Origin of the sequence: Arthrobacter sp. NPDC057388, assembly GCF_042668165.1 — a bacterium.
Lineage (GTDB): Bacteria > Actinomycetota > Actinomycetes > Actinomycetales > Micrococcaceae > Arthrobacter.
Map to the genome: position 1 here is coordinate 55,806 of NZ_JBHVBL010000002.1, position 57,671 is coordinate 113,476.

The following is a 57,671-nucleotide window of genomic DNA, read 5'->3' on the forward strand; positions in this document are numbered from 1 at the left end:
TTCCGTGGAACTCTCGCGAGCAGCCGGGCGGCCGGGATCACCGTGACCACGATGACGGCGGCGTAGGCGGCGGCGAGGTACCCGGCCACGGGCTCGGACACAGTCAGGCCGTCGCTGATCTGGGGCAGCAGGCCGGACGGCAGGAGCTCGGTGGTGATCGCCGTGAACGCGATGGTGGCGAGGACCAGCATCGCGGCGAGCGGAAAGCGTTTGGGCGCAGGCAAAGGCAGGGCGGAAGACATGGGGGAGTGGATCCATTCAAAGGGGGTGGCGCGGAAAGGGACGTCGCTGGCCCGGAAGTTCCAACCACAAAGTTACCGGATTTATTCTCGCTGAGGCAGGGTCTGTCAGACCCTGTCTCGTCATGGTGACCATGCCGGGGCGCGTCACACGTTAGGGGCCGCCCGTCGATGCGACTATATTCTAAGCATGCTTACCAATGGCATCCGGTCAGTCCGCTGACAGCACGGCCAGGCCTGAACCGGGGTGAACGTCCGGGTTTTGCGGTACTTCCCAACAGGATCGCGCGCTTATGGGTAAAGTCACCGGAATGATGTAGGACGGAAACGAACAGGGGCTTTCATTGGCAGGGAATGCAACCTTCCGGCACAGCAACACCGCGCTGCTCTCGGTCAGCAGCGTCGAGGCGCCCAAGATCGTGAGTTCTACGGATTTCGACCGCAGGCTGGCGCCGACCTTGCAGCGGCTGAACTTCCCGCCGGGGCTGCTTGAGCGTGTTGCCGGCGTCACGCACCGCCGCTGGTGGGCGGCCGGGACTTCTTTTGACGATGCGGCCACCGAGGTGGGCGCCAAGGCCCTGGCCGAGGCTGGCGTCGAAGCGTCCGACGTCGGCCTGCTGATCAACACCTCGGTGACCCGGCGGAACCTTGAACCGTCCGTCGCGGTCAAGATCCATCATGGACTTGGGTTGCCGTCGTCGGCCATGAATTTCGACCTGGCCAACGCCTGCCTGGGGTTTGTGAACGGCCTGACCCTGGCGGCCAGCATGATCGACTCGGGGCAGATCAGGTACGCGGTGATCGTCAACGCCGAGGATGCCGAGGCCACCCAGGAGGCCACGCTGGCCCGCCTCCAGCGGCCCGAGACCACGCGGGAGGACTTCAACCGCGAGTTCGCCACACTCACCCTGGGCTCTGGAGCTGCTGCCGCCGTCCTGGGTCCCGCGGACAAGCATCACGGTGCCCACCGGATCATCGGCGGGGTGATGCGCGCCGGCACCGAACACCACGGGTTGTGCGTGGGCGGCCTTGACGGCATGACCACCGACACGAGAGGACTGCTCGACGGCGGCCTCCAGCTCGTCGTCGACGCCTGGCATGAAGCCCGGCCGGAGTGGGACTGGGCCGCCATGGACCGTTATGTCACGCACCAGGTGAGCAATGCCTACACGCAGGCGATTATCGACGCCATCAACCTGGACCCCTCGAGGGTGCCCATCACTTTCACGCACTGGGGCAATGTGGGCCCGGCCTCACTCCCCATGACCCTCGCCGCTGAGGCCCAGTCCCTGGTAGCGGGGGACCGGGTCCTGTGCATGGGCGTCGGGTCCGGGCTGAACACCGCCATGCTGGAGATTCTTTGGTAACCCCCAACTGGCCTGGTGTGGACCAGGAATGGTCGCGCACCATTGACGTCGCCTCCACCTCCGACGCCGATGCCCCGGGCACGGTCCGCCGCTGGCACCTGCTGGACAACGGCGCCCAGCTCTCCCGCCTCGGCCTGGTCCCTGCCGGTACCCTGCTGTGCGTGCACGGCAACCCCACCTGGTCGTACCTGTGGCGGACGCTGCTGGCAGCCGGATCGGATCCCGCCCACCCGTGGCGGGTTGTGGCGGTGGACCAATTGGACATGGGCTACTCGGAACGCACCGGCACCTTCCGGCGCCTGGCCGACCGCATCAGCGATCTCGGCGACCTGACCGACGCACTCGGCCTGGCCGGACCGGTGGTGACGGCGGGCCACGACTGGGGCGGCGTCATCAGCCTGGGCTGGGCCCTGGCGCACCCGCAGCACCTCGCCGGGGTGGTGCTGACCAACACGGCCGTCCACCAACCCTCCGGCTCGGCAATCCCGCCGGCCCTGCGGCTTGCCCTGCACCCCGCCGTCCACGATTGGGGAACGACGACGACGGACGCGTTCCTTCGGGTAACGCACTCGCTCGCCCACCCGCCGCTGCCCGCCGACGTCCGCAAGGCCTACATGGCGCCCTACCGCGGAGCCCACCGCCGCACTGGGGTAGGGAACTTTGTCGCGGACATCCCCGTGGACACATCCCACCCCAGTTTTTCCGCGCTCACCGCGGTGGCGGAAGGGCTGCCCGGGTTGAAGGTCCCGGCGCTGATGCTCTGGGGCCCCCGCGATCCAGTTTTTTCGGACCGGTACCTCAAGGACCTCCTTACCCGGCTTCCGCATGCGGATGTGCACCGCTTCGAGGGCGCCGGCCATCTCGTGGCGGAAGACCGGAACATAGCCGCCCCGATTTTCCAATGGCTCGCCGCGAACGTTGCCGCCGACGCCGGGTCCCCGGAAGCCGGAGCCCCCACTCCCGGCGGACATGGGCCGGACCGAGCCGAGCCGGAGCAGACGGAGGAATTCCTGCCCCTGTGGGACCTGCTGGGCAGGCAGGCGTCAGGGCCCGCGGGCGCGGACACCGCCGTCGCGGAAATGGCGCCGGACGGCACGGTGGCCCGCTCGCTCAGCTGGCAGCAGCTGGACCGGAACATCCTGGACCTGGCCGCGGGGCTCCGGGAAGCCGGCGTGGACAGCGGCAGCCGGGTGAGCCTGATGGTTCCGCCGGGGGTGGACCTGACCGTCGCCCTTTACGCCTGCCTCCGGCTGGGCGCCGTGGTGGTGGTGGCCGACGCCGGACTCGGAACCAGGGGCCTCAGCCGCGCTGTGAAAGGCGCCACCCCGGATTTCCTGATCGGAATCGACAGGGCGCTCGCGGCCGCCTCAGTGCTCGGCTGGCCTGGACGCCGGATCAGTGTGCGGGAGCTGCCGGCCGCCCGCGGTCGGATGCTGGGCGTCGAGGCCTCCCTCGACGCGCTGGCGCGTACCGGTGCCGGCCGCGGTTCACCTCAGCCGGGGGACAAGGTGGATCCGGATGCCCCGGCCGCCGTGCTCTTCACCTCGGGTTCGACTGGCCCCGCCAAAGGCGTGCTCTATGCCCACCGGCAGCTTGCCGCGATGCGGGACACGGTGGCCGCAACCTTTGACATCCGTCCGGGAGCACGGCTTGTGGCCGGTTTTGCGCCGTTCGCCCTACTGGGGCCGGCACTTGGAGCGGTGTCGGTGACGCCGGCCATGGACGTCACCGCGCCCCGCACCCTGACCGCGGGCGCGCTCGCCGCAGCCGCCGCGGCGATCGACGCCACGGTGGTCTTCGCCTCGCCGGCCGCGTTGCGCAACGTCCTTGCCACCCGGGATGACCTGGACGCAGCAGGGCGGAAAGCTTTGGGCGGCATCGGATTGCTGCTCTCTGCCGGCGCGCCCGTCCCTGAACCGCTGCTGGCAGAAGTTCAGCGGCTGCTGCCCCGGGCCTCGCTGCATACCCCGTACGGGATGACTGAGGCGCTGCCGGTGACCGACATCAGCCTGGAACAGATCCAGGCCGCCGACGCCGATGCTGCCGCCGGCACTGTAGTGGGAGCAGGCAATGGCGTGTGCGTGGGGTGGCCGGTGCATGGTGCCCGGCTGGCCGTCGTGCCGCTTGCGGCGGATGGCGCCGCGCCAGGATCCCAGCCCGTGACCGGGCCCGGCGTGACCGGCGAGATCCTGGTCAGCGCGCCGCACGTCAAGGAAGCGTATGACCGGCTCTGGCTGACCCAGCAGGAGAGCGCCAGCCTGCCCGGCTGGCACCGCACCGGCGATGTGGGGCATTTCGACGGCGCCGGCCGGCTGTGGGTGGAGGGACGACTCGCCCATGTGGTGACGGCGCCAGGTGCTGTGGTGACGCCTGTGGGCGCGGAGCAGGCCATCGAACGCCTGGAGGGCGTCCGGCTGGCGGCGGTCACCGGTGTCGGACCGGCGGGCGCCCAGGCCGTCGTCGCCGTCGTCGAGACTGTCCCGGCCGCGCGGAAAGCGGGCCCCGCCGCCCCGCAGCTCGCCGGGAGAGTCCGCAGGGCAGCGCGGGAGGCCGGCGTCCAGGTGTCGGCTGTGCTTGAGGCCCCCGCACAGCCCACCGACATCCGGCACAATGCCAAGATCGACAGGAGCCGGCTGTCCCGCTGGGCTACGCGGGTACTGGCCGGCGGCCGGCCAGGAAAGCCATGAGGGTCCTGGTCACCGGGGCAAGCGGACTGCTCGGGGGAGAAGCTGCGCGGCTGCTGGTGTGCCAGGGCCATGACGTCAGCACCTTTCAGCGCCGTCCCTCAGGGGTCGACGGCGCCACGGACTTCTGCGGGTCTGTCACGGACGCTGAAGCGCTCCGGAGAGCAGTCGAAGGCGCGGAAGGAATCATCCACCTGGCGGCGAAGGTTTCCTTCACGGGCCGCGCCGCGGAGTTCGATGAGGTGAATGTCGAAGGAACCCGCCGCCTGCTCCATTGCGCCCGTGCGGCGGGAGTGCGGGACGTGGTCTACGTGTCCTCCCCGTCTGTGGCCAACTCCGGTGCCGCCATTGCCGGGCTTGGCGCAGAGCCGGCTGACCCGGAGCGCGCCCACGGCGACTACTCACGCACCAAGGCCCGGGCTGAGCTGCTGGCGCTGGCAGCCGACGCCCCGGACTTCCGGGTGGCAGCCGTACGCCCGCACATCGTCTGGGGCCCCGGTGACACCCAGCTGGTGGAGCGCGTCCTGGCACGGGCCAGCCGCGGCCGCCTGCCGCTGCTCGACGCCGGTGCGGCCCTGATCGACACCACCTACGTGGACAACGCCGCCGCGGCCATCGTCGCCGCACTGCACCGGATGGAACACGTGCACGGCAGGGCTGTCGTTGTGAGCAACGGCGAGCCGCGGCCGGTGGGGGAGCTGCTGGCAGGCATCTGCACCGCGGGAGGGGTCCCCGCGCCGTCGTGGTCGGTGCCGGGTGCGGTGGCACGGGCGGCAGGAGCGGTCGTGGAGAAGCTGTGGACCTGGACCGGAAGGAAAGAGGAACCGCCGATGACCCGGTTCCTCGCCGAGCAGCTCTCCACCGCCCACTGGTTCGACCAGCGTGAGACCCGGGAACTCCTCGACTGGACTCCCGCTGTGTCGATCGATGAGGGCCTGGCGAGGCTGGCGGAGCACTACGGTTCCCAGCCGATCGGCGACGTCCAACCATTAACTAGGGCCAACGGCAAGGCAGTGGCTACAGACAGACCCGCGACGCCGACGTGATACTCGCCCAGTCTCCGTAAAGCCAGTGCCACTACCGCCCACGTGCATTCCGGTCTCTCCGCAATGCACCTCACTGCTGCGCCTGCCTGGAGCCCCCGACTGCGGGCTCGACGATGCGCCCATCCCATGGCGCCCGCCGGCCGTGTTCTGGTCCGGCGGCTTCCTGATCGGCTCGCTCGGCATCTTCACGCACCAGCTGTGGCTGGTCTACCTGGGCTACGGCGTGGTGGGCGGCATCGGCCTGGGCATCGGCTACATCTCGCCGGTGTCCACCCTGATCAAGTGGTTCCCGGACCGGCCCGGCCTCGCCACCGGCATGGCCATCATGGGCTTCGGCGGCGGCGCGCTGATCGCCAGCCCCGTCTCCACCGCGCTGCTCAAACTGTACGATCCCAACTCCGGCGCGAAGGACTGGGTCGCCAGCGGCGACGCCGTGGGCAGGCTCTTCCTGACCCTCGCCGTCGTCTATCTGGCCTACATGCTCTTTGGCGCCTTCACCATCAAGGTCCCGGCCGACGGCTGGCGGCCTGCCGGGTTCGACCCCGCCAAGGTGAAGGCCGCCAAGCTCGTCACCACGGAGAACGTCTCCGCCCGGAACGCCGTCAAGACCCGGCAGTTCTGGCTGGTCTGGATTGCGCTGTTCTGCAACGTCACCGCGGGCATCGGCATCCTGGAACAGGCCGCGCCGATGATCCAGGACTTCTTCCGGACGTCCGACGGCGGCTCCCTGGTGAGTGCCGCCGTCGCCGCAGGCTTCGTGGGGCTGCTGTCCATTGGCAACATGGCCGGGCGGTTCGCCTGGTCCGCCACCTCCGACATCACCGGCCGGAAGCGCATCTACATGGTGTACCTCGGCGTCGGGGCCGTGCTCTACACGGTGCTGGCGCTGGCCGGTTCAGCCACCACAGTCCTCTATGTGGCGCTGGCGTTTGTCATCATCTCCTTCTACGGGGGCGGATTCGCGACGGTGCCGGCCTACCTGCGGGACCTTTTCGGGACGTTCCAGGTTGGCGCCATCCACGGCCGGCTGCTGACCGCCTGGTCCGCTGCCGGGGTGGCCGGTCCGCTGATCGTCAACGCGTTCCTGGACGCCCAGGGCAAGCCCGGCCAGCTGAACGCGGCCTCCTACCAGCCGGCGCTGCTGACCATGGTGGCGCTGCTGGTGGTCGGGTTCCTGGCCAACCTGCTGGTGAAGCCGGTGGACGCACGATTCCACGAACCCCGCCCGGACCGCGGACGGGAACACGAAGCTGCGATGGAGGCCTGAAATGGAGAACACTTCCCGCGGGCTGGCGCCCGTCAAGGTATCCGCCGGCAAACTTGCAGTGGCCTGGGCGCTCGTCGGGCTGCCGCTGGCGTACGGCGTCTTCCAGACCCTGACCCGCGTGGCGGCGCTGTTCGGCTGATCCGGCCCCGGAAAAGGTTCGACGGCGGGCCGGCACCATCGCGGGCCCGCCGCCGGGCCCTTTTGGTCACCTTTTTGCTGCAGGTCCGCTTCTCTGTTCCGCCAGGCGCAGGATCAGCGCAGGTGTCCGGCAGGATTTCCCCAGCCTGGCCAGAACGGCCATTTCGAGAGGCCGGGGGACCCTAAACTCGTTCCCGGCGTAAAGCGGCTCTGCTGTCTATGCGCCGGGAATTTTCGAGCGCACAACGGGGGAACCGCATGCTGAACGACACGTCCTTGTCCCGCTTCCCGGCCTGGCTGTCTGCGAAAAGGAGGGCGGCCGCCGTCGTCCTTGCTGCTTTCCTTGCGCTCACTTCCGGTGTGCCGGCGGGTGCTGCCGCCGCGCTGGACGGCAGTAACACGACGGCCGCCGAGCCCGCCGTCGATTCTGCCACCGCCGTCGAGGCGGCCGACCTGCTGGCCACCCTCCCGGTCAAGGGCCGGGCGCCCAAGACGGGCTATGAGCGGGCTCTGTTCGGGCCCACGTGGGCGGACGTGGACCAGAACGGCTGCGACACCCGCAACGACATCCTCGGCCGGGACCTGACCGAGGTGACGTACACCAACAGCGTCCCCTGCACGGTGAAGACCGGGATCCTCGCCGATCCCTACACGGGCACCACCATCAGCTTCGTCCGCGGCACCACCACCAGCAGCGCTGTGCAGATCGACCACGTTGTGGCGCTCAGCGATGCATGGCAGAAGGGCGGCCAGCTGCTGAGCACGGAGGTCCGGACGGCGTTCGCCAACGATCCGCAGAACCTGCAGGCGACAGACGGCCCCACCAACCAGCAAAAGGGCGACGGTGACGCCGCCACCTGGCTGCCCCCGAACAAGGGCTTCCGCTGTGAGTACGTCGCCCGGCAGGTTTCCGTGAAGGCGCGGTACGGGCTGTGGGTGACGCAGGCCGAACACGACGCGATGGCGGGCATCCTCGCCGGCTGCCCGGGCCAGCTGGCACCGACTTCCGTTGAGCCCGCCGCCCCGGCTGTCGTCTACTACGCCAACTGCGCGGAGGCGGTGGCCGCCGGAGCCGCGCCGCTGTACGCCGATTCGGCCGGCTACCGGTCGGGCCTGGACGGGGACGGCGACGGGGTGGCCTGCGAGGGGTAGGTGGCGACGATGGTTGGGCGTGGTGCCGCTCCTCCCGTGCTTACTCGGTAGCAGCCGCCGCAACCGACTTACCTTTGTTGTTCCGGCGGCGCCAGTACGGTGCCCTGTATGGGGTGCCCGTTCGCCGGGAGCGTCTCACGTGAACTCCACTCCCGACCTGCTCCCTTCTCACCGGAGTACTTACAAAAATAGTTTAGTGCGAAGAGTTTTTTGTAACCGCCCCTGTTGTCGCTGCCCGGGGCTACATTGCAGCCATGACCAAAGAACTGAAGCCGGCAAAGAAGCGGGCAACTGTGCGGAAATGCCCGATCTGCGGGCACGAGTCCTGGCGGATCGCATACGGCATGATGATGCCTGACGCCATGGCTGAATACTCGAAGACGGAGTTCGCCGGGTGCTGTCTGACGACGGAGGAGCGGATCTATCCGGCGACCGGAAAGGTTGAGTTCGGCATTCCGGAGTGGGCTTGCCAGAACCCGGAGTGCCGGCATCGCTGGTGGTGACGGCACGTGCTGTCAGTGCGCCAGGAGCTCCAGCGCCTTGGCATACTTCCGCGCAAGCCGCTCCTTAACGTCGGGCTCCAAGCGCCCGGTCCGCGCGGGATCGGTGTAGTCCGCGATGTCCGCCAGCTTCACAGCCAAGGCGATGGAACTGCTTCGGATGGCCTCGTAATAGCGGCTGCCGTTGTTGTCCTGGGAACGAGTAAGCAGGACGACGGCGTCAATCACCTCGCTGCTGATGCCTGCGGCTGCCAGGTCGTCCGCGGTGATGCCGCAGTCTTCGACGACGTCGTGAAGCCATGCGGCCGCGGTCTGCTTCCCGTCGTCCAGTCTGGCCGCCACTCGGCAGGGATGTCCGAGGTAGGGATCGCCGAGCTTGTCACCTGGAACCTGTGAGCGATGGTCGCGATCGCCTTCGCCGCGGCTACTTCTGGGTTGGCTTCCCGGTTATCCATACGGTACCCCTTTAGCCGAGCGGTCGGCCTCCCTTCAGGGACACAGGCCGAGTAGCAATGCCCCGACTGCATGGTCAGCTTGGGCAGGGGTCGCTTCGGCCGAACAAATGTCAGTGGGGGCTCTGACAATGAGGGTATCGGTTAGAGATGAAAGGCACCGACATGCTAGATACGACCGCACTTCCCGAATCCTCACTGGAACTAAGACTCGAACTTGAATACCACGAACTGTTGGAATGGAAAGCCCAGGTGGGGACGTGGGACACGGGCTGGCACGACGTGGAGTCATCCTCCCATCTGGTTGGCCTTATTCAAGCGGTCCGCCACGACGGCGACTGGCTGGTTGTGCAGAGCAGGCATATCGATGTGACGCACTACGGGAGGTACGCCCAGGCCATGAGCACGGGAAACGGCTACCACGTAGAGGTTGCAATGGTCAGCGGAGGGACCACCAATAACTGGCGCATCGGGCTGGGGCCTTTGGCGGATGAGGCGGGGAACGAGCCACACACAGGAGTCGCTCCGTCTCAGAACCTGAGCCTCGCAGCGGCCTGTGAGGTGATGGCGTCCTGGCTCAATGGCCATGGGCTGCCCCTGGGCTACGGTGCAGCACTCCACGTTTACGGATGAAGTTTCGAAGAGTCCTGAATGCCTCGAACCTGGCGGCCGAATGTGGAGCCATGATGCGACCGTAGGTGACCTCCGGAAGCTCCACGAGGAGATGAAGGATAAGCCCTACGTCTCAAGCCTCGACTGGATCGCCACGGGTGCATTTGTGGACCGGGGTCAGCCTGACGACACGCCGCTGTTCCCCCGGTCCGTGCCCATCAAACCGACTGACGGCGACGACCCTGCCTGACCGCATCCTGTCCCGGACCAATTTTAACTAAAGCCAGTTGCCTTAGTCGGGCTTCGCCTTGCTAACTAAACGAGGTCGTCTCGGGGTGAGAGCGGGTTCGAACGCAGTAGATCGCAATGAACTGTCCTATGGACGGTTGATAGCCGGGGCTCACTCAGATTTCCTCGTCACCCTTTTCGTTATCCCTGCGCTGGCAGAGCCTCGCTCGCCGATCATGCTGGAAAGTTTGCCTTTCACCGATCTGGCGCGATCGAGGGTCTCGTTGCCGAGGCGACCCGCGGCATCGATTCCCTCGGCTCCTGTCTCGAGCGCCTTGTCCCTTACTTCCGTCATCGCGTCCAACCATCGGCGCGCTTCCAATGACTGCCGGCCGTCCTCGATCCCGAGCCGCCCGTGAAAGTCCATGACGCCGGTCGCGACATAGTTGCTCGAATACACCACTGCCCGCGACGCGGCCGGGTGCAGTAGCACTTTCGCGTTGGCTGTGGCAGCAGCCGCATCCATGCGGGCCATCAGTCGTTTGGTGCTCCGTGCGATGAGTTCCAACCGGTTTTGCCGGGCAGCCCCCAGAGCAAGGCGATGCTGGTCCAGCTCATCCGGAGATGCGTCCAGTACGCGATCAAGTTCGAGCACGGCGATCGCGTCTTGCAGCTGGAAGCAACGAGCCAGAACGGCGAGCCACTCCTGAACCTTGGACTCGGCCTCCTTGGCAGTCGTGGCCAGGTCACCCACTTTCGATTTTTCTTCCATCTTCTCCGCTAGCGCGTCGAGTTGACGCAGAGTGTACGCTTGGGTCCGCGCGATCGTCATCGATGTCCCCTGGACCTTCGACCACGTGACCTCGGAGACCCTGCCAACTCGCTCTCGAATGGTCATAGCCTCCTCGATAACGAAATCCACTCCGATCATGTCCGCTAACACAGCGTCCTTCTGGGCGCGGAGCACATCGTCGACTTTCTCATCTATCGTGGCAAGATAATCGGTGATCTCGTCCATGGTTTGTTGCATCGCAACCTGTGCCATGATCCCCGCGGCACCAGCCAGAATGGCCGGGTTTGCCAGAAGCGATCCTGGTCCTTGGGCGAACTGGACGATTGCTTTGATCCCTTGGGCTTGGCCCTTTGCTTGGACAACACCTAGACTGAGCCCCGTCGTCGAACTCTGCATCAGGCCGTACTTTTTGATGGCCTGCGCGGACTCCTCAGTCAGCTTCACCCACCGACCTGAATTGGCAGCAATTTCAGAACTTAGCTGCAAGACTCCGGCCGCGCTACCGAGGGCAGGCTGAAGCCGTTGCAGCCCCAGATCCTTCGACGGCAGTCCTTCAGACACCAAGAAGCGCTCCACTGCCGCCGGATCACCGATGACCGCTAGGCCGTCACCGTCACTGATTAGCTGAATCTCATTTTCCATTGTTGGTTCCTAAAGTATTGGCAGTGAAAGCGGTAATTCCGAACTGAGACTGAATTCGAACTGGGCACGGCGGCCGCAGGTTCGGTGCTGTGTGAGTACCGGCACCGGACACCCAGCGAGGTTGCGCAAGTATGTGTCGGAGCACACCGTATTGGCGTGCGCGGCGGGCCTTCGCCTTTATGTGAGAGCCGAAGTGGCGCGCCGCCATTACTACTGTTCCTCGATGCGTTGCCGAAAGACCTCGGATTGTCCGGGCCGGCAGAAGATCAGGATGAGCTCGCTCACTGTCTGCCCGGTGATACGCCCCATCATCTGCGCGTACGTCGACAACTGGCGCCAGTATGCTGCCATTGTTTCCTGCTTGACACTGATGTCTGTCTTGAAGTCGGCGATAACCAGCGTCCCATTGTCTTCGCGGTACATCAGGTCGATGATGCCCTCCAATGTCACGCCATCAATGGACGTGACGACGGGAAGCTCTATCCAGTGATCCCGGTCGGCAGCCCTCTGAACAGGTGCACTCCTCAGGGCAGAGCGGGCACGCTCGGCGAGGCCGGCAGGATCATTAAGACCGGCTGCGCTGGCGACCCTTTCGGTCAGCGCCTCAAAGTTCTCGGCCTCACGCAGGTCGGTCAGTTCGAGCAGCCGGTGCAGTGCGGTACCAAAGTCCGTGCCGTGGTCCGCTCCTGGCTCCGAGAATTCCGGTAGCTGTGCGTCGTCTTCCACACCCACAAACTGCGGTGCCCCAGCGGTTTCCAGGCCCCTTTGTCCGTTCGGCGCGCCCTTTGCAATGGCCGTGACCGAAGTGGTGGACACTACAGCCGAGGACATCTGCCATGTTTCGCGGCGCCGCTCCCAGGCTTCGTACGGTTCGACTGGCAAGACCTCGTGAGGCGTTCTGCCTACTAACGGCATGTCCTCCGGGATGTGGAGGTCCGGCGCTGAAGCGGCGTCTGCTGCGTCCTTGAGGAACTGGCCAAGACTATTCTTGGCGTTCACGTAGTGCGAGACGACCAGATGGCTTTCCGCACGGGTGCAGGCGACGTAGAGCAGACGGCGTCGCTCGGCGTCATCGAATAGCTTTTCCACGCCTTCCGCGCTCCCGTATCCAGCTGACCGGATATCGCCGATGAAGTGCACTTGCAGTTGCGACTTCTGATCCCAGAGGGCAGCGGACTTCTGATTGTTGGGACCGGATCCGGTCCCGGCCAGAATCACCATGGGGAATTCCAGACCCTTGGACGCGTGGATGGTCATGATTCGTACGGCCTGGACGTCGGTCTCCGGCACTACGGCTTCCTTGACCCGCGAATTTTCCTCCTGCTGTACCGCCGCCCACACGAGGTAGTCGCGCAGCCCGCCGTGCGTTGCCTCCGTCCAAGCCCTGGCCTGATCAATGACGAACCGGAGCCGACGCCACACATCGCGGTAACGGGGGGCGTCAATCGCTGCTTCCAGCATGCGCCGGTCAGTTACTAGCCGCTCCATGATTTCAGCTGGCGTCAAAACTTCGATGTCACGGCACAGTGCGGCAAGGTACTGAAGGGAGTGCGCGACGGTGGAGTCTTTGACCGCGTCCGGCGGGGTGGAGAAGAGGTTCCAATGTCCTCCGGCTTTTTTCCACTCGAACAGCTCATCATCGCCGCATCCGAACATCGCCGATCGAAGGGTCAATACCAGCGCAGCTTCGTCCGCCGTGTTTGAAATTGCCCGCAAGGCGAGTAGCAGGTCGGTGACCTCCTGGGTGGAGTAGACCAACGATGACGCTTCCGCCCGGTACTCGATGCCGGCGTCATCAAGCGCATCCTCGAGGGCGGCAAGGGACGTGCGGGTGGGGATCAGGACGCAAATGTCCTTCAGCTGGACCGGTGAACATGTGAAATCGCCGGAGCGCTTGCTTTGCTTCTGCCACGCCGGCAGCCCTGCGGTGCCGGTCGCGATTCTGATCGCAGCAGCAACGTCGGCTGCTTCCTGCCGGCGCATGTCGTCAGCGGAGACCTTCCCGGATTCTCCGGGCTGGGCGCCTGCACGGCCGATAACGGAGACAGCCGGACCGTTTTCTTCGCTCCATTCGGGGCGTTGCGGATCGGGCGTCAGCGCGTGGTACTCAGGCTGAATGGTCCCACTCGGCCTAATGAGCTGCCCGAACGTGGCGTTGATCCAATCGAGGAGGCGTCCGGTTGACCGGAAGTTGGTCTGGAGCGAAGCGATTGCCGACCTTTGGTCGTTGGAGAAGCGCTCCTGGGCCGCCAAGTAAGTGGCAATGTCCGCCCTGCGGAAACGGTAAATGGATTGCTTGGGGTCGCCCACTGTGAACAGCCGGCCTGCGGGGATGGCTAGCTGCTCCCACCCGTCGGGTCCACACACGTCGTCGGCTGAGATCCGGGTGGCCAATTCCGCCTGAATGGGGTCCGTGTCTTGGAACTCGTCCAGCATGATGCAGCGGTAGCGATTGTGGAGCGTCGTATGTACAGCCTGCTTGTCTTCGCCGACCAGCAGGTCCCGGGCGTGAATTAGGAGATCGTGATACTCCAGCTCGCCGCTGTGCTGGCGTTCGCGTGCAGCCTGCACGAGTACCGCAGCCATGGCGGCCGTGACCGTTTCGACGGCGGGTTCGACGAAGCTGTTGCGCAGGGCGATAGCCTGGTCGGCCAGGTCCTTGCAGGAGGTTCGCACGTCGGCCACGTTAATGGACCAGTTGCCTTTTTGCCCGCCGCCGAAGCCCTTCTGTGGAACAGAGTGCAGGAGTTCGAGCACCAGGCCGAGTTCCCCGGTCTCGGCCTCGGCCAGCCGGCCGTGCCAGCTCCTGATGTGTTCGAAAGCGATGAACAACTTGTCGGCCGAATCCGTGCAGTGATCAGCGTGTGCGAGGACCTCGGCAGTCTGGCGCAGGATCGGGCCAAGATCCACAGCCGGGATGTGCCGCTTCCGGGGAGGGTGGCTTTCCAGCCGGTCCCAGTTCGCGTCCAAGTCAGCGGCCACATTCTGCAGGTGGTCCAAGGAAACGCCGACGGCGAGGATTATGCGGAGTGCGTCGTCGAGGGACGCATCACTGAAGAGTTTTTGCCGGGCCGCTTCCCACCGGCGCGTAAAGGCGATCTGGGACCGCAGCTCGTCCACCACGGTTATTAGGGGCGGCACCCCGGCTTCGATGGGATGTTCGCTGATGATCCGCGCTGCGAAGGAGTGGATGGTACCGATGGGAGCAGTGTCCAACTGATTCAGCGCCCTAAGGCGCAGTTCCGTGGGGCTTGCATCGGACAGCCGCCGGCGGACTCGCTCCCGGAGCTCACCCGCCGCTTTTTCCGTAAAGGTGATGGCGGCGACACTCTTGAGTTCGACGCCGGCGTCCACCATCGCGCAGATGCGCTCGACAAGTTCATGCGTCTTGCCACTGCCTGCGCCTGCTTCGACGAAGATGTTGGCTTCGAGCTCCTGCTCGATCAGCGTGCGGTCTGTCTGGTCGGTGAGTTCCAGGACTTGGGATTTCATTTCTCCGCCTTCAGGAGCTGGGCATACGGCTGGAGTTCGTGGGCGTTTTGAAGCTTTAGCCACTGCTGGCCAAGCTCCTGTGCCCCCATCATTGTGGTGAAGTTGACGTAGCGGTCAGACTCGGGCCGAGGGGGGAATACGCCGTTCCGCAGCGCCGACATGATGAGACCGGTGTCTTCGCGGAGCTGCTCCACGACGCCGTCAGTCACGGTGTAGCCGATCTTCGCGAAGTTGCCGGCCTTGGAGATGAACCAGTATTCGGCCGCGACAGGTGACTGCGGGTCTGCGAGCGTCCGCGCGAACAGGCCGTAAACCGGAAGCTGGTACCGGGTACCGTCCGCGGTGGGATGGTTTTTGAGTGGTGCGTACTTGTCGGCCTTGCCGGTTTTGTAATCGATGACTTTGACGGTGCCGTCGGCATTCCGATCGATCCGGTCCACCTTTCCCCGGAACCGGATCACGGTGCCGTCGTTGAGGGCCAGCTCGACCGGCGGGTGGCTATCGGTGTCCTCTGGCCCGAAGCTTGCCTCCTCGGCGAGGTAGCTCCAGCCCTCGGTGCGGCTGCCGTGGTCCTCAGCTGCTACCCGCTGCAGGTCTTGGCGGATCATGGCCTGATTCCGCTCCCAGACGTGGCTGAGCCACGCAGGGTTTGCGAATTCCTCAAAGGCGGCATCTGCCAGCTCCATGAGGCGGTCCGACGACGGGGGAAGGCCGTCTTTGGTGATGCCGCGGACGTAGTCTTCCAGCACTTGGTGAACGAGAATGCCCCGCTGCTGAGGCGAAATCTGAACCTCCAAGGTGACGTCTTCGAGGATGGTCACCTTCAGGACGTGCTTGATGAAGTAGCTGAGCGGACTGGTCACCCAGTCCTCGAGGCGAGTCGGCGACAACGCCTTTTCCGCTTCAACGATGGTCCCCGCATGGGTTCCGAGATTGCCGTTGAATCTGGAGAAAATGCCGTCGCGCCGGTCCCGGGTCGCAGCGAGTGCCTGCTGCAGCGCTGCATCATCCCGAAGCGTCACCGTACGCTCCTCGGCCGTGAGGATGCGTCGTAGCCGCCACTCCTGGGCCGTTGGGGGAAGGGCGGCCTTCGCTGGGGAACCGTTCTCTATGCCGTGGGCGAAGGACTGCAGTTCCTTGTCGGGACGTGCGATTAGCCATCGGGAAATCTGGTAGCTTCCGGATCCACGCAGGTCCCCGCGGGGGCTCATGACGATACGCTCTGATCCCGCGGCTAGGGCGGCGAAGAACTGCTCCTTGCTGGCTTCTGCCCGCTGCTCCACAGTGGGGAGACCACAGGCCATCATTGCCCTGACGGTGTCCGGAAGGAGCGGGTTCTCCCGGATTCTAGCCGGCGCCAGTCCTTCGGCCGCTCCGACGAGGAACAGCACGTCCAAATCCCTGGCAACGGCGTCGGCGTAGCTGCCGATGACGACTCCGGTTCCGCTCTTCCCGGTCCAGCCACCCTTCGAAGCTACCGCCTCCTCCATTGCACTTTGCACAAGCGATGGGCGAGGCTGCGGGCCGACCAGGTCCAAGTGCCGGAGGTCAAAAGCGGCCTGGCTCAAGGCGTCACGGGCAGCCGCCTTCTCCGGCCGTTCTGTCGATGTACGCGGCCCCATGAAATCTTCAAGAAGCGAGATCATTCCGGCTGACGCGTGGCCCCAGGTCCCGCTGGTGTGGATCTGCTCAAGCCGGGCTGCGAGTGCCGTGACAAAGGATTGAAATATTTCGAACTGCTCAAGTTGACGGGCTCGGCTATCCGAGCTCTTTTCTCCGGTCTCGTCCTCCGCCGGTGGACTGGCGTGCAGCTTTTCACAGACGGCGCTGCTGGGCAGCTTCTGTTCCTGCCAAGCGAACGTTCCTTCGGCGTGCATGTTCAGGATGGCGCGCGCGTCAGGTTGCTGAGGATCGAGTTTCAGTAATTGAAGAAGGCCGCGGGCGAGCGGCGAGTCGCTGAGCCGATGGGCTGCCGGACCGACGAAGGTTATTCCCGAGTCAGTAAGCCGCTGGGATAGCAAAGCGGCGTAGGGCCGGGAGGCTGAGTGGAATATTCCGATGCGGTGGCCAGGAGTGCCCGCTGCCAGCTTTTCGACGACAAGCCGGACGACAGCGCGGACTTCGTCATCGGCATCCGACGCTGTCGTCAGGGTTGTGATGTCACCCTCGGCACCGGACGCAGTGATGCTCTGCATGCCGGTCTCCTCGAGGCTTCGTCGGAAGGAAGATTCGGAGGGGCGGGGCTCCGTTCCGAGCATGAAGCCAATGACGGTACCAAGCCGTCGTTGTACTGAGTTGGTTCCAAGTTTCTGGCCCGCGAGGGCAAAGGCGTCATGGTCGGTGTACCACTTGGAGGCCAGCGCCTCCTTGGCAGTCCCATGGATCCGGAGCACTTCATGCGTGAGCCCTGGAAGCGCGGGATCGGTGGGATCCGGTGCGGCATCCAGCAGTTCGGCTGTCTTAGCGATGGCGCTGGCCGTGGCGGGCCGGTCGGCAACCTCCTTGAAGAGACCCGGAGCATCATTTAAGACTTTGCTGACAGCGCCCAGCCTGAGGACCGGCAGGAGCGGACTCCTTCCATTTAGCGCTGGGTCGTCGGCGATGAGCTCAGCTGCCAGGTCCTTCAAGGTGAAGGCTCTGATGCCTGCACTTCCCGCACCTGAGTTCAGCGTCCGGCCGAGGTACCTGGTTACGTCTAAGCCGGAAGCGTGGGACGGGACCAACACGGTGACAGGCGCCAGAGGGTCCGTGGCCTGTGCATGGCCGATGATTGCGGCGAGTTCAGCCAAGGCGTCGCGTACCGAAGAGAAGTTACTGCAGGTCATTTCGTTCCCTCATCCTGACGTTTCGAACAACATAGCAACCTGCACTGACAGGATTGTCATTGCGTCCCTGCCCCGTCATTCAGACTGATGTCCTCGCTGGGCTGTACCGAGCTGGCAGGATCTGATGAAACTGCCTGCCGGGCGGCGGGCACTGGCGTGTCTGAGTCAAAATGGAATTCGCGCAGCGGGGCCGAGACGGCTGGGTCCTTGAGCAGGTCCATGGTCTTCTTTTCGATCTGACGAATACGTTCTCGGGTGACTCCGTAAACCTTCCCGATTTCGTCCAGCGTTTTGTGCTCGCCGTCAGTGAGCCCGAAGCGCATGGCGATCACGCCAGCCTCCCGCTCGGTGAACGTGTCGAGGATCGTGTGGATCTGCGCAGTGAGCTCAGCCGCCGCGATGCGCTCGATTACGTCCACATCGGAAGGATCGACTATTTGCTCTCCCAGCGGTTCGAGCCCACCCTTGCCATCTGAGACGGGTACGTCCAATGAATGCACAAGCTTCTCCAAGTTCAGGAGATACTCCACCTTGGCAGCCGTGTTGCCCGTGCGTTCGCCGAGTTCTTGGTTGGTGCAGCTGCTGCCTTCCATGGCAGCACTATGTCGCGCGGACAGGACCTTGTGGATCTGCTCCACCATGTGAACGGGAAGCCGGATTAGGCGCCCCTGATCAGCCAAAGCGCGAGTGACTGCCTGACGGATCCACCACGTCGCATACGTCGAGAACTTGTTACCAAGCGTGTAGTCGAACTTACAGACTGCACGATGCAGGCCGAGGTTCCCTTCCTGAATAAGGTCCAGGAAGTCCAAGCCGTGATTCATGTACCGCTTGGCGATAGACACCACGAGCCGCAGGTTTGCTTCGAGCAGGGCGTCGGCAGCGCGTTGACCGAGCAGCGCAATTGCGCGCAGTTCGCGTGATTCCCTGCGTCCGCGAGGAGTGCCGTCTTCCAAGAGGTGCGTGGCGAAGAGCCCTGCTTCGATCTCCTGCGCCAGCTCCACTTCCTGCTCGGCTGTCAGAAGGGCTGCCCGTCCGGCACGCCTGAGGTAATCGGACACGGCGTCATCACTGAAGCCTTCTATGCCGGCGAGTTCCTCCGGCCACTCCGGATCTTCAAGATCGAACGAAGTCGGCGCGGTTTCATCCTCATCGTCGTAGCCGGGCGGCGGCAGGAGATCGTCCAGCCCGACGTCATCCAAGGCATCCTCGCCGGGCTCGATCTCCTGCTCATCCGAGGTATCTTCCCTGGCCGGGACCTGGTGGTCATCTGTACGCCCGGGTGGTGCCGGCTTGGGTCCAGGGACAGGCGGGACCGCCGGCTCCGGCATGCGGAGGAACTCCTGTAGCCCGCTGAGATCCGACTTCATGTCGAAGAAATCGACCTCGCGGGCAAATGGCAACACTTTGCCGAGGAACTCCTCGCCCTGCACGTCCGGATCCTCCACGGTCCCCTTGGAGTAGAGAACAACAAGCCGGCCCACCCGCCCGCCCGTCTTCTTGCGGATGACGCGTCCCAGGCGCTGCACCATCTGCCGCTGGCTGCGGTTGGCCGCCACGATGATGCCGAGGTCCGCTTCCGGCACGTCGATGCCTTCGTCCAGCAGCCGGGGAGCGGCGAGGATCTGGGAGGCGCCGCTGCGGAAGTCCTCCATGCCCTGTTTCCGGTCGTCCTTGGCCATGCCGCTGTACAGTGCGGAGGCCTTGGAGCCCAGCGCGGTGTAGACCTGCTCGGCACGGCGCGCGGACTCCTGGGTCTGGGTGAAGACCAGCGTGCCGTGGGACTGGTCCACGGTCGCCTTCAGCGCGGCCAGGGCGAGGTACTTCGTCCGGGCCTCGGCCAGCAGCGTGAGGCGCGAGGACATAGCCTTCATATACTTCCGGGCGAGGGTCGCTTCCCGGTTCGGGGACTCGGAGGCTGCCAGCGCAGCGACGGCGGCGATGAACTGGTGGAAAGGCCGTCGCGGGATTCCGGCATAGGACTCCAAGTGGCGGGCCGTCTCAGCCATCGTGTCGGAGAACTCGTCGTAGCTGACCTGCTCTGAAGCCGTCAGGTCAACGCCGACGAGCGCAATGTCGAAGGGCGCAATGACTTCGTCCTGCAATGCTCGGTCATACCAGAGCTTGTAGACCACCCCGCCGAAGTACGGAGTCAGGAGGTTCTCGTGCTCGCCGTCGGACCGCTCGTAGGTGGCCGTGAGCCCAAGGCGCCAGGCATACCCTTCCTGGAGAGCGCCCGTGAACATCGGCGCTGCATAACGGTGGCACTCGTCGGCGATGATGAGGCCGGCCTTGTGGCTGCGCAGCGTCGCGCGGTTGGAGGCCGAGTGAACGATCGCCACGAGGATGTCGACATTGTCCAGGGAGTCTGAGCGGCCGTTGCCGAGCGCCCCGCGCCTGGCATTAGGAAGGTCTCGTTGCAGGGAAGCCAGCCACTGGCTTTGGAGTTCGGCTGTCGGCACCAGGATGAGGACCTTGATGCCCTGCCGGACTGCCTCGAGTGCCGCAGCGATGCCGACGCGCGTCTTGCCGGCACCGGTGACAGCTTCCACCACGCCGCGCCGTGCGTTGGAGTGCCACGCCTTGAGCGCCTCCTGCTGCCAGGCGTAGAGGAAAGCGTAGTCGTACTCGGCGGGAACAGAGGCGGAAGGGACCGCTTCGGGCACCCGGGTGAGCATGGCACTCAGGTGCGACGCGTCGTCGGCAAGTTCTGGCATTTCATCCCCCATTGGACGGTTTGGAACTCAGTGAATGAAGACTATTGGGCGGGTCTGACAAAAACTGAACTGCCCGCCGTCGTGCGAGCCCGAACGGGGCAGACAGCGACGTCACGCCTGAGGAGGCCACCACGCCTGCGCCCTCGAGAGCGCCATCTTCAGCTCCCTGCCGCCGGCTTCCTCCAGCAGGGCGCTGTCGCCAACCACCACCAGCAGGCTCCTCGCGCGGGACAGGCCGACGTACAGCTGCTCCGCTGCGCGTTCCATGTCCTTGAATCCGTTGACGCACAGCACAACGACAGAGCGCTCCAGGCCCTTGAAGCCCAGTACGTGGCCGTAGAATTCAGCTTCGCCTGCGTGGAACTCGCGCCAGTAGTCATCGGTGGCGCCGCGTTCGAAGAAGTCCAGATGAATTGGATGCCGCTCCTTTGTGGTGAGGAGCGCAATCTGGTTGTTGGCCCACCCCTCGGTGATGAGCGCATCCACGCAGTCTCCGCCGATATCGAGCGCCTCGTCCGAAGCGCAATCGACGAAGCGAACGGGCAGGCCCGTGCTGCCGCGCGGAGTGAAATGCTCTCCGGCCAGAGGCTTGAAGGTTTCCGCGATCTTGCGAGTGTTGCGTAGGTTCTCATCAATGTGGATGGGCACAAAGCTTGCCGTGGGCCCAAAGGTGAAGTCCGCCGTCGCCCCGCACCACCTGCGGTAGACATCCTGACGGTCATCCATGAAGGCATACACCTCGCCGTCGTCGGGGTTCTTGGTGCAGGCGAGCAGCGCATCCCACCACAGCGGGGCGAAGTCCTGTGCCTCATCGACGACGACGGCATCCAGCCGCTCATGCTGCTCCATCTTGGTTGCCAGTTCCTTTAGCAGGCGGGGCATCTCCACGTCGAAATACTCCTGCCCCGAACCGTCGGGAACGCCCAGCCCCCGTACGTATTCGTGGAACTCACCGGTGAAGACGGGCTTTGCCTGGCGCCAGCCGGAAACCCGGTCCTGCAGATACTGCCCGAGGCCCTTGTTGTAACAGAAGAGACCGACGCGTTTGCCCTGCTTGCTGAGCAGACGGGCCTTCTCCACGGCGAGCCAGGTCTTCCCGCTGCCGGCACCCCCGGTGAACCTCACCCGGTTGAGTGACCTCGTGGCCTGCAGCAGCACTGCCTGCCGCTCAGTTAGGTGATCCTGTGCGTCCTCGGCTTCCTGTGGATCCAGGGAATCAACGGACTGCGTATTCAAATCCGCGCTCAGGTGCTTGACGATGCGATCCATGAAGGACGAAGCCAGCACGTTGGCTCCGCCGCCTTCGCGCTCTATCGCTTCACGTACCAGTTCCGCCGGCGACGCGACGTCTGCCTGGTCAAGGACAAGGGTCCGCGGGCAGCCAGCCATATCCCAGTCCTGCCGCACGGGGGTGTACGGCAGCGCAACCATGTAGGCGAACCGGCTGGTCACGGGCGTCCCAAGCTGCCCGCCAATCCAGCCCTTGAACGCGTGGAGCGACCCCTGGGACTGGGCAATGGGGCTAAGGATGCGGTGCTTCCCACTTCGGTCGGACTGGTACCACTGCCCGTTGTGGATGGAGACAAGCCCGCCCTTCACTTCGATGGCGGCCATGCCGACGCCGGGCCACAGCACGAGCAGATCGATCTCATGCTCGGCCCGGCCGTCCCGTACCTGGACCGAATGGGCCAGGACGCAGTCATCCGGCAGGCTGTTCCGCAGTGCTTCCCACACGGCCTTCTCGGCCACCTGTCCGTCGCCAAACTCCGGTTTTTCCGGAATGCACCTCACTGTGCCCCCATTCTTATGCATTGTCCTTTAGGGTTCGCGGATGCAACGGCAATCGAGCGCTCATCGAGCGCCGCCCAGTCGCGAACATTTTCAGCTAGGCCTTCACCCGGCCACAGCTATCGTCCTGATTCCGCGGTTTGCTCAGCTGGCATTTCGCACGGTTTGAACCACTCCTCTAAGGGCAGCGTCCAGCGTTACGCCGCCCGCGGGGGCGGAACCATCCGGTACATGCCCGACGCTCCACATCAGCTCGCTTGCCTCCACAGGTACGCGGCCGAACCGGATTCCATTGAGGATTTGGGCGGCGGCCTCAGCGCGAGGCACGCCTGCCTTATGCCAGTTCGCGTTGTTTTCGTTTGGAGCCGACCAGCCGTCCTCGGATAGACGATGCTTGCTAAGGCGCCATTCGTGCGGGGTTAGGCCAGCATCCGAGACAATTTCGCAGTAGACCCCTTCGGGCCCGGTCATCGCACGTGCGTACGGAGCGGGCTGTCGACCTGCGGGGGCAGCGTACCGGACATGCAGAAAAGAACCGGCGGGCAGAGCTTCAATGAGCTGGCCTACGAGTTTCCCGGCGGCCAGCCAGTCATTGTCCAGGTTCTGCTCCCATTCCTCCAGCTCCTCCAGCGTTCCCCAGCCGGAATCGTAGTCAACGTACCCAGACTCCCCGTCGTCTGGTTTCGTTTCCTCTGTGCACTGCAGCGGAAGGACGGATTCCAGCGCTGCAGCCCAGCTCCCATAGCGGCGGATCAATTCCACCGCTGAGGGGCATTCGTGGCGTATCGCCGTTTCGGCAATGACCCAACGATCGTAGATGTCGATGTCCATCGGATACTCGAATTCGAGGCATTCCTCGGTATAGCGGTCGAGCGCCTCAAAATAATCGAGCTCGCTGAAACGGTCCTCGCCGGAGGCAAGGTGCAGACCCACTGTTCTCAGCGCTTCCTCCCAGAATCCATGACCGTACCGTCGTCGCAGGGTGGATGCCGGAACAGGCCACGGGTCAGCGGGGTCCTTGGTGGGTGTGACCCGGCGCCGGGAGTGCGTTTCGACTGTTGCCTCGTAATCGGCGTAGGTGAGTGTCGTGATCCTTCGGGCCCGGATCGCGAGTGCCGTTGTTTCTATGACTGCCAGGATCTCAGCGAGGCGCCGGTAAGGGAGGGACGGGTGCAAAAGCTCCCGGAGTTTTGTTACAGCGGTCAGTGAAATCTTGCCCAGCGCAAGCTCGTAGTCAGGGTCGATTCCGTGGTACTTACCTGTGATGTAGAGCAGGCTGAGTTTGTCGCCCAGCCGTCGCGGGGGGAGGGGTTCTTCAAGCTGGCCTCCGGGGACACCCGGAATGTGCAGCAGTTCGACGGCGATGTCATTATCCACTTCGATGCCCAGGGCTGACAGAACTTTCGGAATGTCTTCCCTGGAAATGTCAGCTGCAAACAGCCGTTCGACCATGTCTTCGTTGGCAGCGAGCGCCCCGGTGGTGGCAAGGCTTCGCCGTTGAATAGATCTCGCCCGCTCAAGGTCATCTCCAGCATCTGACTGGTCCGTAATCGTGTAGGAGATGTCATTGATGCTGCCGCCAAAAGCTGCCGCGACTGTCCGGATCGGGTCTCCGTTCCGATAAGCCTTCCTCAACGGGTCGGGATCAACGAACCAGCCAGGTGGAGGAATGATGCCGCTCATGACAGGGCCTGAATTAGTTGCCTCCATGACATCCCATCTACTTCTGAACTGAACGGATAGCGTCTAGCCATGTCCCGCCGGTGATCTGGCGGGCGCGCTCGCGGGTGACGACGAAGCTCTGCCCGATGGCGTCGAGGGTCTCACCGTTTGAGTAGCGGTCCACCATCGCGGCGTCTCGCTGCTCCCGACTGAGTTCAGGAGTTGTTGTCATGGTCACATTCTTACCAGTAGGTTCGGACAATTTCGCAACCGTGATGCAGGATTAGCCGCCGCGCCGCCTGCTGGGGTTTACGGACGGCCCAGCAGCTCCATAAACAACGGGTTCGGCCGAGCTCCAGGCAGGACCCGCCGCACGTCTTCCAGCGCTCGCAGGGGAGTCACGCCAGCCGCCTGCGCGCCGTACAGTGCGGCTACCGTCGGAGTCCGTGACTCCGCCCGCACGCAGTGCAGCAGGACGGTCTTGCCCTCCGCCCGGTAGCGTTCGACGGCGGCCGCCGCCTCCCGGAGCACAAAGTCGGGATCTGCGTTGTTCACCGAGTCAGCGAGCCAGAAGGTGGCGTGGTCATGAACGGGAATAGATGTGACTTCATCCGTGCCCAGCCGGCACAGTGACACGACCGCCTCAATCCCCAGCTCAGCCACACGGGCGACGGAACCAACGCCGCCCAGCCAGACGCCGTCGTCGTGCGGGTGCTGGACCAGCGCATCGGTGCGACCCCACATGCTGTAGTCGTGGGTCGCCGCGCGCGGCCAAGAATCCATGCGGCGGCCTTGGCCGCGGCCCAGCTCCATGCCGAGCGCCATCAGGTCACGGGCGCGCAGCCCCGGCCAGCCGTGCAGGTGCTGCCGCCACTCGAACGGAACGGCCGAGTAGCCATAGGCGGCGCCGAGCAGCCCGCCGGCGATCGCGGCGACGGTGTCCGTGTCGCGGCCGCCGCGGACGGCCTCCTCAAGAGCCGCCCGGAGGTGCGCCGGGCCGGACGCGGAGGCCGATGTCAAGCGGATGGCACTCCAGGCCCCCTGGAACGCCTCCACCACCCAGCCGTTGCGGGCGAAGTCCCGTGGCCGGGACCGCTCCGTCGTCTCGATCCGTTCCAGCCAGACAGCAGCCCGCGCTGCCGGCAGAAGATCAAGACCGGCCCGGACATCCAGCTCGCCGGTGAGCACCGCCTTCCGAATGGCGACGCACCACAGGCCGCACGCTTCCAGTGCGTCTGCATCGGCGTGGGTCAGGGCACTGACCACTCCGGCCTGGGCAAAGAGTTCGCTCGGGCTCCGGTCCAAGTAGGCCAGCGCCAGGGGAGCTGTTCGCATCAGCGAGCCGTTGCCGGCACTGCGGCCGGTGCTGGCGTGGAACTCGGCGGCAGCCGTAGCAAAGTCGCTCGCATGGGCCTCGCTCCGGCCACCGGCTGCGGCCAGCCGCCGGGCGGCGGCGATCACGGAACTGGTCTGGGCCCCGACATCCTTCGCCTCGGCGGCCCATCGCGCCCAGGCGCGGACGGTCGCGATCAGTGCGGCGGCGGAGCCGGGCGCCGAGGGGGAGTCCACGAGCGCCTCAGCGAGGGCGACGGCCATGGACGTGTCGTCGGTCCACTCGGCGGGGGCAAAGCCGAACGGGCCGCCGCCCTTCATGCTCACGGGAGTGCCCTCGGGCAGCGGTGCGCCGAATTCGTAGCCGGCGCCGAGGGCGTCGCCTGCGGCCAGGGTGACCAGGACGCCGGCGGCGCGGTCCTTCTGCAGTGAGTTGAGTTTCATGCGAGCTCCATCAGAGGGTGGTTGGTGTTCCAGCTGGTCAGGTGGGCCAGTTCGGGTTCGCGCTGGGGGAGGGCGACGGCGATTCCCGCCGCTGCGAGGTGTCCAGCGGTGTGTGCGATGTTGCGGCTGCGCAGGGAACCGTGGTTCCGGACCTCCAGAGCCGGCAGACCGTCGTCGAACGGGCCGAACTCCAGAGCCTGGACGGCGGCGGCGAAGTCGCGGGCCCGCTGCCCGGGCAACGAGCCTGACGCCATCACGTGCGGCGGCAGGACCTCCAGGTCCAACAGCACGGATTCGACCAGCTGGCGGTAGTGGCGGCGGAACAGCGTGTGGGTGCCGAAGACCTCCACCAGGAGCGGCCGCGTGCCGAGCCCGATCACCACGCCGCGCTGGCCCTCCAGCGGAACCGGGGCGGCGCCGGGATCGATCCGGCTATCCCGCCGTGGCTCGGCGGCGAGCCGGTCCATGTGCTCCAGCAGCGAGCTGGTTGCGGAGCGTCCCCCGGCGGCGTCGAAGCGGCTGACGCGGTTCCAGATGCGGTCCTGGCGGCATGCGCCACCCGGATCTGCAACCGTGGCAACGAGCTCGGACCGGACGTTGAGTGGCGCCCGGCGGGCCTGGCGGCGGTGGCTGTGGGTGCCTTCCCAGCGGCCGGCCTCCACGCAGTAGGTGTCGATGTCGCGGGTCTCGCCCGGGCCGAGGACGACGTCCCGGGCGCAGGTCCGGTGCTGCTGGCCGCCCTCGAGCAGCTCGCCTTCGAGCAGGAGGGCGGCGCGGGCGCCATTGTTGGTGACGGTGAGCTTGGCGACCTGCGGACCGCTGGCCAGTTCAGTCACGGCGACATCGGCGTGGGTGCCGGTGCTGATGCCAAGGTCGCCGGTGGCAGCCGTCCAGACGGGAAAGATGCTCAGCGGGCCCAGCCTGGTGGCGGCCCCGACGTGTAGCTGTGGAACGTTCATGATGACCTCCTTCAGATCTTTAGCTCAGATCTGAGCTAATTGCCTCAAGTATGCACGGCTTGAATCTTTTGCGCAATACTGAAATAAATGATGTGTGAAGGCCTCGAAGAACACTCCCGCCCCGTCCCTGCTCGACTATCCGCGGCCGTCGGTGGCTGTGGACACTGCGGTACTGACCGTTGCGGACGGCGCGCTCCAGGTTCTCTTGGTGCGGCGGGGCGAAGAACATCATCACGGCGAGTGGGCGCTTCCCGGCACCTTCCTGCGGGAGCGGGAGCGCCTGGCGGACGCCGTGCTGCGGTCCCTGCGGGAGAAGGCGGGGATCTCGGGTCGGGTGCCCCGGCAGCTGCACGTCTTCGACGATCCGGAGCGGGACGACCGGGGCTGGGTGCTGTCCGTCGCGCACGTGGACGTGGTGCCGCTGGCGGAGTTGGAAGAAGCGTTGAAGTCCGACGGCGTCCGGCTGGCTTCTGTTGCCGGAGAACCGGAGTTAATCGCCGGGTTGCCGTACGGGCATGCGGAGATCGCGGCGAAGGCGGTGGAATGGATACGGGCAACCTATGCTGAGGCGCCCGATCCTGGGGCGCTGCTCGATGAGCCGTTCACGCTCAAGGAACTGCGGGACCTGCATGAGGTGGTGGCCGGGCGCTCGCTGATGCGGGACACTTTCCGCCGGTTCATGGAGCCGCAGCTGGCGGGGACGGGGCGGATGTCGGACGGGACGCGGGGGAGGCCGTCCAGGTTGTGGCGGCGGGTAGTTCGATGAAGTGGCTGACCTCCGGAGCAGCAACAGCCAATTCCGTTGACTGCACGTTTCCATGACGGCTGATGAGTGCTTCTTGTATATAGGTTTTCCTCAACGCTGTGATCGTTTTTTGACGGGGTTGTGCCAGGCCGGTACGTTCCAGCCACTGTTCAAATGGCGGCGGGCCTGGGGTTGGAGTACCGATGGGGTTTCGGACCGCCATACTCGACCGGGCTGTACGGCTAGGCAATTCATGCCACAGGGTGCTTATTGCCGGTTTACAGAAGGAATATGCTCTAGCCATGTCTCATTGTGTTTGGACTCCGCTCGCCTCAGTCGATGACGATGCCTTGGCGTTGGAATCAGCCGCGCTTCTGTCACTTCTGGTTCAGCATAGGATGGACAGGCTTTCGATGGCACAAAAAAATTGGTCGCAGATGCAGCACTGCCTAACAAAAGGAAAGGAGCATCCAGAGCTAGCCATAAAAGCTTTTGATTTTCTTCGAAAGCTACTCAAGCTGACAGGTCTGAAGCTTCCGTCAGGAGTTCGGATCGCAGCCGGCTATTCGTCTGAGGATGTATTACGAGAAGTGACGGCCATTGTTGGCGAACCAACCGGCAACAAGAACAATCCGCAAGCCGCCCTTGCCTTGCTGAATTTGACGTGCGACGAGTCCGCAACGCAGCTGCGAGAAAGAACGGACCTTCTCTATAACGGATTGCTCTTGAAAGCTTGGAAAGAGATCAATGATTTCGCCCGCGCACTGAATTCCATCCAAAAGTCCTCGGCGGGACGGGCATGCTCGAGCCAAGTAGAGGAAAACCACAGTCCTCACGACCCGAACTTGCTCGGGGATTACCCACCGTGGTCCGTTGGCATCGGCCCGATGGTGCAGACACTTCAGGGGTGGGACTTGACCTGCCTCATGTCTGAAGGGATGCTGCGGGACAGGCATGATGCGGCAATTGCATACTGGACGCCGCTTCCGCATCTAGCACTCGGTTACCTGGGCTGGTCTGATCCCGCTCTTGGAATAGCTAGATGGATACTCCTGTGCATGCCCGACGGTACCCCCGAGCTGCGCATGCTGAGGCGTGTGTGGGGAACCGATGCGCTGATGTACTTCAGTCACGCGCAAGGGGACTGGATTCCACATTCGACTGGAAATTGCGGACTCCATTACGCGAAATCTGGCCTGAGGATAAGTGCCCTATTTGAGAAATCAGAGAACGCTGAGAAGTACGATCGCTGCGGGGAGCTGCACATTCAGGAGCACCTAAAGTGGCAGATGTTTTGTCCCGAGTTGGTTGCTTTAAGAGATATGCGTCTCTATTCCACAGTCGGCCAGGGACCGACAACGAAAGTCGTGTTGGAGTTAGACGCAATGGCTGGTTGGAGATCCCAGCTTGAGACCGCAAAAGGCAAATTTTCGAGCGAGTTCCAGAATCCGCATCTGGAGGTAACCATCATGGCGCCGCCAGTGGGAACGCTGGGGACGTTTCGCCGGTCTCCTGTTACGAGGTTGTGGTTTTCAGGCTCTCACGAGGCTCACCTTCTGGGGCAGAAAGGACCAACTGAGATTCAGGCGAGAAAGTCAAGCAGCACAGCCGAGGTCCCAAACGCGCCCTCGGTGAAGGGCCACAAGAACGCATCAGTCTTCTGGCTCGCGAGTGAACTGTGTCGCCGTCAGCCTGGTTACGTGTTGCACAACTACTGGGAGCCCGACTTCGGAGACGGGCTGCGTCTCTTGAACACGGCCGGCCCTTCCATCCTCATCTCACGAGACGGTGGTATCTGGACAGAAGGCGTCAAGGCGGCGGATGCAGTAGAGATCTACATGTCCGACAACAAGCGGGCGCTACTTGCTGATCTCGAAAGGAAGCTAGCCATCCCGGTTAGGGACAAGAGCGCCCCGACTACGGTCCGGACAGTTGTTTATCGAGTGATGGCGCATATCCTAGGGCTTGCCGTGGGAGAAAAAGCCCAGTGGGATTTTGTAGCAGTCGATGAATTGGCAGATGGGTCTATCTGGCAGTTGGTTCGTGATGGTAAGACGGCGGCGACGTTGATGCCGAATGGAGATGTTCTGCAGGCCAGTGGAACCACAAACATGATGCATCGTTACAAGGCGCATTCCCGCCAGCTGACGGCAATGGTGGGAGAAGTATTTGGCTCAGTCCTTCCGTAGGAAAGAGGCGTAACGCTCGGAAAGAGCAGGGTTGAGTTTCTGGCACCTGGAAGACTGCCGCGCAGCCGAAGCCAGAACGGGACACGCGTTTGGTTATCGATTAGGCTTCTGCGGCTATTCGGCCCCCGACTCGATTAGTTCGGCTTCATCAAAAAGCTCGAAATCATCACGCCCGTAAAGGTCCGAAGTCAGTACGGGCTTACCCATGGCTGACGCAATCAGATTAAGCAGTCGATGCCTTCTGTCTTCGAAGAACGCGTGAAAGTCATCGGTGAGAAGATGCGGAACTTCGATTTGATGGGCCGCGATGGACGCGTGAATTTCTTCTGCCGTGATCTGGGCGCGAGCAGCCAGTTCGGCGACGTACCGACTGGGAGCTTTTGCTGAAATGAATCTATTGGTGGAGCTTGATATTGGCGTCTTGTTTACAATGCTCTGCACTAATGCATTGTCAATGCCAGCCGTAGCACACCATTTTTGCGGGAATATGTGATGGATGTCTATGGCGAAATCTTGATAGGAGCCTTGATTGATGGTTCGGTTGTAAATCCAGTCCTTGACGTCCCCCCGCATGGTCAAAGCATAGATGCCCTTGTATGCGGCGGAGTTGCGCGTTCGGAGAGTGAGGAGCCGGTCCGGGTTGAAGGAGGCGCCAGCCACTGTACCTGGCTCATTGCCACCCCGAACCCATGCCTCTACTTCTTCGAGGTCTCGTGCGAATCGTGTTTCGACGGCTCCGCCGTAAAGCTCACCCAGGACTCCACTCCAGTACCAGCGTGTGATGAGGCGCGCGACGCCTTGCAGGTCTGCGTCGGTCCCCAGCGCAACCCGTATAGCCGCCAGCGGGACCAGCTGCGTTCGGTAGGGGAGATCCTGGTGCCGGAAGATGAACTGGTTGTTGATAAACTGGCCTGCCCAAATGAATGCATCCGTAAGTCTGTCGGCCCACTCCAAGTAGTCATCAAGCGACAGCTTGAGAATATCCTTGCGTTTGCAAGTGATTCCGGGAACCTTCTCTGATTCGCCCGAGTAATTGAGGCGTCGTTTTCTGCTGGCCAGCAGGCTAATTGCCTGGAGGAAGTCCGTGTTCTCTAGGCCAGATAGTACTGGCCGAAGCGACACAATCTTTTTCTTACGCGCCGTCCAGTCGTCATTGAGGCGGAAGTCCGCGCTTCCGGCAGCGAAAGTAGCAGTCAGAAGTTCGAATACGTTAAGAGCGACGCCACCTGTGTTGACCTTTTCGAAGACCGTGCAGACCGCTTCACGCTTGGTCGTGTTCGATAGTTCGATGACAGGAACCTTGTATTCGGAAAGTTGCTTGAGGGGGCCGTCAAAAAAATCATCAAGCATGTTGTCGGAGTCCGGATGGCTATTGTGGAACTGCCGACTGTATTTCCGCGTGTAGCTCGTGTCGAATATTTTATTAAGAGGAAATACCCCTGCTGCTATCTCCTTCTCCATGTCGGAAAAGTCTGCAACTACGTCGCGGTCGAAGTTGGCTCTGACAACGCGGTCCTCTTTCACAAAGAATATGGCATCGTCTTCCATGTCTAAATCAGGATCGAGAGATGCGTCGATTCGAATGTAAAAGTACCCCCTCATGACCTTGCCGCGAGGATCACAGGAATCAACAGGCTCCTGGCCCAAAAGTGACTGGTAGAGGGAAGTGAGCCGCTGCTGGCCATCCAGGAGGAGGAAATGCGGAGTGGCGTTCGAAGTCCTGGCGCCGGACAGTGGCCGCACGGCGAAATTAACCTCATCTGACCCTGTCTCAAGCGTCATGACTACGCCAACAGGAAACCCCTTGGCGATGCTTGCCAGCAGGCTCCTGATGCGGTCGACGTCCCACTTCCAAGGGCGCTGAAAGTCCGGAAGCTGGATCTTTCCGGCGTCGATGTCCTTCAAGAGCGTTTCAAGATCGCGGATGGGGCTGTCGAACGACATTGGTTGCCTTCCTGGCGGAGATCGAGTGGAAACGTCAAAACTGGTAATGGCCATGCTATCCGTACTGTTGGCGCTGATGCACCGCGACCTTGGGTGTCGTGCCTTGCCGAATGAGCTCGTGCCTGACTGTACGTGTGACGCCACATAAAGTGAGCACTTCGCCGTATACAACAGCCGACTATGCGCAAAATGGATATCCTACCGGCCGGGAGTAGAGTCACGTGCTATATCCTGGCTCCATGATTATGGGTGAGACGGGAAAACCGTGGACTGACGCCGAAGTTAGTGCGACTGTCGAGAAATACTTTGACATGTGGTTCATGGATCTCCAGGGGCGACACCTTGTCAAAGCCGCAATTTATCGAGAGCTGTCAGCGCGTCTGACGTCAAGGAACGTAAAATCAATAGAGCAAAAAATGAGCAACATTAGTGCGGTGCTTGTTGGGCTTGGATACCCACACCTCCGAGGTCTATCTCCGCGCGCTAACTATCAGCGAAGCTTGGTGGAGTCCGTACTTGGAGAGTTGACTCGCCGCAAATCGATCGATGAAATTCTCGAAACCGTCCTTACGGAGAGTGCTCCTATCGGACCCGTTGATATTCTGCGGGAGACGGTGGCTCCGCCCGAAGTAATCACTGATCTTTTGCATTGTCGGGCAATGGCACGGACTTTCAAACGAGACTATCTTGCCTTAGAAGCCGCCAACCGAGCACTTGGTCTGGCGGGTGAACTGGCTGTCGTAAAGCGCGAGCAGTCCTTTCTCCACAGTATTGGTCGAAGGAAGTTGGCGGACCGCGTTGAGCATGTTGCGCAAACGAAAGGGGATGGCCTCGGATATGATGTGCTTTCCTTTGACCGGACCGGCCGAGAAAAATGGATCGAGGTCAAGACCACCAAGTATGCGATAGACGTTCCTTTCTTCGTCACCCGGGGCGAAGTCCGTGCCTCAAGCGCCTCTCCAGAGCTTTACCACCTTTACCGACTCTACGGATTTGGATCGCCCAAAGGGACGGGCCTCTACCGACTGGAGGGAGACCTGGAAAAATCCTGCAACTTAGATGCGCTTTCGTTTGCAGCGGCACCCAAAACTCGCTCAGCGTCACAATTACCGGCCGAGGAAGCCGTTCTACCGAATGTATGAGTAGGTGAGGAGGCAGCAGCGATCTTCAGCCAAAAGACTGCCGCCGACCGCGTCTGAGTTGCCCCTTGCCGAGATCGTCCTGGTCTTCGGGCGTGCCGAAGAGCTTCACAAGCTCGCGCATCTTCGAGTTCTCCCAGTGGACGCGTCCAACCGGGAGATGAGGGAGGTCAAGGCGCTGGTGGGCTCGGTCAAACCTTTGTTGGATTCGACGAAAGATGATCCAGCGACCCAGACTTGTGCAGCGAGGTGAAGCGCTGTCTGAGTTTGGATGCAAAAAGGGGATCACGGATTAGAACACCTGCTTCGAGGTTTCGGTGAGCGGCTGCATCGCTGAAGTTAGCGCTCGTCACGATCGCCAGAGAAGAATCCACTATGACGACCTTTGAATGTTGAACTCCGTACTGCCCCGCTGGTGGAACATATTTGAGGAAGCGGGCGCCTTCGAGCTTGGCTTGGAGCATTGCGGCGGTTTCTTCCATCTTTGACCCTTCAAGCACGAGGGTGACGGACACGCCTCTGGCAATTGCCCGCCAAAGGGCCTCGATGAATGGTGAGGTAGTCGACGCGGAGTAAGTTGAGGCGAGAACGTCTTCCTTTGCTTCGTCGACCAAATGGGAGACAGCCGCCGTAGTGTGATCGCCGTCGCCGGGGAAGCTCGGACCGCTCCAGATTGCCCTTGGGGGGGCAGGCGCCCGATCCGCTGCGGACGCGTATCCGCGTAGCACTGATGCCAACAGTGTTGGTTCACCGAGCAATGAGAGTGCTTTCGGGAGCAGTTCGACCCCGGCATGCGACGAGTTCGGCAAGTACGACACTGCTCGATCCAGCCGCCCGTCTATTTCCAATGAAGCGGCGATGCTGGTGGCTTGCGCGGAGGTCAGCGCCTGAGCCAACAGAAGCAATGCATCCGCCATTATGCCTAGCCTCCAAACGTTGCTAGCACCGGTTGGAGCAGACCAGTGACGGCGTACTCAGGGCCCGCATTCAGCGTCAATGCGAAGCGACGGTCAAGGAAGCGATTAGCCTTCTCGCAGGACGTCTCTGACACGAAGAGGCAGAAGTGGCAGGCAGCACCGTGGAGGAAGTCCTCTTGGCCGCTAGGTACCCGATGCGCACAGATGGGATCCGACGAGCACCGCTCAGCCCGCCGCAGCGCATCCCGGAATACCCCTTCCAGCCGCTCCGTTCTGGCCAGATCAACCAACCCTCCGAGCGTTCCCTCGCTGTCCGGGGACGTCGTGGCAATCAGAATGCCTGCGGCTGCCTCCCGATCCTCGGTCTCACGCCAAGCGTAGAGACGCTCGGATAGTGATGCGGAGCCGTAGCCGCTGGACATTGCCATTTCACGGATGAGCAGATGCGACATGGTATGCAGCGCCCAGTACCGCGGCGGCGGCATACGGTCGGCCGCGTCGATCTTCTCCGCTGTGCGGCTTTGTCGGCGGGCCACGTTTCGTTCATGTGCTGCAATGTGGGCCTGCCAGACGTCGGAGCTGAGCACGTCGTCTTCCCATGCCCGAATCACACTCTCGTCGAACCGTAAAAATACTCCTTCGCCGCGGTCTTCTGTCGCTGGAACCCACTTGGGTTTGCCGGATTGCACGAGTGGCGCGATCCGGTTGGGGGCATCGCCCACGCGGTCCAAGGCATCGATTCGCGTAAATCCGATGAAAGCGTTGGCTTTCTTGACTCGCTCCACCGCGACTACGTCCGAAAGTACTGGTTGCAGGGCGTTTGCTACGTTCACGGCACGGACGCGGAAGCCGGCCCTCCGGTCCTCGCGTTCGAAATCCTCGGGGTGGACAAGAGTGTCCCACTCGGGCTCAAGGAGACTGATCGGGTCAAAGCCCGACGGAACGGCGGGGGCGTCGGTTGTGGCGGTTACTTGGCCTCGAGCGACCTGTATTCCGTTCCACAGGGCATCATCTGTGATGCCGTCGAAGATGGAACGGACATCCTTCGGGCCAAACTTCCGCCACCCAAGTAGATCGTCGAGCGTCTGCACATCTGCAAAGGTGACGGCCGGCAAGCCCTTCACTGTCTCTGCCACGTCTACGGCCGTGATGTGTTTGCGTGCTGGGAGCACGAGTACGCTCACCGAGGCTGGGAACCATTGGTTGGCTGCGCCCAGGAGCATGAGCCTGACGTCCGCCTGACAGGGGCTATCTTCTGGCGCGTAAGTAGGAAGGTGTGGGTGCCGTCCGCGGCAGTCAGGGAGCATTTCTTCTCCGCCGGCCCGCGTGAGCTCAGCGATATTGCGCGAGGCGTCGCAGGCCACGCAAGAGATTTTGACCTGGGGTCCCAGGTTCGAGCGCCACTCCATCATGCGCATTGCAGGCTTGGGCACCTTGCATTTCACGGGGTCACCGTCGGCACCGTGCACCCACTCCACATACGGGAACTCGTCCAAGTGCCCGTCTGTGCATGCGATTAAGTAACGGGCAGGTACGGCCAGGCGCGGTCGGGCTTCCAAAGTGCCCTGCTTCTGGCCCTTCTTTGGGCGGCCCTTGCACGACTTGTGCACGAACTGTGCCTTGTCAGGCCGGTGCTTGCTGGTGTTCACGAATTCGAACTCGGGCGATTCCGAGATAGGCGCCAGGAGGTCACAGCCGGTGCAGCGCAGCCATTGCGGGAAGACACGAGTCGGGATTCCGATGGGGGTGCCGCCCTCATGAGTCTTTTCCGGTACCCAGGGGGGTTGTCGCAGCTCCTCTACGCGGGGCAACATTTTGCGTACCGCATCGAGCAGCCTCGGCACCAATACCAGCTGTGCGCCGCCCTGCTTCGAGTAGGCGATGTCCCAGGCATCGAGCCCCTGGGGCATTACCGCTATGTGAGGCATGTCGACCGTGGCTCCTATTCCTGAGGTGTACAACAAAGCGCTGGGGCGTACCGAGCCGACACGGCTGTGATTCTTCCCGGGAATGGCTTCCAGCTCCCCAAAGGGGTTTGCCACCACTCCGGGAACGGTGGTTTCGCTCTCGTCTACGACCTGACTCATTTCGCATCCTTCTTCGAGAAGACCCATTTCGGCGCGGCTGCACTGAGCGGTTCCGCGAGTTTGCCAACAACCGGTGTTACAAGCAGATTGATTTCCGGCTGAACTTCTCGCATCGAGTTGGCCACTTGAAACAGTCGGCTATTTTCGTCGGGAGCCACTGTCTCCGGGCTCACCAGGAGGGGTGAAACGATCTGGCCACCACCCAGCGAGTCTTTTTGATAAGTCAAAGCGCCAGACCACTTGTCCGACTCATCCGTCCACTTGTCGAGACGCAGGATCAGTTTGCTCTGGGCAGCGTCAGCAGTCGTTTCGTCACCACCGCTGGCAAACCTGATCCGTGAGACGATCCGTTCGACGAGGGTGTCAACGAAGGGCCGCCGCTGAGTGATGGATCCGGCTCCTGTCTCTGGTGACAGTGATGAGGCATTCCGTTGGTCAGCAACCCTGGCGGCCGACACCAGCACCCCCGTTAAGCCCCGCTCCAAAGCGGCGTCGGAGAACGGTGTCACGGATAGCGCTTCGACATGGGCGTAGAAAGTGTCGTGGTAGTGCTCGAACTGCTCGTAGTGCGCCATGTCCCTCGGTCTGGACCGGTTGGCCAGCGTGACCACAAGGCCCGGTTTAGAGGCTTCACGGCCAACGCGGGACGACGCCTGGATGTACTCCGCGGTGTTCTTCGGTTGGCCGACCACCAGCATCAAGCCAAGCCGCGGCACGTCTACACCTACCTGGAGCATGGACGTGGCGAGTACCACGTCATAAGGCATGTCCCGCGGGGGCAGCTTCTTGCCAGCTTTCTTGGCGAGTGCTGCCATTTCACCGTACCGCCGTTTAGCAGTTGTCGTATCACGTTCCGGGTCGAAGGGAACACCCAGATTCGTCAGCGTCTTGGAAATGTCGGCTGACGAGATGCGGGAAGTCAGTTCACCGATCCGCAGCCCGGTGGATCCTCGCCGGGGGTAACCCGAGTCTTTCTCGGGGTTACTTGTTCGGGTGACGATGTCGTCTTCGAGATAGCGGCGCATGCCTGCCAGTTCCCGGGTGGCGGAGAAATAGTCAACCAAGGTCACGTACGGCTCGGCGGCCGCGCCATGCGCGTCGAACAGCTTCTGTCCGGCGAGCAACAGGATTTCACTGACCCGGATTTCCGCCAGGGTCAGGCGTGCCCCGTGTGCGCACACTCCGACGTAGCGCCGTCCGGGGTCCTTCTCACTGATGGGAACTTCCTTTGAAAAGAAGGTGTCTGTGACGGATAGGACCTGGGGCGGGAATATCTGCACCTGGCGTGCATAGAGCTTCATCACCTGGTCCCGGGCGTTCCGCACGGTTGCGGTGGAGGCGATGACCAGAGGTTTCACCCGCGCAGGGCTGTCAGCAGAGCCGTACTCCCACGTTGAAAGCGTGTCGATTGCTGCTTCGAACAAGCCTACTGCGGTGCCGAGCGCGCCGGTGATGAGGTGGAGCTCGTCTTGGATGATGAGGTCTGGCGGGCGTAACCGCTCCACGGACTTGACCGTGGCCTTCGGATAGACGCGGCCGCCCTCCGGTTTTGCAGTGTGGCCGCTGGCTCCACATACTGAGGTCACCGTGTCCGGGTGCTTGTAGCCATGCCGTTCGCAGCGTTGAGACACGTAGCCAAACAGGCTTGCAGCCTCACCTTCGCGAGCGAGTCGGGCGAACTTGTCGACGGTCGCCAGCAAGAATGTCGGGGGATTCCGGTAGATCTCGTCGTCGACGGTCAGCACGGGAAGCCCTTCCACCGCGGTGCCGCCTTCGGAGAACGGACATCGCGCGAGCTTGTCCCCGCAGTAAACATGGATGCGCTGGGTCGCTTTCACGGCAACGACATCCGCCTTCGGGTTGATCGGCGTACCGCACCATGGGCAACTGCTGAACTGAAGCACTGTGAGTCCGTAGGCGGAGTTGCCGTCGTCGTTGCGCACGTCCCGTACCTGTTGCTCGGCCTCGGCAAAGCGTTTCGGGCTGACGCTTGAGCCCACCCACAGTCCGATGCGGAACGGTTCCTGGCCCCACGTCGCGGGGTCTTCACGCCGGACTAGTTCGGCGGCGCACATCAGCGTGGTGGCACGCAGGAACTGCTGGGAGGTGAGCAGACGGAGCGTGTAGCGCATCAGCACGGCGACACCATCGCGGCCGTCGACCGGGCCTCCGGGCGTCTCAATGACGCCCTGGAGGCGGCGGATGCCGAATGCGAACGCCGCGAGCCCCAGATAGGCCTCGGTCTTGCCACCACCGGTGGGGAAAAACAGGAGCTCCGCTCTGGGTAACTCACCGGACCGCCGAGGCAACGTCGGATCGACGATCGACGGCAGTTGCATCAGGATAAATGCGAGCTGGAAGGCGCGCCATGAAGCCGCGCCATCACCTTTCGCCTCGATCGCTGCGGTCGCATCCTTGACCGTCAATGTGCGGTCCGCGTTCCGGAGAGCGGCTACCTGGGAGTGGAGACGCTGATCACGCATGGTGCGGTTCATGAAGGCAAACGCTTTGCGAGCCTGTTCGCTTGCATTGGCATTCGGATCAGTATTCGTCAGCAGACCGAGGCCAGCGCGCAGGCGCTTCAGTGCATCCTCGCCGTCTTGAATTCCGCTTTCCGCGACTTTCTTGAGGTGCTCGGGCAGAGCCGCGGCGTCGAGGCGTCGGTTATGGAGCCAGTGCTCATAGCCGTCGAGCAAAGGTGTCAGGTATTGCCCAAGCTGATCCGGGGATGCCGTCATTAGCAGCCGCATGCTCATCTCGGCCCCCTTGATGGTTGGTGCAAGGGTTTGCGGGACCTCGGCGGTGGGGAGCCAGGTCGTACGCACCGAAGTGGCGGTGCGGGACTGCGGATCCGGAAGGGTCCAGGTGGCGGAGGCCGTGCGGCCGACGGCGAACTCGAGGCGATCGCGGTACAACAGATCGAGCTGCAGGACCTCCGGATCGCCGAAGTCGCGCGCCTGCTCAAGCGCGTCACGGGTGGGGCGGAAGACAGCGCTCCCGTCGACGGCGCTGACGTCCAACTGGGTCTGAAACAGCCACACCTTGGGCGGCAATTCTTTACCCGTGACCTTGGTGTTCTGCAGCGCGGCTTCGACCACCCGTAGCCCGTCGTGGTCGAAGACTTCAACAGATATCGCCACGTGGCCCTCGACGATTACCTCGGAGTGAGTTTGCCCTGCACCAATGCCCGCGAGACTGATTGTCCGAGATTCGACATGGTCCGAGCGGTCGTAGTAGGTCTGGGTACGCCCTTCTTCGTCGGTCTCGCGGCGGGACTCGTACTGCCCCCACCGCGCCGTGAAGACAAGATTATCCACCTGGGGACCGACCTGGAATCGAATGCCCATCGACGACGGGGCGATGAGCTTGGACTCCGGACCCCGGTCTTCGTCGTCGGCGCCACCCGCATCGGTTATCGTTTCATCGCCCTCCTCCAGAACGCCTTGGACTTCCCGGCTCGCGTCGACATCCAGGACTGCCGCAGCGTCAGAGTCACGGAAATCATTAGGGCTTGCTACCACTGGTTGCGTCTTTGCCTCAGGCAGCGGGTCACCGTCGCCGATCGCGACCGGCGCCAGCGCTCCAACTAGGTAGCGGGCTCGCGGCGTTCCGTTGACCGTCTCGTCCGGTTCGCCCCACGGCCCGATCAGATCGCGCTGCAAGAGGTCTATGAGCTCGTCGCGAACCTGGGCGGACGTCGCCGGTTGGGCGAGTGTCATCTCGGTGGTCACTTAGAACATGGCTCCTTCTGGGGCAGTCTCCGGATCAAAGTCGAGCTCCATCGGGGCGACCGCCTTGCCGCCGTTCTGCGCCTCAAGTGTCGCCCGGCGATGGTTCTCTTCCAGCAGCCTGTCGAGAATGTCGACGCGAGCGGCAGGACTTACCGTGAAGCGCTCCATCTGCCGGTAAGTGTGGAAGCCATGGTCGAGAGCAATGTCTGACCAGCCGTAGGCCTCTAACACGGCATGGTCGATTTGGATGTGAATCTCGCGAAGTTTGGTTACGTCGGGATCATTGGCCACGACGGGGTCGTTCACGAGATTGTAGAGTGATGTCAGCCCGATCGAGCGATCACTCATGACTGCCCGCTGCAATGTTTCCAGGTTTTGTCCGAGCGTTTCCAATTTTGCGGTAAACGCAGGCCTCGGAAGAGTCTGTGAGATTTGTGAAGGGGTGTACAGTTGGCCGTTTCCCTGGCCACGAGTGGTGCCGTTCTTTATAGCCCATAACTGATGCAGCGAACTTGACAAGAAGGCGAGATTTGCGGAAGTGGCGGGTAGAAACACGATGCATTGTTCACTGTAGACAAAATCGTTTGGTACGCGACGAGGGATAAGTGAGTTACTTAGCCTAGCTATTAATATTGCCTGGGACTCTCCCTCGATTGATTTCTGAAGTTCCCGCCTAGGGTTCCAGTGCTTCCACCACTCGTGCACCATCCTCGGATACTTCCGCGCGTCCTTGGTCCGGCGCTCGGGCAAGACCGAGTTGGTGAGATGTTGCCACGGTTCGTGATGGGCAGCGGCTTCTTCCTCTGGCATCTCTCCAAAATCAATCACCCATTTACCGCTTGACAAATCAGGTCTCTGATTGAGGTCCTCGCCGGTCATATAGGGCTTGATGACTTTACGGTTTTGTCCAGCTGCGAGCATGGCGATTGCAGCCTCGGACTTTAGGATAAAGCCCTTACCCAGAACTATTACGCCTTGGAAAGCGAAGTTGCGGTTCTCCCGCAACTGGATAGGATCACCTGATATCTGTCCTTCTGGCTCAAGTAGGGACGAAATTTTAGCGGTACGTACTCCGTCAACAACTACCTTTACCGAAGGCGCCAAGGCAGCCTTGGAAGCCCAGACGATCGCGAACTCAAGGGCAGCCGATTTGGAAGGCCATGGCGCACTTTGCACCGCCCTTCGAATCGTCAGGCCGAGCGACGGAAACCTGGCGAGTCCCACTTCTCTGCTATCACCTTGCGCAACTGTATTTGTGGCAATCAACCCTAGTTGCCCGCCCGCGTTTAGAAGCGCAGCCGCACGAAGGATAAAGTAGACAACGATATCAGCGCTGCCCTTCGTGCCGTTTGCGACTACCTCAACGAGCCAGCTACGAATGTTTGCGCCCGAAACTGGGCTGATGTCGCGCCCTCCCAGAAACGGTGGGTTCCCGACAATCGCGTCGAAACCGCCGCGGTCGACAAGGACGTCGGGCGCCTCAATCACCCAGTGCAGCGGCTTCCACCGTGAGTCGCCCGTGGCGACTGTTGGAGTAAGACCGGAGTCGAGGATCGAATCGAGTCGCTCCCGGTTGCCGTCCTCACGGTTCGTGGGGTATGCCGTGAAAAGTGCATCGGCCAGCTCCTCGTAGCGTGCTTCAAGCTCTTTCCCAGGCTTACCTCCTTCACGAAGGCCCGCGGCAATGATGCCGTCAGCCACGTCCCGCAGACGCTTCGTGACTTCGCGCGCCTCCTCAAGAAGTTTCCGCTTGGCGCGAGTGGATCGCATTCGGTCGGCGTCGTCGACCTGGCCGCTGGAAAGCTCGCGACGGAGCTGAGCGGCGCGGGCGAGGTCGCTATCGACGTCGAGCTGAAGGAGCTTTCTTTGAAGGATTCGACTCCGATTGGGATCGATGTGCTGTGCACGCAGCTGCCGTTCTGTGGTCAGGCCGAGCAACGAATTGCCGTGGAACACGCGGTCGTCGACGAAAGAAAACGGCTTCCCGGGATCCATGGAGATAAGCCACAGCGAAAGCTTGCACATCTCCACGGCCATGCCGTTGATGTCTGCACCATACAGGCAGCGTGCGACGACTTCTCGGACTGCCCATCGCTTGGAGTCTTCGTTCTCGGCGCTGGTCAAGCCTTCCTTGGTTCTTGCTTCGATGAGGCGCTTGGCGAGGTAGTGGGCGGCGGCAACGAGGAACGCGCCGGAGCCCGCCGCGATGTCCGCGACCTTAAGGCTCAGGATCTCGGTGGAACTCTTTAGGACCCAGTCATCGGAGGTTTCCGTGTCCAGAGGACCGGGCGAGTAGACGAGGGGTTCAAGCGCCTGCTGGACGACTTCCTCGGCGAGCGACCTCGGCGTGTAATGGGTGCCTGTATTGGCCCGCTGCGGCGATTCCGTCATGACGAGGCCACCTGCGGGTACGACGTACGGGAAGTCGCGTAGGTCGTTGCGGATCAGCGAGTGTAGTGGAGCAAGCTGGTCGACTAGCTCGCTTTGTCCCAACAGTACATAACCGAGTCGGGTGCGTGCATCCGCGGCCTCGGTTTCGTCATCAGCATTGAACGCCTTTACGATCTGTCGGACTGTTAAGGGTTTGGCGTTGGGCTGCGTCCTGGCCAGATGGTCAATGAGCATCTTCGCGAAATCGGCACCGCCGGTGGCGGCATTGGAGATCGTGCATAGCTCCGTCAGGGTGATCTCAGGCTCATATCCGCTCTTGCCATGCAGGCCCACGGCAACATCACGTGTGTACTCGGCGGAATAGCCGAGCAGACCCTCGTAGACGTAGCCGATCTGTTCGACGTCGAGATCGCGGAACGACAGTTGGCGGGCTTCGCCGCCTACATGTGCGATCTGGACAGCCCTAAGGACCTGGAGCATGACGCGGTCGGAGACGCGGACGGAGAGCTGCCCCTGTGCGTTGGTCGTCCGAAGCCAGGGGAAACGATGCGGATCGAACAGTGATCCACCGTACGCCGGCATGCGCGTGTCTTCGAAGGTAGCACCGGAGTAGATTGCGGTGCTGGCGGCGAGGAGGCGGTGCCACGTCTCCCACGTGTGGTCCAGCACTTCCTCGCTGACGTTCTGTGCGTGCCGTTCAAGTTCGGCGCGCACCTCGGAAATGGCGTATGAGTCCCGGTACATCTGGTGCTGCGGCAGCAGGGCGCGTTCTTCGGCGAAGAGGAGGAAGACGACACGCATCAGCACGGATACGGCGGCTTCGTACACCTGCTTACTGTCATCAGGGAGAGGGGAGTCTTCCCCTTTCGCGATGGCCTTCAAGTGTGACTCGGACATGGCCTGGAGGACGAGCTCGACGGCACGACGAACCTGGTCGCCAAGGGCCTCGGTGATGGCTTCCGCGCTGGCGACGCTGAGCTCGAACAATTTCGGCAGTCGCTTCTCCGTGGCGCCGCCCGCGAGCGATACCAGCCCAGCGAGGGCAAGGAACGCGTCCCGGCTGTCTCGTTCCTCACGCCAGATGAGCGAATCGAAGACGCCGCTCGCTGTTGTGACGTTGCGGACGGCGGAGACGATGCCCCACCAGCGGCCGTCAGTGACGAGCCCGATGCTAACCTTCGCCTCGCGCAGGAGGGCAGCAGTTCGGTCGATTGCGTCAGCGGCCCAACCATCGGCACCGGTTCGCCGGAGATCGTCGGTGGGATCAACGACTACGACCAGCGCGGCAGGGCCGTTTCCCGCGTCCAGCAAGGCCCATGGGCGTACGGTCACGTCTCCATCAGGCGAACTGGCGATGATCGCCGGCTCCGGGTGCGCGTCGAGGTGTTCACCCCACTGCAGCAGGTCGCGTAGGACAGTAGCCACCCAGCGGTCGCGCCAGGCGAGATGATCAGCGGGGTCTCGCTGACCTTGCCTAGCGGTCCACGCCTTCGCCCACAGGGTGTGTTCGTACACGAAGGTGCTGTTAACGTCGTCAATGGCATTGTACGGCCGGTCAAGTCCGTTGGGGAACACGGACTTGAGGGCAGCTCGCGAAAGGAATGGCCCGTCAGCGTCGACGAGTGTTAGCCACTCCCAGGGGTCCTTAATTGCCATCGTTCTTTTCCAGTCTCTCTGCATCGGCAGGGCTCAGTGCGAACACGACCGCGGCGACGAATGTGTGCGGTTGCAGGTTGGCGTAGCGTCTTGACACGGCATCCCGTTCATCGCGCTGCTCTTCGGCGAGGGCGTCGAGGCGCCGCCTGATGTTCGCCAGGTCCTTTTCGCGTTGGCGCTGCTCCTCATGGAACAGCATGTCCTCTAGCTCGCGTTTGCGCTCCTCGGCGTTGTTCAGCGTGCCCGTCAATGTCTGGCGGAAGCGGGCGAAAACCTCGTTAACACGTTCGAGATCAGCGGTCTTGCGCTTGCCTAGGTCCTGCTCGATCCCGCTGCGCAGCCTCTGAGCGCGCGAGGCGACGGCGTCGGCGACGCGCTGGCGAATGCCGCCGTCGGCGGCGTTATCTGCGTTCCAGAGGTCGGCTAGCCCGGAGAGTACACCAGGCGAGGGAGCCGTCAGTTTCTCGGCGTCCAGGGCCGTGACCAGAAGGTCTTCCGAGCGTTCGACGCCGAGTTCCTGACGTCGAGTGAGCCGGGTGCCGGCAAGGAAAACTTCCTCGTGGAGGCGGGTGCCACCGTCGCCGACCACGACCAAGCGTGCAACGCCGGCCACAAACGACTGTTCCAGCCCGTTGACCACCACAGCGCTAACGCCATGGATGTGGTTGGAGCGGGTCCAGACTTGGCCGCGCAGTTCGCGTGCGGCGCGCTGGATGAGCGGGTGGCCCAAGTGCGTGTAGACGATGTCGGTGCGGCCCTTAGCCTCGTCGCCGTCGAACGTGATGGGGCGCACCACATCCGGGCGGAGACGAGTCCTCAGCCCCTCCAGCCCTGGGGTCCAGGTCCGGTCGAGCCCTGAGGGAAGGTCATAGACGTTGGCCCGTTCGTGTGGGTCCACCGCGCCCATGAGTCCCGGTTGCCCGGACACCCGGAGCCCGGTCTCCAGGACGCGGCGGAGATTGCCGTCATGGAGGTGCAGGCGGTCACGGGAACTTTCAAGCCTGTCAGCCAGCGCGGTTAGTTCACGACGGAGACTATGCTCACCTTGCATGGCCGTCTGAATGATCTGCTCCCCGGAGCCTTTGACTGGCTTGGGGCGCGCGGGGAGATCTCCATAACCAAGGGTGCGCTGGATATCCGGATCAATGATGTCCCCGGCTGACCCAAGGTCTTCCTGTACCCGTGAGATCTTGCGTGCCACCCGGGCAAGGTAGTCTGTGTCCCTGGCATAGTTCGAGGCAGTAGCCGACTTGTCTGCCGGATCCGGGTGGTAGATCTGCGGGCGCTCGTTTTGACCATAGCGGTCGATGCGGCCGATGCGCTGCTCAAGGCGGTTGGGGTTGAACGGGATGTCAAAGCAGACCAGACGGTGGCAGTGGGATTGCAGGTCGATTCCCTCACCTGCGGCGTCAGTCGCGACTAGGATCCGAACGGGGTCCTTGGAAGGATTTTCGGTAAAGCGCACCCGAATGAGTTCGCGCTCTTCAGCGTCGGTTGAGCCCTCAATGACCGCGAGTCGGTCGCCACCGAGATCAAAGGCATTGAGGATATCCCGAATCCAGTTGAGCGTGGAGACATACTCAGTAAAGATGACAAGGCGTTCGTTCAACCAGACCCCGTCCGGGGTGAGCAGCTGACCGCGGATCAGGCCGATGAGCGCCTTGAGCTTTGTGTCAGGCAACGAGGCATAGCGACGACCCCAACCGATGAGCCATTCGAGGTCAGTAATGTCTTCTGGAGTCAGAGGAACTTGTGCGCGCTGCGCCGAGCGGAGTGCTTCAAGCTCAGGCTGCTCCAGGCGCCCTTCTTCTACATCCGAGGCTTCGTCGCCGAGCACCTCGTCGTAGTCGGGCAAGTCGATGTCGTCATCTCCACGCAAACGGGTGGCGAGATACGTTTCGGCGGTCGAGGCGAATGCTGTCGGCGACGAGAAGAACCGCTTCTTAAGGATAAGAGTCGCGAGGTCGGCGGCTCGCTTGCCCTTCTCGGCTTTTACGGCCGCGTTACGCCGTTTGGTGAACGCGATCAGCCGGTCATAGGCCTCAGATTCGTCCTTCGAGGGCTGGAACAGCATTGCGTGCACTTCGCGCAGCTTAAAACCCTCGCCAGGAAGGTCTTTCTTCAGCCTGCGTACAGCCACTTCGCGCAGCGCCTTGCCATCGAGATCGGCACCACGGGCGAAACGCTGCGGGTCAACCATCTCCATAAGGGCCGTAAATGATTCGGTGTAACCGTTGTGCGGGGTGGCGCTAAGGAAAAGCCGGTGCTCGCAGCGCCTGGCGAGTTCACGAACTGCTACCGTGCGCTGGCTATCGACGGCATAGCGGCTCGTGTCATTGCCGCCTCGCGAGGGCGTAGCCGGGGCAACATGGTGGGCTTCGTCGACGATTACGACATCGAAGGCGTACCGATCGGCAACCCGCTTGTCGTCGGCCCGGGCATAAACGTCCCGGAGGAGGCGCTCGGCTCGCGGTGACGGCAGCCACGACATGGAGACGATCACCCTGGGGAACAGAACAAACGGATTCGCGTGCACTCCGAACTGTCGGCGGAAGTCGCGCATGGTGTTGGAGTTTACGACTTCGAAGCCCAGGCCGAATTTGTCTCGCATCTCCTCCTGCCACTTGATTACCAGGCCGGCCGGGCACACGATGATGACCGATCGGGCGCGGTGACGGAGAAGCAGCTCCTGCACCACTAGTCCGGCTTCGACGGTCTTACCCAGGCCGACGTCGTCGGCCAGGAGGAGGTTTGCTCGGGGTGCTTCCAGCGCCCGGCGGAGCGGCTCAAGCTGGTACGCCTCGATGGTCGCGCTGCTTCGGAATGGGGCTTGCAGCGTCCCGGTATCCGCCGAAGTTAGAGCACCCCAGCGGAGTGCGTCGACGTACGCCGCGAACGTGGTCGGATCGTCGAAATGCTCTGGGGCTACTACTAGGGGGAGACCCTGGTCGAGAATGACGCCGCGTCCCGGTTCCAGTTGCCAGATGGCAGTCATCTCGCGGCCGTAGTGCTCCTCCTCGATGGACTGGAGTGACACCGCGTGCTGGAGCTCGGCTTTCCCATCATCTGCGCTTGACCGTTGGAGAGCTTGCGCGGCCACGCCGGTAACGATCCATTTTGAGCCTCGAACCGAGACCAGCTGGCCTACCTCTGGTAGTTCGTCGTGAACCACCGAAGCCGCGGGCGCGACCATCATATATGCTCCCCCATTAGAGATTTTGTTGATGCTCCCACCATTTATACATGACTGGTCTCACAAAGATGCATAGGCGTTGAGGTCCCTCATAAAGGAGTCCTGGTAACGGAGGCTACTTCGCTGCAGCCGTGAGGCGAAGCCCCTGGTTGCCTTGGTAGAAAGGGCATGTGATCCCCTTTCCTCAAGAACCCTTTGCAGGGTAAAGGCGCGGCGCAGGGGACCGGTGAGTGGGGCTTCCGAGACTCTTGCTCGCCGTACATGTTTGCCTACGGATACTCCCGCAGTACCCCATCCGTGCTTCACATCAAGTTCCCCCGGCAGCTCGACGCTACTCAAATGGTCATACGCTCTGAGCCCCTCAGCAATCCACTGCACCGCCGGAACGGCCACTGCATTGCCGACGAGTTTCCAACGGTCCCGGGCCGGTGCGGCGCTCGTCCAACCCGGACGGAACCCCTGCAGGGTCTCCAGAGCTTCGATGGAGGGCGTCCGGAACCTCAACTCGACGGGTTTCTTGGGAAGCCAGACAGCCGGGGCAGAGGGGATTCCCGCCGTCGTCGATCCCTTGATAGTTGGCACCACGCCGTTGCCCCAACCGACGCCGCGGTTCCCCTCAGTCCAGTAAAAGCCATGAGCTGTCTGTCTTCGATCCGTGGCGGTATGTTTGCTGCCGGCAGCATTGGCATAGTCCCGAAAAAGCACTCGCTCCGGATCCTGGTGGCGGCTGGCGAGGAGGAAGACTCGTTTTCGCCGTTGGGCGACACCAAAATGCTGGGCATCGAGCGTGCGATAGCACCAACGGTATCCCACCTCGCTGAGCATGCTTCCGATGATGGCCATCGCCTCGCCGCCCTTGAGCCGCAACATATTCGGTACATTTTCAAGAAGGATCCATTCGGGCTTCTGTTTTTGGATTGCGCTGAGAACACCGATAATCAGTCCGGAAGCTGCTCCCGCGATGCCTGCTTGTCGGCCGGCAGGTGAAAGATCCGTGCAGGGAAAGCCGGCCGTGAGAATGTCAGCGTTGTGAAGGTTGGGCGGAAGGTCCTGTACGTCAGCAAAAAGGGTTGCCGAAGGGAAGCGCATCTTGATGACCTCTTGTGCTGAGGACCACGTCTCATAGGCCAATACGTCCCCCGTGAATCCCGCTTTTTGAAAGGCTTGTTCAAACCCACCGATGCCTGCGAATAGGCTAAGAATTACTGCGTTGCGATCCATAACTTCAATCCCTGGTTGACTCCCCGGAGAAAGTGCGTCTTCGGCGTCCGGCGAATCAACAGCGTAGTCGGTTATCGGATCCAAACGCGACTACCGCCGGAAGCGGACGAGCGACCCTGTCTGGGTCGACGTGCTAGGCTGCTGCGGACGGTCTGAACGGTCGTCCCCGCTGAGTTGAGGATACCCGAGCTGACCAAGAACGACGGTCAGTACGTCTCAGCCGCCCTCCTCCACTTAGTCGCCGACGGCGTGCGGCCGCTGACGTCAACTGCAAAACCAATTTCATCGGACAAGTATGCCCAACTTGACCCTGCACTGTCTTGTTGGATACTTTGCGCTGAGAGCAGGACTGTCAGTATCTAGCATGGGCCCGCTGGCTAGTCCGGAATGGCCAGCGAAGCCCGACTAGCGTCTCGCGAAACGCTGGGTCACCCAATTGAGGTGGCTTTGAGTTAGGTGTTATGTGCAGCTTCGTTCCGATGTTGTAGATATTGACGGTCCTGTTCGCAAAATCAGCATGCCCTCACTCTCTACTCGTAGGGCTCCTAGGTGAGTGACCGTGATCATGTACATAAATAAGCGCCCTGTTCCCAGTCTTGAGTATGTCGCCTCAGAAGCAGGGGTCAGCTCCGCTTTTCTTCGGGACGTAGCTGAGCGTCGAGTCGAGGCTTACAACGAGTTCACGCTCGCAAAGGCCAAAAAGGGTTCCACAAGGATTATTGCGTCCCCCCTCCCGGACCTTGCAAAAGCTCAACGTTGGATCTTATCCAACATGCTTCGCGGTTCAACAGCCGAGCCACCGAGTTTTGCCTATCGTAAGAGCGTTTCCGTCAAAGACTGCGCCCGGGTTCACGTCGGGGCTCGCTGGGTACTAAAACTAGATTTGCGCGATTTCTTCCACTCCATTGATGTGGGGAGAGTCGCCAAGATTTTCAGGAAGACCGGCTGCGATGAAGAGACCTCGCGACAGTTGGCTCGACTCTGCACGAGGAGCCCAAGGATCGGACGAACAGCATCCTTGGCATTGGGTTACCTGCCGCAGGGTGCGCCTACGAGTGGCATGCTCGCAAACCTGGCGGCGTCGAACTTGGATCGTTCGCTTTCGCGATTGGGCGCGCGTTACAACCTGAAATACACCAGGTACTCGGACGACCTGACGTTTTCCTCCAGCGGAATGTTCTCCAGAACCGAGGCCCATGCGATCATACGATCCGCCCGCGCTGAGATCGTTAGAAATCATTTCCAGATGAACGAAGACAAGATTCGCATTAGCCCTCCTGGGTCGCGGCTAATGGTGCTGGGCCTGCTCGTTGACACTGACCGGCCACGTTTGAGGGGAAATTTCAAAAAGGACCTAGAATGGCATGTCTACGGGTCCTCCAGCTTTGGTCCGAATTACTCCGTTTCAAAGGGATTCACTTCATTGCAAGACTACATCTCTCATGTGGACGGTTTGTTCGCTCACGCGATCGACATCGAACCGGAGTGGGCTCATGAATTGCAGAAGTCCTGGGCGGCTGTCTCCGGGGTTCTGAACAGCAAAGAGTTCGATCCATTTTGGACTGCGCCGTTGTACCGCTAACATAACTGCTAGTAATGACTGCAGGTACTTCGTATAACGACACATAATGATCAAAGTCCGCCCGGGGCGTAGGCAGATGACGCAGAGGCAGACCCGTCTCCGCGACCAGCGACTGGTCCGCACCACCCGTGTTGGATGCCGGCCGACGGACGCCCTGGAGCTTAGCCATAAGTGATCGCTTGGAGTGTTCTGGCAGTGCAGACGTTCGCGAGGCGAGATGCCCCGGCGTAGGCTGATGATATGGAGGACGTTGGCTGGGCGTCCAGCGCGGCGGCACGGACGATAATGCAAGGCAATCGCTCCAGAGATACGAGGCCGGAGTTGGCGGTTCGGCGCGCTGTCCACCGGCTGGGCCTTAGATACAGAGTTGCCCACCGACCCCTGCAGAACCTGCGTCGCAGTGCGGACCTAGTGTTCCCCCGAGTCAAAGTCGCCGTTTTCGTAGATGGCTGCTTCTGGCACGGATGTCCTGAACACTATAGGGCTCCGGCCTCGCACGCGGATTTCTGGCGCGACAAGCTCGCCGCTAACCGTGCCCGTGACCATGAGACCACGGAACTTCTCAGACTGCAGAATTGGGTGGCATTGCGCTTTTGGACGCACGAGGACCCCTTCTTGATTGCTGAGGAGATCCGTTGCGTTGTCGAACAAAGGCGTCGGGCGCTCGCTGACCATCACGCTCCATCGGCTAAGGGTTCATAGGCCGCGATCGCTGAGTACACGTTCACCTGGATTCCTCTGTGAGTCCGCAGTTGCCTTGGACTCGATTATGGCGTGGCATCCGCCTGGTCGTGCGGGTTCGGAGATATTCCGTGGGGCATTACACTGAGCCGAGTTGATCGTCGGCCCCGGGCCGATGATGGGGGGCAATGGGGTTTTCCAATCGTGAGTATGTCGGTCGTGCGCTCGAAGCTCTGGCGTCGGGCCTAGGTCCCCATATTCCACAGCCCTGACAGACCTGGCACCAAGCATCTTGTAGCCAAAGCTCCTCGAACACAAGGATGCCGCGGGCGGAAGAGCGGCGCAAAGTTAATCAGCCCCAGACCTTGACGTGCAGCTGCGCGCCATGACGGAGCACTTGGATCCCTGGGCTATCCGTTCAACCTTGCCCATGCGGCCCGACGCTACACCTCGGAGCTCCGGAACACACGCAACCTGTTGGCGCACAATGAAGTCTTTGATGACGACACTTACCGGGCCTTGGACATCGCCGGCAGGCTGGCAAAACACCTCAAGCAGGAAGAGGCCTCCCTCACGCTGTCCGTCCTGCTGGAAGAATCCTGGGCGCGTATTACAGGCGACGTGAAATCGCCGATACCGGGGACATAGAGCCCGGCGAAACGAAAGAACTCGTTGAAGAGCCGGGTGACGACGAGGTTAATGAACAGCCGCCGACCCAAAACAAGGTCGGCGTCAAATAACCGCGGCTGGGGCGCTCAGCTACGCGATAGCGCACAACGGGTTCAGGTTTTTCCGTCAGGTCCAACGCAGCGGCGGCCGGCGAACCGGCACCCGGGACGCACGCACGGGAGAAGAAGCACCCAGGGAGGCGCCGCCGTCGGACATTCCGAGCAGTGACTCCGCCACCCGGACCGCGGCACCGCACCATCCGCAGTGTGTCCGCGCTGATGGTGTCCAGCGGTCCTGAAACGTCCAGCACGCCGAGCACAGTTGGCCGGTGGCCGGATACGTGATGGGGGCCGCCGAGCGGGCCCAGTCGTGGTGGGTGCGGACCAGGTGCTCTGCGGCGAACAGCTGCACCGGCCCGCTTGTGACCAGCGCCTCGCTGATGGCGTTGGCGCCAATCCCCGCCGCGCACCAGTCAGCCCCCTCGGAGAACTCCAGCCGGTCCGCCGGCGCAGCGCTGCAGGTGGGCTTCATCGGGCTGTCCGGCGGCGGGGAGGGCTGAGCGAGAAGATTGTGGTGGACGCCATGGGCCCCGTCGACGATGACCAGATCACATGTCACGATACGATCGCACCCGAGCACCTTCACGACATCCTTGGGCGCAAACGAACTTGTGCCGCTGAAGGGCAGACCGTCCTCCCACTGCTCAACCAGGTCCTCTCGAGCCTCCGCGAGGTGACGCATCCCTCCGTCCGCAGTGAATCGATGGCGGGCGGTTGCATTGCTCCTTTCCTGGTCCTCTCCACGGATGACGAGGGCCTCCCATCGACCCTTGTGGTAGACCCGTACACGGTTGAAGAGATTGCCGCCGGAATATTCGGGCGGGAGCTGACGGACGTCGGCGTCGAGCGCTTCCAACTCTTCGACGTCCAGCCTCGTTAGTTGACCTCGAACTAGAACTCGCTGGGCCCCGACCTCTTTCAGCCAAGCAAGCCCAGATTTCAGCCCCCGATAGACTAGGTCATCCATCGACATCAGACGCGGACCTCCCTCGTGGGAATCTGCCTCGAGTTTGGTTGATGCTCGGGAATTTAATGGTGATCGGGCCGCTTCTGCGGCTGCCTAGATCGCGCCTGACCCGCGTCGGCGTCGGCAGCGGCGCCCAAGTCCGGATTCCAGCTTGCACGGGACGCCGGCGCGGACCATCCCCTCGCGGCGCTGCTGCCAGGTGAAGCGGAGTCCCTGGTCCCCGGCCCAAAAGTCCCGGCGGTTTATGACGCGGCGGCAATGATCAGGACGACGGCGAAAGAGCCCAGGAAGCCGGTGGTGGGACACTTGTAGCCGCACCAAAAGCCCCAATCCCTGTGTTACAGCACTCAATGAATTCTTCTCAGTATTGGCGCAGGAACACAGCAGCATTGGATCAAGACAGGCTTTGCCCATGGGATCACATGGGACGATTTACGCACCAAGACATACGCATCGAGCATGGGGACACCGATGATCTTCGACTTCCACTCCGATACTCCGGCCGGCAAGGACCCGGACTCCTTCAGCCCCGCCCTGCGGAAGTACCACCAGTTGCTGTGGAGCAAGGAGTTGCCTACCGGCTCGCACTTCGACCTGACAATGGAACCCCGCGCATACCTCGTGCACCGCTCCTCGTCCGGTGTCTTCTTCCTCTCCAGTGACGCGATCACCACCAGGCTGCGGAAAAAGGCTTGGCGCGTCATACGCGACATCCCGGAAAGTGACCTGCCCGAGTACCTTGGCTACACGCCGGGAAGCATTCTCGTATTCCCGGGCAACATGATCGGCGGAAAGCCGACGATCAATGGCGCACGCGGACTCCATCCCAGGATTGCCGATCGCTTCGACCTGACACTGGAGTGTATCCGCCGCCACTATCTTGGTGAGCCGAGCCCCCTTGGAGATGTCCTGCTACGGTACGCGGAATTCTTCGCATTGTTCGGGGATTTCGCCGGGTACGTCAAGTTCTTTTTACTGGAAGACCTCGTGGAGGATGACGGCAAGACCATCCGCTTCTTCCACCCCTTCGCCGACTTCAGGACACCAGCCGTTCCGAAGAACCGTGACGAGTACCTTGAGTACTTGCGGCTCAGCAATGCTTTCATCTCCGCACGTAATCGAAGGATCGATGAAGAACTTGACGGCCGGATCGCACGATAAACCGGAAGTGCATGGGTTCCGTCCGTAACCTAAAGGGCTTGCTGACCGCTGAGCGGCGCCAGCAACAGCAGACGGGCAGGAATGTCAGGGCTAGATGCCATGATGAGAGGCATTGATTGAATGACGGTACTGATGGCGGTGCCGTAGATGGGGGAATTTGATGAGTCTGTCCAACCGCGAGTACGTGGGCCGGGCGCTTGAGGCCTTGGCGGTTGGCCTCGAGCCGTACATCGCAGGAGTGCTCGGTGAGGTAGCCCCCGGTGTGGCCTGGACCAAGATCATTCAGCACAAGGACGAGAACGCCGGACGCGCTGCGCAAACGTACGCGCCCACCGATCTCCATCTGCAGCTGCGCATTATGACTGAAGCCATGGGGTCACTTGGATACCCCTTCAACCTCCCGCACGATGCGCGCAACCACACCTCGGAGCTGCGCCAGGCACGCAACCTTTGGGCACACAACGAGTCCTTCGACGACCCCGATACCTTCCGTGCCTTGGACACCGCAGGACGACTGGCCAAGATTATCGGCTTGACCGGCACTTACAGCGAGTTGGCTGCGCTTCTGACCGAGTACCAGAACCGGTCTTCTCCGAACCGGGAGCAACCGGAACAAGACAAGCAGGCTCTGCCCGCCGCCGTCGCGCAGCCCGAGCTGCCGGAGGCAGGTTCTTCGGGTGAACCCGCACTCCTTGAACCGGCGGCGTCCGTTCCTCACGTTGTGGTCGAGGTGAATACTGCAGATGCACTGAGCTACGCGATGGCACATAACGGTTTCCGCTTCGTCCGGCAGGTCAAGATCACCAACACTGGCGCGGAAATTCGTGGTGCCGTGGTCCATGTGGAGGCCTTCGCGCAGTCGGGCCGGATCTCCGGCGACTTCCAGCAGTACGTGGACCTGGCCGCGGGCCAGACCCTCACGCTCGATGACCTCAACGTCCCAGTTGAGGCTGCCACCATGTATGAACTCGCGGACCGTCAGACGGGGAAAGTGCTGGTAACCGTCCAACCACCGGGCACCGATGGTACCGGGGTGGAGCTCGGCCGTGCAGAGAAGGACCTGACGCTCCTGCCCGCCCAGTTGTGGATTGCCGGACGGGGGCTCGTTTCCTACGAGTTCCTGGCCGCGTACGTACAACCTCATCACCCCAGCATCGCCAAGCTCATGTCCGAGGCCGCCGACGTCCTCGTCCAAACAACGGGCAGCGGTAGCTTTGACGGGTACCTGGAAGACGGGGACCGGGTTGACCAGATCGTGTTCGCCATCGCCCAGGCCATGAGCGCCCGTGACATCCGTTACAGCATGCCGCCCGCCAGCTGGGGACTTGAAGGCCAGCAGGTCCGCACGCCGGGGCAGGTCCTTGAAGACCGTCTGGGCACGTGCCTCGACACCACGCTGGTCCTGGCCGCCGCATTAGAATTCTGTGGCATCAGGCCTCTGCTCTGGCTGGTGGACGGCCACGCCTTCCTCGGCTATTGGCGCGAGGAAGGCAGCCTCAGCACTGCAGCATCCGACGACGTTCCCGAGCTGGTCAGCCTTGTACAGCGGGGCTTCATCGGTCTCGTGGAAACCACGCTCCTTACCGGCAGTCAGCCGATCTCGGCGGCCGCTCTCCGCAGTAGGCCGCTGAACCGTTATGTGGAAAGCGGTAATGACGAGATCAACGCGGTCACTGATATTAGGCGCGCCCGCCTCGATGGCATCTACCCGCTGCCTGCCCGCACCGTGTCCGACGCCGGAACCTACACCGTGGTCAACTACGTTCCGGAAACCAAGACTGCGCCGGCGCTGCCAGAGAAGGCAGCTTCTAGCGGAGGAACGGCCAGGACCACAACCGATGTTCCACCCCGGGTGCTCCAATGGAAGAACGCCCTGCTGGACCTGAGCCTGCGAAACAGGCTCATCAACTTCACTGATACCGCGCGGTTCCCCCTTGCCGTGCCTACCGCTTGGATGGGCGCCTTCGAGGACCTCATCAGCAAGGGCACGCCCGTCAGCCTGCTTCCGTCAAACCAGATCAGTGCCATCCACCAGGAGCGCGGCATCCGCTTCGGCAAGGACCTTCCCCAGGACGAACTCGCGGACCTGCTTAGCTCCAAAAAGTCCGTGTTCGCCGAGGTCAGCGAAGACGGTTACAACGCCAAGATGCGCGGGCTCGCCTACAAAGCTAAGACCCAGCTGGAGGAAACCGGAGCCAACAACCTCTACCTGGCCATCGGCAGCCTGATGTGGGAGCTGGACGGCCGGGCGCTTCGGTCCCCGCTGGTTCTGGTCCCGGTCAAACTCACTTCCGCAGGAAAAAACGGTCTGTACCGGGTCACTCTCGATGGGACCGGCCAGTCCACGCCAAACTATTGCCTCCTCGAGAAGCTGGCGCAGTCCCATGACCTGCGCATTCCGGGCCTCGCCGAGCCGGAGGAAGACGGATCCGGAATCGATCTGGACGCCGCGTTCGCGGCTGTGCGGGCCGCCGTTTCGGCCAAGGGCCTGGCTTTCCGCGTGGAAAACACCGTGGACCTGTCCATGTTGCAGTTCGCCAAATTCCGCCTGTGGAAGGACCTTGACGAGAACTGGAAGGAATTCACAGCCAACAGCCTGGTCAATCACCTGATCAGCACCCCCACAGAACTCTATTCTGATGGCGTTCCCGTCACGCCCGACGTCGACCTGGACGCCCTTGCGGCGCAGTGTCCAATACCAGCGGACTCGTCCCAGCTGGAGGCAGTCGCGTCTGCAGTCGCCGGTCAGACCTTCGTCCTGGAAGGTCCTCCGGGCACCGGAAAGTCACAGACCATTACCAACCTCTTGACCCGCGCCATTGTTGACGGCAAACGGGTCTTGTTTGTCGCGGAGAAGCGCGCAGCACTCGATGTTGTTCAGAGGCGGCTCGACGACGTCGGAATGGGGCCGTTCTCCCTTGACCTGCATGACAAGGGCAGCAAGCCGGCGGTGGTCAGGGCTCAGATCAAACAGGCACTGGAGCTGCGGCTGTCCGCGAATCAGCAGCAGCTGGAGACCGCCTCCGCCGACCTTGCCTCAGCCCGGCGTGGATTGATCCGCTACGCCAACAACGTCCATGAGGAGAACCGCGCGCAGCTGTCCCTGTACAGCGCGCGGACCAAGGCGCTGACCTATGAACCTGACTCCGCCACAGTGCCGCTCAGTCCGGAGCTGGTCGCGTCCTGGAATGATTCCACCCTGAACTCGATCCGGCAGGTATTCCGGGAGCTTCCGGAGTTCGCCGACCCCGTCCGTCCTGGTCCTGACCACCCATGGCGGTTTGCCTCCGTCGCCAGCGGTGGGCAGCAGGAGCAGCAACTGCTCGCTCTGGGGAGCCGCCTCAACGATGCGCTGAATGCCTTGCGGCCAACGCCAGGACTGCCGTCGGTTCTGGACGCAGCGCAGACACCTGCCGACGTCACAACGCTCGCCACTCTGCTGCAGGACCGAGACGTTCCGTTGGGGACCCTCGATGTGGTCCGCTCCACCGGTTGGTCGGTTAATGCTGAACAGCTGGAGAAGCTGGTTACGGCCTTTGCCTCCGTCCAGCATCCAGGCCTTGAGCAAGTTGCGCCGGCGGCTATGGACCTTCCTCTGCCAGAAATCCTCGGCCGCGCACAGCAGGCCGCAGCTTCCGGGTTCTGGGGACGCAAAAAGCGGTTGCTGGCGGTGGCCGCCGAACTGTCTTCCGTGCTTGTTCCCGGAGCTGAGATCCGCCACAAGGAGCTTGTGCCGCTGCTGGAGAAACTGGTGGCCGTCCAGCACGAGGTCTCCGGCCTGCGGGCAACCCGCGGCTCGTTGCCGGGCCTGCCCGCGGACCAGCAATGGAACCCTCTGACGCCGGACGCCCAAGCCGACCTGCGACACCGCATTTCCTGGCTGCGCTGGGCCGCGCAGGCGGTACAGCCGTCTCCGGAGCCTGCCGTTGCGAGCTTCCAGAGTGAGCTCCGTTCTTTCCTGAGCGATGCCCCCGACGTCCACCGGAACGTTGTCGGCTGGCTGCGGGAGCTTTCCCAGGCCTGGGAAGAATTCCTGAAGATCCAAGGTGTCGGTAGCGACGACCTGCGCGCGTGGACCGGTGAGCGCGGCTTCCTGGCCCGATGGTGGGAAACGTCCGTGGCGCGGCGGCTGGACGCGGCGGCGTCGGTGCCGCTGACCCGGTGGCTCGAGTTGGTCCGTCATGTCGAACCGCTGCGTGCCGCGGGGCTGCTGGACGCCCGTAGCGCCATCCTCGACGGCGAGCTGGACGCTGATGACGCCGCAGCAGCATTTGAACGCGGCCTGGCTGAGGGGTCGCTGGCTGAACGGCGCATCGCTACCGGATTGGGGGACTTTGATGCCGCCGTGCACGAGCGCACAATCGAGCGGTTCACCACGCGTGCGGAAGCGGTACGCGAGCTGCTCAAAACCAACCTCCCCGCCGGGGTCCTGCGCTCCCGCACGGTCTCATCGTCGTCGACTTCTGGACGCATGGGCGAGCTGCAACGGCAACTGACCAGGCAGCGAGGTGGGTTGTCTGTCCGAAAACTGATGGAACACTACGCAGACCTCATCACGGGGATCATGCCCTGCACTCTGGTCAGCCCGGATTCGGTGGCGCGGTTCTTCCCTGCCAAGGCCGGTCTGTTCGACATCGTGGTATTCGATGAAGCCTCACAGATCCGGGTTGCCGACGCGGTCGGCGCCATGGGCCGCGGTGCGTCAGTGGTAGTGGTGGGTGACAGCAAGCAGATGCCGCCCACGTCTTTTGCAGAGATTTCCTCTGACTCCGGCAGTGACGAGGAGGCCGAGATCTCCGTGGTGGAGGATATGGAGTCGATCCTTTCCGAGTGCGTGGAAGCGCGGGTGCCGCGACAGTGGCTGTCCTGGCACTACCGGAGCCAGGACGAATCGCTGATTGCCTTCAGTAACCAGCAGTACTACGACAGCAAGCTTTCCTCGTTCCCGGGCCCATCCCACGGTGCTGCGAATGCGGGCGTACGCGGGCACGGCGTGAACT

Annotated in this window: 36 protein-coding genes and 1 pseudogene (2 of these 37 cut by a window edge); 18 read left to right on the forward strand and 19 right to left on the reverse strand. The window is 62.5% G+C overall.

Features of this window, described 5'->3' with window-relative positions; genetic code table 11:
* Positions 1 to 242, reverse strand: partial view of an MFS transporter gene (locus ACFUTU_RS01330; RefSeq protein ID WP_377959978.1) — the 5' portion only. 1,003 nt of this gene lie to the left of the window's left edge; only the first 242 of its 1,245 coding nucleotides appear in the window; it begins with the start codon at positions 240 to 242; its stop codon lies beyond the left edge, outside the window.
* 341 nt (positions 243 to 583) lie between these two features.
* Between ACFUTU_RS01330 and ACFUTU_RS01335 the strand changes: the two genes are divergently transcribed.
* The 7 genes and pseudogenes from ACFUTU_RS01335 to ACFUTU_RS01365 all read left to right on the forward strand — a co-directional run bounded on the left by ACFUTU_RS01335 (position 584) and on the right by ACFUTU_RS01365 (position 8,396).
* Positions 584 to 1,606 carry a 3-oxoacyl-ACP synthase III gene (locus ACFUTU_RS01335; RefSeq protein ID WP_377959979.1) on the forward strand — a complete coding sequence of 341 codons (1,023 nt, stop codon included), beginning with the start codon at positions 584 to 586 and terminating at the stop codon, positions 1,604 to 1,606.
* Positions 1,600 to 4,293 (forward strand): alpha/beta fold hydrolase, encoded by a 2,694-nt coding sequence (locus ACFUTU_RS01340; protein ID WP_377959980.1) that lies wholly within the window; start codon positions 1,600 to 1,602, stop codon positions 4,291 to 4,293. Before ACFUTU_RS01335 ends, ACFUTU_RS01340 begins: the two co-directional genes overlap by 7 nt.
* The gene (locus ACFUTU_RS01345; RefSeq protein ID WP_377959981.1) at positions 4,290 to 5,336 is read left to right on the forward strand and encodes an NAD-dependent epimerase/dehydratase family protein; all 1,047 of its coding nucleotides are present in this window, start codon (positions 4,290 to 4,292) and stop codon (positions 5,334 to 5,336) included. Before ACFUTU_RS01340 ends, ACFUTU_RS01345 begins: the two co-directional genes overlap by 4 nt.
* A gap of 139 nt (positions 5,337 to 5,475) precedes the next feature.
* A pseudogene (locus ACFUTU_RS01350) lies at positions 5,476 to 6,603 on the forward strand (OFA family MFS transporter); the annotation flags it as partial.
* Between the two features lies 1 nt (position 6,604).
* Positions 6,605 to 6,742 carry a hypothetical protein gene (locus ACFUTU_RS01355; RefSeq protein WP_377959982.1) on the forward strand — a complete coding sequence of 46 codons (138 nt, stop codon included), beginning with the start codon at positions 6,605 to 6,607 and terminating at the stop codon, positions 6,740 to 6,742.
* Positions 6,743 to 6,999: 257 nt separating this feature from the next.
* On the forward strand, positions 7,000 to 7,893 hold the full coding sequence (locus ACFUTU_RS01360) for a DUF1524 domain-containing protein (protein WP_377959983.1): 894 nt from the start codon (positions 7,000 to 7,002) through the stop codon (positions 7,891 to 7,893).
* A 254-nt stretch (positions 7,894 to 8,147) separates the two neighbouring features.
* Positions 8,148 to 8,396, forward strand: coding sequence for a hypothetical protein (locus ACFUTU_RS01365; RefSeq protein ID WP_377959984.1), 249 nt, complete (start codon positions 8,148 to 8,150; stop codon positions 8,394 to 8,396).
* Positions 8,397 to 8,408: 12 nt separating this feature from the next.
* On the opposite strand, the gene ACFUTU_RS01370 is transcribed toward ACFUTU_RS01365, so the two are convergent.
* Positions 8,409 to 8,735: a phosphohydrolase gene (locus ACFUTU_RS01370; protein WP_377959985.1), complete on the reverse strand. Its 327-nt coding sequence runs from the start codon at positions 8,733 to 8,735 to the stop codon at positions 8,409 to 8,411.
* Between the two features lie 275 nt (positions 8,736 to 9,010).
* Between ACFUTU_RS01370 and ACFUTU_RS01375 the strand changes: the two genes are divergently transcribed.
* Together ACFUTU_RS01375 and ACFUTU_RS01380 are read left to right on the forward strand one after the other, a co-directional pair.
* Complete coding sequence (locus ACFUTU_RS01375; RefSeq protein WP_377959986.1) at positions 9,011 to 9,478, forward strand: hypothetical protein; 468 nt, start codon at positions 9,011 to 9,013, stop codon at positions 9,476 to 9,478.
* A 40-nt stretch (positions 9,479 to 9,518) separates the two neighbouring features.
* Entirely contained in the window at positions 9,519 to 9,707 is a 189-nt protein-coding gene (locus ACFUTU_RS01380) for a hypothetical protein (protein WP_377959987.1), read from the forward strand.
* A gap of 150 nt (positions 9,708 to 9,857) precedes the next feature.
* On the opposite strand, the gene ACFUTU_RS01385 is transcribed toward ACFUTU_RS01380, so the two are convergent.
* From ACFUTU_RS01385 to ACFUTU_RS01425, 9 genes are all read right to left on the reverse strand, one after another.
* Positions 9,858 to 11,120, reverse strand: a complete 1,263-nt coding sequence (locus ACFUTU_RS01385; RefSeq protein ID WP_377959988.1) for a hypothetical protein — start codon at positions 11,118 to 11,120, stop codon at positions 9,858 to 9,860.
* Between the two features lie 210 nt (positions 11,121 to 11,330).
* Entirely contained in the window at positions 11,331 to 14,612 is a 3,282-nt protein-coding gene (locus ACFUTU_RS01390; RefSeq protein ID WP_377959989.1) for a UvrD-helicase domain-containing protein, read from the reverse strand.
* On the reverse strand, positions 14,609 to 17,437 hold the full coding sequence (locus ACFUTU_RS01395; RefSeq protein ID WP_377959990.1) for a PD-(D/E)XK nuclease family protein: 2,829 nt from the start codon (positions 17,435 to 17,437) through the stop codon (positions 14,609 to 14,611). Before ACFUTU_RS01395 ends, ACFUTU_RS01390 begins: the two co-directional genes overlap by 4 nt.
* A gap of 56 nt (positions 17,438 to 17,493) precedes the next feature.
* A complete protein-coding gene (locus ACFUTU_RS01400) occupies positions 17,494 to 20,154 on the reverse strand; it encodes a sigma-70 family RNA polymerase sigma factor (RefSeq protein WP_377959991.1) in 2,661 nt (886 codons plus the stop codon).
* A gap of 111 nt (positions 20,155 to 20,265) precedes the next feature.
* Positions 20,266 to 21,945: an NERD domain-containing protein gene (locus ACFUTU_RS01405; RefSeq protein WP_377959992.1), complete on the reverse strand. Its 1,680-nt coding sequence runs from the start codon at positions 21,943 to 21,945 to the stop codon at positions 20,266 to 20,268.
* 141 nt (positions 21,946 to 22,086) lie between these two features.
* Positions 22,087 to 23,625: a hypothetical protein gene (locus ACFUTU_RS01410; protein ID WP_377959993.1), complete on the reverse strand. Its 1,539-nt coding sequence runs from the start codon at positions 23,623 to 23,625 to the stop codon at positions 22,087 to 22,089.
* 37 nt (positions 23,626 to 23,662) lie between these two features.
* The gene (locus ACFUTU_RS01415; RefSeq protein ID WP_377959994.1) at positions 23,663 to 23,836 is read right to left on the reverse strand and encodes a hypothetical protein; all 174 of its coding nucleotides are present in this window, start codon (positions 23,834 to 23,836) and stop codon (positions 23,663 to 23,665) included.
* A 77-nt stretch (positions 23,837 to 23,913) separates the two neighbouring features.
* Positions 23,914 to 25,380, reverse strand: coding sequence for an ADP-ribosylglycohydrolase family protein (locus ACFUTU_RS01420; protein ID WP_377959995.1), 1,467 nt, complete (start codon positions 25,378 to 25,380; stop codon positions 23,914 to 23,916).
* A complete protein-coding gene (locus tag ACFUTU_RS01425; RefSeq protein ID WP_377959996.1) occupies positions 25,377 to 26,339 on the reverse strand; it encodes an ARPP-1 family domain-containing protein in 963 nt (320 codons plus the stop codon). Before ACFUTU_RS01425 ends, ACFUTU_RS01420 begins: the two co-directional genes overlap by 4 nt.
* 94 nt (positions 26,340 to 26,433) lie before the next feature.
* Between ACFUTU_RS01425 and ACFUTU_RS01430 the strand changes: the two genes are divergently transcribed.
* Together ACFUTU_RS01430 and ACFUTU_RS01435 are read left to right on the forward strand one after the other, a co-directional pair.
* Positions 26,434 to 27,105: an NUDIX domain-containing protein gene (locus tag ACFUTU_RS01430; protein WP_377959997.1), complete on the forward strand. Its 672-nt coding sequence runs from the start codon at positions 26,434 to 26,436 to the stop codon at positions 27,103 to 27,105.
* A gap of 392 nt (positions 27,106 to 27,497) precedes the next feature.
* Positions 27,498 to 29,273 carry a hypothetical protein gene (locus ACFUTU_RS01435; protein ID WP_377959998.1) on the forward strand — a complete coding sequence of 592 codons (1,776 nt, stop codon included), beginning with the start codon at positions 27,498 to 27,500 and terminating at the stop codon, positions 29,271 to 29,273.
* 114 nt (positions 29,274 to 29,387) lie between these two features.
* On the opposite strand, the gene ACFUTU_RS01440 is transcribed toward ACFUTU_RS01435, so the two are convergent.
* Positions 29,388 to 31,217, reverse strand: a complete 1,830-nt coding sequence (locus tag ACFUTU_RS01440; RefSeq protein ID WP_377959999.1) for a DUF262 domain-containing protein — start codon at positions 31,215 to 31,217, stop codon at positions 29,388 to 29,390.
* 416 nt (positions 31,218 to 31,633) lie between these two features.
* Between ACFUTU_RS01440 and ACFUTU_RS01445 the strand changes: the two genes are divergently transcribed.
* On the forward strand, positions 31,634 to 32,359 hold the full coding sequence (locus ACFUTU_RS01445; RefSeq protein ID WP_377960000.1) for a DUF3883 domain-containing protein: 726 nt from the start codon (positions 31,634 to 31,636) through the stop codon (positions 32,357 to 32,359).
* Between the two features lie 188 nt (positions 32,360 to 32,547).
* On the opposite strand, the gene drmC is transcribed toward ACFUTU_RS01445, so the two are convergent.
* The 6 genes from drmC to ACFUTU_RS01475 are packed head-to-tail and all read right to left on the reverse strand — an operon-like array spanning position 32,548 to position 47,552.
* Complete coding sequence (gene drmC / locus ACFUTU_RS01450; protein ID WP_377960001.1) at positions 32,548 to 33,273, reverse strand: DISARM system phospholipase D-like protein DrmC; 726 nt, start codon at positions 33,271 to 33,273, stop codon at positions 32,548 to 32,550.
* 5 nt (positions 33,274 to 33,278) lie between these two features.
* Positions 33,279 to 35,360, reverse strand: coding sequence for a DrmB family protein (drmB, locus tag ACFUTU_RS01455; RefSeq protein ID WP_377960002.1), 2,082 nt, complete (start codon positions 35,358 to 35,360; stop codon positions 33,279 to 33,281).
* A complete protein-coding gene (gene drmA, locus ACFUTU_RS01460; RefSeq protein ID WP_377960003.1) occupies positions 35,357 to 39,091 on the reverse strand; it encodes a DISARM system helicase DrmA in 3,735 nt (1,244 codons plus the stop codon). The genes drmB and drmA overlap by 4 nt, the downstream gene beginning before the upstream one ends.
* On the reverse strand, positions 39,092 to 43,138 hold the full coding sequence (locus tag ACFUTU_RS01465; RefSeq protein ID WP_377960004.1) for an Eco57I restriction-modification methylase domain-containing protein: 4,047 nt from the start codon (positions 43,136 to 43,138) through the stop codon (positions 39,092 to 39,094).
* Positions 43,128 to 46,334, reverse strand: a complete 3,207-nt coding sequence (drmD, locus tag ACFUTU_RS01470; protein WP_377960005.1) for a DISARM system SNF2-like helicase DrmD — start codon at positions 46,332 to 46,334, stop codon at positions 43,128 to 43,130. The genes ACFUTU_RS01465 and drmD overlap by 11 nt, the downstream gene beginning before the upstream one ends.
* 57 nt (positions 46,335 to 46,391) lie before the next feature.
* Positions 46,392 to 47,552, reverse strand: a complete 1,161-nt coding sequence (locus ACFUTU_RS01475) for a DNA cytosine methyltransferase (protein WP_377960006.1) — start codon at positions 47,550 to 47,552, stop codon at positions 46,392 to 46,394.
* Positions 47,553 to 48,117: 565 nt separating this feature from the next.
* On the opposite strand from ACFUTU_RS01475, the gene ACFUTU_RS01480 reads away from it, so the two are divergent.
* From ACFUTU_RS01480 to ACFUTU_RS01490, 3 genes are all read left to right on the forward strand, one after another.
* Positions 48,118 to 49,134 carry a reverse transcriptase family protein gene (locus ACFUTU_RS01480; RefSeq protein WP_377960094.1) on the forward strand — a complete coding sequence of 339 codons (1,017 nt, stop codon included), beginning with the start codon at positions 48,118 to 48,120 and terminating at the stop codon, positions 49,132 to 49,134.
* Positions 49,135 to 49,374: 240 nt separating this feature from the next.
* Positions 49,375 to 49,836, forward strand: coding sequence for a very short patch repair endonuclease (locus ACFUTU_RS01485; protein ID WP_377960007.1), 462 nt, complete (start codon positions 49,375 to 49,377; stop codon positions 49,834 to 49,836).
* Between the two features lie 384 nt (positions 49,837 to 50,220).
* Positions 50,221 to 50,463 carry a Swt1 family HEPN domain-containing protein gene (locus tag ACFUTU_RS01490; protein WP_377960095.1) on the forward strand — a complete coding sequence of 81 codons (243 nt, stop codon included), beginning with the start codon at positions 50,221 to 50,223 and terminating at the stop codon, positions 50,461 to 50,463.
* Between the two features lie 147 nt (positions 50,464 to 50,610).
* Here ACFUTU_RS01490 and ACFUTU_RS01495 read toward each other — a convergent pair whose 3' ends face one another.
* A complete protein-coding gene (locus ACFUTU_RS01495) occupies positions 50,611 to 51,225 on the reverse strand; it encodes a hypothetical protein (protein WP_377960008.1) in 615 nt (204 codons plus the stop codon).
* Here ACFUTU_RS01495 and ACFUTU_RS01500 point away from each other — a divergent pair.
* The 3 genes from ACFUTU_RS01500 to ACFUTU_RS01510 form a co-directional block, all read left to right on the forward strand.
* Positions 51,217 to 51,423, forward strand: coding sequence for a hypothetical protein (locus tag ACFUTU_RS01500; RefSeq protein WP_377960009.1), 207 nt, complete (start codon positions 51,217 to 51,219; stop codon positions 51,421 to 51,423). The genes ACFUTU_RS01495 and ACFUTU_RS01500 overlap by 9 nt on opposite strands.
* A gap of 546 nt (positions 51,424 to 51,969) precedes the next feature.
* Positions 51,970 to 52,671: a DUF6994 family protein gene (locus ACFUTU_RS01505; RefSeq protein ID WP_377960010.1), complete on the forward strand. Its 702-nt coding sequence runs from the start codon at positions 51,970 to 51,972 to the stop codon at positions 52,669 to 52,671.
* A 160-nt stretch (positions 52,672 to 52,831) separates the two neighbouring features.
* Positions 52,832 to 57,671: the 5' portion of a DUF3320 domain-containing protein gene (locus tag ACFUTU_RS01510; protein WP_377960011.1), read on the forward strand. It continues 1,640 nt past the right edge of the window; only the first 4,840 of its 6,480 coding nucleotides appear in the window; the start codon lies at positions 52,832 to 52,834; its stop codon lies off the right edge, out of view.

Coding starts and splice junctions, on each gene's coding strand:
- ACFUTU_RS01345 (WP_377959981.1), top strand. CDS start 4,290: ATGAGGGTCCTGGTCACCGGGGCAAGCGGACTGCTCGGGGGAGAAGCT.
- ACFUTU_RS01355 (WP_377959982.1), top strand. CDS start 6,605: ATGGAGAACACTTCCCGCGGGCTGGCGCCCGTCAAGGTATCCGCCGGC.
- ACFUTU_RS01360 (WP_377959983.1), top strand. CDS start 7,000: ATGCTGAACGACACGTCCTTGTCCCGCTTCCCGGCCTGGCTGTCTGCG.
- ACFUTU_RS01365 (WP_377959984.1), top strand. CDS start 8,148: ATGACCAAAGAACTGAAGCCGGCAAAGAAGCGGGCAACTGTGCGGAAA.
- ACFUTU_RS01375 (WP_377959986.1), top strand. CDS start 9,011: ATGCTAGATACGACCGCACTTCCCGAATCCTCACTGGAACTAAGACTC.
- ACFUTU_RS01380 (WP_377959987.1), top strand. CDS start 9,519: ATGTGGAGCCATGATGCGACCGTAGGTGACCTCCGGAAGCTCCACGAG.
- ACFUTU_RS01385 (WP_377959988.1), bottom strand. CDS start 11,120: ATGGAAAATGAGATTCAGCTAATCAGTGACGGTGACGGCCTAGCGGTC.
- ACFUTU_RS01390 (WP_377959989.1), bottom strand. CDS start 14,612: ATGAAATCCCAAGTCCTGGAACTCACCGACCAGACAGACCGCACGCTG.
- ACFUTU_RS01395 (WP_377959990.1), bottom strand. CDS start 17,437: ATGACCTGCAGTAACTTCTCTTCGGTACGCGACGCCTTGGCTGAACTC.
- ACFUTU_RS01400 (WP_377959991.1), bottom strand. CDS start 20,154: ATGCCAGAACTTGCCGACGACGCGTCGCACCTGAGTGCCATGCTCACC.
- ACFUTU_RS01410 (WP_377959993.1), bottom strand. CDS start 23,625: ATGAGCGGCATCATTCCTCCACCTGGCTGGTTCGTTGATCCCGACCCG.
- ACFUTU_RS01415 (WP_377959994.1), bottom strand. CDS start 23,836: ATGACAACAACTCCTGAACTCAGTCGGGAGCAGCGAGACGCCGCGATG.
- ACFUTU_RS01420 (WP_377959995.1), bottom strand. CDS start 25,380: ATGAAACTCAACTCACTGCAGAAGGACCGCGCCGCCGGCGTCCTGGTC.
- ACFUTU_RS01425 (WP_377959996.1), bottom strand. CDS start 26,339: ATGAACGTTCCACAGCTACACGTCGGGGCCGCCACCAGGCTGGGCCCG.
- ACFUTU_RS01435 (WP_377959998.1), top strand. CDS start 27,498: ATGGCACAAAAAAATTGGTCGCAGATGCAGCACTGCCTAACAAAAGGA.
- ACFUTU_RS01440 (WP_377959999.1), bottom strand. CDS start 31,217: ATGTCGTTCGACAGCCCCATCCGCGATCTTGAAACGCTCTTGAAGGAC.
- ACFUTU_RS01445 (WP_377960000.1), top strand. CDS start 31,634: ATGAGCAACATTAGTGCGGTGCTTGTTGGGCTTGGATACCCACACCTC.
- drmC (WP_377960001.1), bottom strand. CDS start 33,273: ATGGCGGATGCATTGCTTCTGTTGGCTCAGGCGCTGACCTCCGCGCAA.
- drmB (WP_377960002.1), bottom strand. CDS start 35,360: ATGAGTCAGGTCGTAGACGAGAGCGAAACCACCGTTCCCGGAGTGGTG.
- ACFUTU_RS01465 (WP_377960004.1), bottom strand. CDS start 43,138: ATGGCAATTAAGGACCCCTGGGAGTGGCTAACACTCGTCGACGCTGAC.
- drmD (WP_377960005.1), bottom strand. CDS start 46,334: ATGATGGTCGCGCCCGCGGCTTCGGTGGTTCACGACGAACTACCAGAG.
- ACFUTU_RS01475 (WP_377960006.1), bottom strand. CDS start 47,552: ATGGATCGCAACGCAGTAATTCTTAGCCTATTCGCAGGCATCGGTGGG.
- ACFUTU_RS01480 (WP_377960094.1), top strand. CDS start 48,118: ATGTACATAAATAAGCGCCCTGTTCCCAGTCTTGAGTATGTCGCCTCA.
- ACFUTU_RS01485 (WP_377960007.1), top strand. CDS start 49,375: ATGGAGGACGTTGGCTGGGCGTCCAGCGCGGCGGCACGGACGATAATG.
- ACFUTU_RS01495 (WP_377960008.1), bottom strand. CDS start 51,225: ATGCGTCACCTCGCGGAGGCTCGAGAGGACCTGGTTGAGCAGTGGGAG.
- ACFUTU_RS01505 (WP_377960010.1), top strand. CDS start 51,970: ATGGGGACACCGATGATCTTCGACTTCCACTCCGATACTCCGGCCGGC.